The organism is Dactylosporangium sp. NPDC050688 (genome assembly GCF_040654515.1).
In the GTDB taxonomy this organism is placed as follows: domain Bacteria; phylum Actinomycetota; class Actinomycetes; order Mycobacteriales; family Micromonosporaceae; genus Dactylosporangium.
Genome location: NZ_JBFAIC010000007.1, coordinates 45,202 through 98,623 on the forward strand (window position 1 = coordinate 45,202; position 53,422 = coordinate 98,623).

Consider the following 53,422-nt stretch of genomic DNA (forward strand, 5'->3'; position numbering starts at 1 on the left):
CTCGACGCGTTCGACACGGGCGGCGACCTCGACGCGTTCGACACGGGCGGCGACCTCGACGCGTTCGACACGGGCGGCGACCTCGACGCGTTCGACACGGGCGGCGACCTCGACGCGTTCGACGCGGGCGGCGACCCGCGCACCGCGCTGCGGTCGGTGTTCTCGTGGTCGCTGCGGCGGCTCAGCCCGCCGGCCGCCGCGGCGTTCCGGCTGCTCGGGCTGCACCCCGGCCGGGTGGTCGACGCGCCGGTGACGGCCGCGCTCGCCGGGGTGCCGGTGCATTCCGGGCGGGCGGCGCTGGACGAGCTGGCCCGCGCGCACCTCGTGGAGCCGGCCGGCGACGGCGGTCACGGGATGCACGACCTGCTGCGGGCCTACAGCGTCGAGCTGGCCGCGCAGCTGCCGCCCGACGCGTCCCGGGCCGCCCTGGACCGGCTCGCCGCGCACCTGGTGGACACCGCCACGGCCGCGGCCGCCGCCCTGTTCCCGCACGACCGCACCGGCCCGCCTGCCTCCACTGTGGACAATCCGGCGGCGGCGCAGCGGTGGCTGGACCGGCACCGGGCCGCCCTCGTCACCTTCGCACGGTCCCGGGCCGCGGTCGAGCTGTCCCGGGTGCTGTGGCGGTACCTGGAGGTCGGCGGCCACTACCGCGACGCGCTCGCCCTGCACACGGCGGCCGCGGCGCACGGCGACGCCGGCGCGCACACCAGCCTCGGCGCGATCCACTGGCTGCTCGGCGACCACGACCGGGCGACGGTCCACTTCGGACAGTCGCTGCGCGGGCACCGGGCGGCCGGCGACACGGCCGGCGAGGCGCGCGCGACCGCCCGGCTCGCGCTGGTGCACGAGCGGCTCGGCGACCACGAGGCGGCCGCGGCCCGGCTCCGCGACGCGCTCGGCATGTACCGGGCCGCCGGCGACCGGCACGGCGAAGCCGCACAGCTGCTCAACCTCGGGTTCACGTACCAGCGGATGCACCACCACACGGAGGCGGAACGGCACCTGCGGCGGGCGGCCGGCCTCTTCGCCGAGCTCGGCGACCGGCGCCTGGAGGGTTACGCGCTGGGCAACCTCGGCGCCGTGGAGAGCGCGACCGGCCGGACCGGGCAGGCCATCGGGCACCTGCGGGAGGCCCTGGAGCGCTGCGTCGCGGCCGGCGACCGGGGCGGCGAGGGCACCGCGCACGCGACGATCGGGGCCGCGTACCACCGCGACGGCCGGCCCGCGAAGGCGCTCGGTCACCTGCGGCGCGCCCTCGCGATCGGCCGCGCGACGGGCGAGTGCGACCTGCAGGTGCAGTCGCTCAACACCCTCGGCGACGTGCTGCTGGCCACCGGCCGTCCGGAGGCGGCGGCACGCCGCTTCGCCGCCGCCCGCGCCCTCGACGAACGTACCGGCGACCGCCACGGCCTCGCCGGCGCCCTGGACGGCGAGGCACGCGCCCGACGGCACGTTGCCCTTGCCCGGACCGGAGAACCGCCGGTGACGACCCGCCAGGGCACGCGGTGACCGCTCAGCAGGGCACGCCGTTGACGGTGATGTCCGACGGCACCTCCGTGCTCGCCGCCGACGCCGTCCAGCCGAACCGCACGGACCGGCCCGTGCCGATGACCGCGTTGTACGACTCGTTCGTCGCCGTCACGGTGAACGGGTCCGGCTGCGCCATCTTCGCCTGCCAGGCGGTAAGGTTGCCGGTCGCGCTGCGGAACGTCCAGCTGGCCGTCCACCCGGTCACCGCCGGCCCGTGGTTGGCCACCGTAAGGTCGGCGACGAACCCGCCGGACCAGGCGAAGAACCGGTAGTCACAGCTGAAAGGCCCGGCGGGGACGGCGTCCGCCGCGGCGGGCCCCGCCCAGGCGAGCGGTGACACGGCGGCGACGGCAAGGGCACGGAACTGGCGGGACATGGAGCCTCCACGGCGGGGAGTGCGGATCGGGCACGGCGCGCCGGTCTCGCGGCTCGTGCCGCACCGGCCGCTCGGCTCCCACCACGGCTCGCGGCCAGAATCTACCGAGCGCCGCCGTTGCCGGTCAACGATCCGGCGGCCGGACCGTAGGGTTGGCGCGCGAGCGGTGAAATGCACGGCCCCGGGCGGACATGTATGGGCGACACACCGCCTCCGCAGGATGGGAGCCACCCTTGGCACGAGCCCCGAGCGCCGCCCGGTTCGAAGCCCTGTACCGCGACTGCTACCAGGATCTGCTCGGCTACGCCCTGCGCCGGGTCGAGCGGCCCGAGGCGGCCGCCGACGTGGTCGCCGACACGTTCCTGGTCGCCTGGCGGCGCATCGATGAGATCCCCGACGACCAGGCCAGGCCGTGGCTGTTCGGGGTCGCCCGCAACGTCCTGGCCAACCATCAGCGGGCCGACCGGCGCCGCGCCGACCTGGGAGCGCGGCTGCGCCGGGAGCTGACGGAGGCCACCACGATCGAGCCGGCGGTGCCGCCGGAGATCGCCCACGCGTTCCGTGGCCTGCCCGAGGGTGACCAGGAGGTGCTGCGGCTGGTGGCCTGGGAGGGCCTGACCGCCGAGGATCTCGCGGTCGCGCTGGGCTGCTCGGTCAACGCCGCCCGGATCCGCCTGCACCGCGCCCGCCGCCGGTTCGCCGAGGCGCTGCGCTCACCGTCCCTGACCAGCCGTTCGAGGAGCCACCGTGACTGACGTCGACGAGGAGCAGGACCACCTGGTCCGGCTGCTGTCCCCCACCGTGCACGTCCCGCCCGCGGCGCAGGCCGCCGGCGACGAGCTGCTGCGCGACATCCTGGACACCCGGCCGCCGACACCGTGGCGGCGCAGGCTGCTGGTATCCGTGCCGGCCGTCGCCGGGCTCGCCGCGGCCGCGATCGCGGTCAGCGCGCTGCTGCCCACCTCGACGCCGGTCGGGCCGGCGCCGGCCAGCGCGGCACTGAGCTTCACCGAGGCCCCGGGCTACCTGATCGTCACGATCAAGGACCCCGCCGCCGATCCCCAGCGGTACCGCGAAGAACTGGCCAGATACGGGCTGAACATCAAGATCGAGCTGGTCCCCGCCGACCCCGAGGACGTCGGCAAGGTGGTGTTCGAGGAGCTCGGCGACACCGGCGGCGGACCCACCCTGGAGCCGATCGAGGACCCGGGCCGGTGCACCGCCAACGGCACCTGCGAAGTCGGGTTCAAGGTGCCGCTGAACTTCAGGTCCTACGCGATCGTCGCGTTCGGGCGGACCCCGCTGCCGGGCGAGTTCGTCGACGGCGGCTCCGACCAGCAGAACGCCGACGCCGAGAAGCTGGTCGGCAAGCGGGTCACCGAGGCGCGCCGCCTGCTCTCGGCGCAGGGCAAGACCGCGGAGTACCGGGTCGGCTGGAAGTCCGTCGCGGCCACGGAGGCGCAGGTGCCCGGCGACTGGATCGTCTACGACACCGCCCCGATCTCCAACACCGTGGTGGTGCTGTGGGTGTCGGCGGACGGCAAGGCGCCGGACAAGCCGAGGCCGAGCCAGTCGGGCCAGATCATCGCGCCGAGCGTCAAGGCGGGCTGAGCCAGGACGCGCGGGCACCGCACGGGCACCGCCCGCGTGCGAGCGCACGCGGGCGGGGTCGGCGGTCAGGCGGCCAGCGGCGCCACGTGGACCGGCCGGTCCAGGTGACGCCGGGCCTGCCTGGCCTCCAGCGCCGACACGACGGTGGCGGTCACGCCGTCGGCGGGCGGCATGCCGTCGACGGACATCAGGATGCCGCGGCAGTCGGGCGGCACGCCCGCGCGGTTCCTGGCCGCGGTGCGCACCGGCGCGGCGTGCCTCTTCGACGACATGCGGCTGCCGGAGCGCCGCGCCCGGCATCTCGCCGACGCCGCGACCGGCCCGGACGAGACGGTCACCCGCGCGCTCGACGAGGTGGCCCGGTCGGCCTGGGGCGGCCGCGGCGGCCCGCGCGGCGGCGCCGCCGGGGCGGTCGGTGCGCTCGTGCGCGCCAGCGAGCTCAGCGAGCGGCCGCACCAGCGCTCGCGGCGCCTCATCGAGGCGGCCTTCCTCGCGAACGTGACCGGCCAGCTCGACCGGGTGCCGCACCTGCTCAACGACGCCGGGCAGGGCACCGGCACGGCGACCGGGCTCGTCTTCGCCGCCACCGCACACCTGCTGACCAACGGTGAATGTGACGTCGACACGGCGCGCAGCCTGCTCGCCAAGGCACTCGACGACCTCGGCGACGACCCCGGTGGCGAGGGCTGGGACGCATACGGTGTGCTGTACGCGCTGCTGTTCGTCTCTGTCTACAGTGGACGTCCGGAGCCGTGGCACCTGCTGCGCGCCGCGCTGGAGCGGCTCGACCCGCGGGCGGTGTCCGCGCTACGGCTGTGCTACGACGCCTTCGCCGACCCGGCCGGCGCCACGCATCCGGTCCGGCGGCTCACCACCGCGTTCGAGGATCTGGCCACCGACCCCGCGCCGTGGCAGTTCGTCCCCCTCGCGTACGCGGCCCTGGAGGCGTACCCGCCGGAAGACGGCTGAAATTTCGAAAAACCAATCACACCAACGGATGCCCGCCGTCCGGCATGATGTGGACAGCATCGCCCCGCGCCGATGGAGGTCCGGTGTCCGCGTCAGTCCCACGCCCCCTTGCGCCGATCGTGTTCGCGTACGCCACCTTCATCCTCGCCGGGCTCAGCGCCGGCGTCGGCGGGGTGCTGCTGCCCGCGCAGATCGGCGACTACGGGCTCGACAAGGCCACGATCGGCGTGACCTTCTTCGCCTTCTCCGCCGGGTTCCTGCTGGCCGGCTCGACCGCCGGCGCCCTCATCCACCGGCTCGGGACCCGCACCGCGCTGAGCGTGGGCGGCCTCGCGTACGTCGCCGCCGGCCTGTACACCGCGACCCGCCCGGCGTTCGTCGCGCTCGTCGCCGTGCAGATCGTCGCCGGGTACGGCACGGGCGTGCTGGAGTCGGTGCTCAACGCCCACCTCGCGACGCTGCCCGGCTCGACGACGCTGCTGAACTGGCTGCACGCGTTCTTCGGCGTCGGCGCGCTGGCCGGCCCGCCGCTGGCGACCTGGATGCTGGGATTCACCGCGTGGACGTCGGTGTGGCTGGTGCTCGCGCTGGCGTGCGTGCCGCTCGTGGCCGGCTTCCACCTGACCCTGCGCGCCGCGACACCGGACCCGGCCGCAGCCACCGCACCGGACACCGCACCGGACGGGGCGCCCGGCGCGGCTGCGGTGGCCGGCGGCGGGCTGTTCGGGGCGGCGGTCCGGCGGCCCGCGGTCCTGCTCGGCGCCGTCTTCCTCGCCGTGTACGTCGGCCTGGAGATCAGCGTCGGCAATTGGGGCTTCAGCTTCCTCGTCGGCGAGCGCGGGCAGGGCGACCTGGTCGCCGGGTACACGATCAGCGGCTACTGGCTCGGCCTGACCCTCGGCCGGTTCGTGCTGAGCCCGCTCGCGGCCCGGCTGGGCTGGACGGCGACCCGGCTGACCTTCGCGTGCCTGGCCGGCGTCACGTTCGCCACCGCGCTGCTGTGGGCCGCCCCGGTGACGGTCGTGGCGGTGGCCGCGTTCGCCCTGCTCGGCTTCTTCCTCGGGCCGATCTTCCCGACCACGATGGCGGTCGCCCCGTCCTTCGCCGGGGACCGCCTGGCCCCCACGACGATCGGCCTGCTCAACGGCGTGTCCGTCATCGGCGGCGCGCTGTTTCCGTTCCTGGCCGGTGTGATCGCCGACCGCGCCGGGATCTGGACGCTGCCGCCGTTCGTCGTCGTCCTCGCCGTGGTCCAGCTGGTCGTCTGGTGGCGCACGGTCCAGCACCTGGCGGCGCCGGCGCCGCTGGCCGCCGCCGGCCACTGACGGCCACTTACGGCCACTGACGGCCCGGCCCGGCGCGGCGGACGGTGCCGGCCGTCACCCGTGCCTCCACCGCTGTGGACCCGCCGCGTGCCGGCGGAGCGGGAATCCGATCTCGAACTGGCCGAACGGTCGGGTGTGGCCGGTGGTGACGGGCCGTACCGTGGCGTGCCATGACCGTCGACGTCAACCGTCCGCCGCGGCCGGCGCAGGTGACCGTGGCGTGCTGGTTGCAGGTGGCCGCCGTCGCGCTGCTGCTGGGACTGGCCGGGCTCGCGGTCGCCCACGCGGTGCACTACGACGCCGAGATCTCGCGGGTCGCCGCGATGGTGGGCAATGCCGACCCGGACGAGGTGCGTGACGAGCGGGCCGGCAACGTCGCGGCGACGCTGTTCGTCGGCGTGCCCGCGCTGCTGCTCGCCGTCTGGCTCGGCGTGACGGCCCGGCCGGTGCTGCGGGGCAGCAACATCGCGCGGATCTTCGTCTTCGTCGCCGGCGGCGGGCAGCTGCTGCTGGCCCTGTGCCAGCTCTGCGGGGGTTTCCTGCTGCTGCCGCTGGCGTTCGCCGTCATGGACACCGGCGACGACGTGGTCGTGGACGACGGCGTCTCCTGGGAGCAGGAGTCGGACTTCCTCGACGCCCTCTACACCGACCCCGACGTGTTCTCCGAGGTCTTCTTCGGCAGCACGGTGCTCACCGCCCTTGCCGTGCTGGTCATCACGCTGGCGGTGGTGCTGCTGCTGGCGCTGCCGCCCGCGCACCGGTACTTCGTGCCAAAGCCCCCGCAGGCCCCGCAGGCCTGGCAGGCGTGGCCGGCCTGGCCGCCGCACCCGGCGATCGGGCCGATGCCCTACTACATCTGCCCTGACCCGTCGGCCCACTTTCCCGCCGTACCGGCGCCGCCGCCCCCGCCCCCGGCCACCGCCGAACCGCCCACCGCGACGCCGCCCACCACTGCCGGACCGGCGACGGAGGCCTAGGCACCGGTCGCGGCGTCGTGGGCCTCGCGGGCGGCGAGCAGCCTCGGCAGGTGCTCGGCGCTCCACGCCCGCACCGCCGCGATCAGGGTCAGCAGGCTGCGGCCGAGGTCCGTGAGCTCGTACTCGACGCGGGGCGGGTGCTCCGGGTACGCGGTGCGCACCACCAGGCCGTCGCGCTGCATCGCGCGCAGCGTCTGGGCCAGCACCTTCGGGGTGACGGCGGCCAACGGCACCCGCAGCTCGGTGAAGCGCCGCGGGCCGTGCTCCAGGCACAGCACCACCATCGCCGTCCACTTGTCGCCGATCTGGAACGGCAGCGCGCCCGACGGGCACACCGGGTCGAACATCCGGGGGTCGAGGTCCATCCCAGTATCTTTGTAGTAACCAGTATCCCGTGGATACCGTCCCCGGCGAGGCATTTCACCGGCGAGCGGAGGATCGGGACATGGGCGGTATCGCCATCTTCGGGGCGGGCGGCAGGGCCGGGCGGGCCGTCACCGCCGAGGCGCTGCGGCGCGGGCACACGGTCACCGCCGTGGTCCGCGACCCGGACCGGCACCCGGGCCTCGAGGCCGGCGGGGTCGCCGTCGTGCGGGGCGACGTCCGGGACGCCGGCGTCACGGCCACCGTCGCGCGCGGGCACGATGCCGTGGTCAGCGCGGTCACCCCGTTCTCCGGTCCGGAGGCGCTCGCCCGCGGCGGGCTCGACGAGCGGTTCTTCGCCGACGCCGCCGACGCGCTGCTGACTGGCCTGCCGCAGGCCGGGGTGCCCCGGCTGGTCGTGATCGGCCTGTTCGCGAACCTGGTGGACGCCGACGGCCGAACCCTGTACGACGACCCGGCGGCGTTCCCGGCCCACCTGCGGCCCTTCGCGCTGGCGCACACCGCCGGGCTGGACCGGCTCAGGGCGGCCGGCGAAGGGGTCGACTGGCTCGTGCTGACCCCGCCCGCGGCGCTCGACCCGGCCGGTCCGCGGCTCGGGCGGTACCGGACCGGCGGCGACACCGCACCCGCGACCGGCCTGTCCTACGCCGATCTGGCCGTCGCCGTGCTCGACGAGATCGAGTCCCCCCGGCACCACCGCACGCGGGTCTCAGTGTTCGACTGAGCGGGACTCCAGGACGGCGAGGTCGCGCTCGGCGTACAGGCGGTGCTGCCACTCCTCGTTGAGCACGACCGACAGGCACTCCCGCACCGGGAAGTCGCGCGGCGGCGGCCACCCCGGCCCGTGGACCGGTGTGGTCCGCTCGTCGAGCGCCGCGTCGGTGAGCCCGTCGACGAGCGTGCGGACCGTGGCCATCCGGTCGCGGCGCAGCTCCAGCACGACGTCCAGCGGCGGGCGCACCGCACGGTCGCGGGGCACGCCGGGGGCGTCGGGCAGCCCGTCCGACGGCAGCGACAGCGGGTGCCACGGGGCCGGGTCGCCGAGCACCGCCCGGCAGATCCACGCCTCGGTGGCGAAGGCGAGGTGCCGCAGCGTCTCGACGAACGACCACTCGCCGGCGACGGACTCGTGCAGCAGCTCGGGGTCGAGGCGGCGGGCGCGCCGGACAGTGCCGTCCCAGAGGCGCTCGACGGTGTCCCACGCCTCGCGGAAGCCGGCCGCGTCGGACGGGCGCATCTTGACCCGGTCGGGGTGCCGCCGGTCGAGCTCGGCCTCGATGAGGGGTCCGACGTCGACGCCGTTGACGGTCAGGTTGACGATCTCGCCGTTGATCTCGGCGTCGACCAGCTCGACGTCGCGCATCACCACGCCGGTGAGGTCCACGTCCTGGAACCTGGCGCCGGTCAGGCGCACCATGCGGAACCGCGCGCCGGACATGTCCGTGCGCTCGAAGTGACGACCGGTGTCTGCCCCCACACCGGGACCATATCGCGGCCGTCTCAGCCGGTGGTGGCGCGCCGGCGCAGGACGTCCTCGACGGTCTCGCGCAGCTGCGCGGTGGACCACGACAGCAGCCATTCTCTTGTTGTTACCGGTCCGGCGTCATCCAAACGGCTGGTCGGAGGGGACGCGCGAGCGGGTGTGGAAGCGGGCGGACCGCGCGACCGGCAGCGTGAAGGACAGCCGCGCCCCGCCGCCGGGGTTGTCGCTGGCGCTGATCGTGCCGCCGTGCCGCTCCACGACCCGCTGGCAGATGGCGAGGCCGAGACCGGTGCCGGCGTAGTCGGCGGTGCGGTGCGCCCGGTGGAAGCCGGTGAAGATCGCGTCGTGCTGGCCCTCGGGGATGCCGATGCCGCGGTCGGCGACATCGACGCGGACCCAGCCGGTGCCCTGCGGGGTCGCGCACACGTCGACGCGGGCCGGCTGGCCGGGCGGCGTGTACTTCAGCGCGTTGCCGATCAGGTTGTCCAGCAGCTGCCGCAGCAGCGCCGGGTCGGCGTGCACCGACGGCATCGCGCCGACGAAGATCTGCGGCGGCGGGCTGGTCGGGTCGACGGCCTGCACGGCGAGCCGCTCGGTGACCACGTCGTCGACGACGGCGCGCAGGTCGAGGTCGCGGGCGTCCAGCACGGCGTCGCGGGCGGCGGCGTAGCCGAGCAGGTCGTCGATGAGCCGGCGCATCCGTGCCGTGGTCGCCAGGGTCCGGTCCAGGACCTCCCGCTCCTGCCGGTGCTCGTGACGGTGCTCGTGACAGTGCTCGTGGCCGGGGCCGCCGTCGGCGAGCGAGTCGCGGACGTACTCGGTGAACCCACCGATCGTGGTGAGCGGGCTGCGCAGGTCGTGGGCGACGATGCCGGCGAACGCGCTGAGCTCGGCCTCTCGTTGCCGCAGCGCCGTGACGGTGTACGACGACGCGACCGCGCCCACGATCCGCCCGTCCCGGTCCCGCAGCGGCCGGGCATGCATCATCACGACATGGTGGTGCCCGTCGGCGTGCGTCACGTGCGCCTCGACGCCGTCGACGCGCTGGCCGCGCAGCGCCACGAGCAGCGGCAGGTCGTAGTCGGCGAAGGGGGTGCCGTCCGGATGGGCCATGCGGACCCGGCGGCAGCTGTCCACGACCGTCAGCGGCACGCCCGCGTCGGTGTCCACGCCCGGGATCGCGACCCGTGCCGCACGGTTGGTGTGCACCAGGATGCCGGCGGCGTCGCAGGTGACGACGGTGACGTCCAGGGCGTCCAGGACCTGCCGCAGGTAGGCGCGCTCGGTGGCGAGCTCGTCCCGCGCGATGCGCAGCCCGGCCTCGGCGGCCTCCCGCAGCGCGAGTTCGTCGCGCATCGCCGCGTTCGCCTCGGCGATGGCCCGGTGCGCGGCGGCCCGCGCGGTGACGTCGTGGAACACCGCCACCGCGCCGGGCCGCCCGGCGCTGCCGTGCAGCGGGCGGGCCGACACCGTGACGACGATCCCGTCCGGGTTGCCGGCGTTGCGGATCACCATCGGCACCTGCTCGCTGGTCTCGCCGGACAGGGCCCGGGTCAGCGGCAGCTCGCCAGTCGGGAACGGGGTGGTGCCGGCGGGACGGAAGATGCCGTAGTGCTCCTGCCAGGACGCGGCGCCGGCCGGGCTGTCCTCCACCGCCAGCAGCGCCTTCGCCGCCGGGTTGTGCAGCAGGAACCGGCCCCGCTCGTCGACCACGCCGACCCCGTCGCTGACGCTGTCGAGCACGGCGGTGAGCAGGTCGGCGTGCTCGCGCGCCTCCGCCTCGGTGCGCCGCAGCCGCGCGGTCGCGGCCGCGACCCGGGCGTCGGCGCGGGCCCGCCCGGTCCCCAGCACGAACGTGAGCGCGGCCAGCAGCCCGCCCAGGCCCAGCCCGGCGGTCGACATCGCCGCCGGGAACGGCCCCCCGCCGGGCAGGTCGGCGGCGACGACGCTGATCCGCAGCCGCCACTGCGCCTGCGCCACCGTGACGTCGGCGGTGCGGTGCTCGGTGCGGTGCCCGTCGGTGCCCGCGCGCACGGCGGCGACGACGGCGGGCGTGCCGTCGGCGCCGGGAGCTGCCAGTGTCACGTCGGCGGCGGCGTCCTGGGTGCTGCGCCGCACGGCGGCGGCGATGAAGTCCTGCCCCCGCAGCCCCATCATCACCCAGCCGAGGAACGGCCGGGCCGCGCCGGGGGCCGCCGTACCGTACACCGGCGCGGTCAGCACGAACGACTGCTGCCGCTGGTCCTCGGGCAGGCCCTGGTCGCGGATGAGCAGGTACGTGTCGGACACCGTCGCCTCGCCCGTGCGGCGCGACTCGGCGAGCGCCCGCGTCGGCGTCGCCGCCTGGGTGACGTCGACGCCCAGCGTGCCCCCGGTCGTGTCGTCGAACGGCTCACTGAAGATCGAGAAGATGTGGGCCGGCCCGGGCCCCTTCGGCTCGAGGGCCAGGTCCGGCACGCCCCGCTGCCGCCACAGCGCCTGGACCCGCTCGACGTCGCCGTCCTGCGCCGGGACCAGGAACCCGATCGACGTCGCGCCCGCCAGCCCCATGCGCCGCAGCGGCTCGGCCGCCTGGCCGAACTTCTCGGCCGTCAGCGGCTCGAACGCCCCGGCCGCGGCGACCACGGTGCGCAGGGTGTCGACGTACCGGCCGGTCTCGTGGGCGATGTCCGCGGCGATCGCGCTGACCTTACGGTCCAGCGCCTGCGTCAGCTCCCGCTCCTGGGCGCGGTCGAGCACCACCCCGGCCCCGGCCGACACGGCCGCGGCGAGGACCGCGACGAGTGTGGCGAGGAGCCCGGCGCGCGGCACGACGCGCCCGGCCCGCCGCACGACGGACCACATACCGGCCTATCGGACACCGCCGGCGCGTCCTTCGGGTTTCCGGTGCGCTACCTCAGCTGGGGCAGCACCTTGGCGCCGAACGTGTCGATGAACTCGTCCAGGTGCTGCCCGACGTGGTGCAGGTAGATCTGGTCGAAGCCGAGCTCGACGTAGCGGTGCAGGATCTCGGCGTGGCGGTCCGGGTCGGCGCTGACGTGCACGGTCCGGGTGACCTGCTCCGGGGTCACGTCCCGCGACACGACGTCGAAGTGCTCGGGGGTCTCCAGGTCCCAGCACACGGGCGGGGTGAAGATGTTGCTGCGCCACTGCTCGTGCGCGACCGCCAGGGCCTCCTCCTGCGTCGGCGCCCAGCTCAGGTGTACCTGCAGGCACAGCTCGCCGCGGCCGCCGGCGGCGCGGTACGCCTCGATCATCCGCCGCAGGTGCTCCTCCGGCTGGTTCACGGTGATCAGCCCGTCGGCCCACTGCCCGGCCCAGCCGGCGGTCTCCACGCTGACGGCGGCACCGACCAGCCGCACCGGCTCGTCCGGCCGGGTCCACAGCCGGGCCCGGTCGACGGTGACGAGACCGTCGTGGCTGACCTCCTCGCCGGCGAGCAGCGCCCGGATGACGTCGACGCACTCGCGCAGCCGGGCGTTGCGGACGTCCTTGCGCGGCCAGCCGCCGCCGGTGATGTGTTCGTTGCTCGCCTCGCCGGTGCCGAGCGCCGCCCAGAACCGCCCCGGGTACATCGCCGCGAGGGTCCCGATCGCCTGCGCGATGATCGCCGGGTGGTACCGCTGGCCGGGCGCGTTGACGATCCCGAACGGCAGCTGCGTGGCCTGCAGCGCCGCCCCGAGCCATGACCACGCGAACGCCGACTGCCCCTGCCGATCGCTCCACGGGGAGAAGTGGTCGGAGCACATGGCGGCGGTGAAGCCCGCCGACTCGGCCCGCCGCACCGCCGCCAGCAGCGCGGACGGATGGATCTGCTCGTGCGAGTTGTGCAACCCGAAGACCGTCATGCGCCCCTCTTACCCACCGCCCACCGCTCCTCATGCACGGGCCGCACCGGCACGACCGCGCGGGGCCGGCTGAGCGCCGGTCACCGCGGGCTCACCGCGTGGCCGGCGCGAGCTCGGCGTCCGTGCCGGTGGTCCCGGCGGTGGCATCGACGGCCGGCGTGCGGGGCAGCGTGAACACGAACCGGGCGCCGTCGCGGTAGGTGTCGTCCAGCCGGATCGTGCCGCCGTGGAACTCCACCACCTTCTTGCATATGGCCAGCCCGATCCCGGTGCCGGTGTACGTCTCCCGCGAGTGCAGCCGCTGGAAGATCACGAAGATCTTGTCGGCGTACTTGGGATCGATGCCGATGCCGTTGTCCTCGACGCTGAACTGCCACATGCCGCCGGCCTCGCCGACCGCGACCCGCACCACCGGGTCCCGGTCCGGGTGCCGGAACTTGATGGCGTTGCTGATGAGGTTCTGCCACAGCATCGTCAGCAGGGTCACGTCGCCGGGCACGGTCGGCAGCGGCGGACGCTCGATCCGGGCGCGCCGGTCGGTGATCGCGCCGGCAAGGTTCGCCTCGGCCTGCCCGGCCACCTCGTCGAGGTCGACGGAGCGGCTGTCGTCGTACACGCGGCCGATCCTGGAGAACGTCAGCAGGTCCGTGATGAGCCGCTGCATGCGGGTCGCGCCGTCGACGGCGAACGCGATGTACTGCCGGGCCCTGTCGTCGAGCTGGTCGCTGTAGCGCCGCTGCAGCATCTGGCAGAACGAGGCGACCTTGCGCAGCGGCTCCTGCAGGTCGTGCGAGGCGACGTAGGCGAACTGCTCCAGGTCGGCGTTGGAACGGTGCAGCTCCAGCTGCTGCTGCTCCAGCGCCGCCCGCGCCCGCTGGCTGGCGAGGTACGCCTCGACGATCCGCTGGCGCATCGTCTCCACGTCGCCGGTCAGTCTGGCCAGGTCGGCGGGGCCGCGCACGGCGAGCCGGTGGTCGAAGTCCCCGCCGGCGACCCGGCGCACCCCGACGCTCAGCCGGTCGAGAGGGCGCAGCACCACCAGGCGCAGCAGCACCGCGAGCACGCAGATCAACAGCAGCAGGAACCCGGCCATGCCGAGGAACACGGCGTCGCGCAGCCGGCGGGCCGCGTCGAGGTCGGCGCGGGCCCGGTCCCGGATCCCGGCGAGGTGCCCGTCGAGGGTGCTGATCCGGGCGCGGACCGCGTCGAACGCGGCCTTGCCGCTGAGCACCGCCTCGACCGCGGCCGCCGGGTCGCCGGACCTTCGACGGGTCTCGATCGACGGGTCCGCCACGGTGCCGCGCCAGTCGCGGGCCTGCTGCTCGACCCGGTCCAGGTCGGCGAGGGCGACCGGCTCGTCGGCGAGCAGCTGCCGGATGCGGGCCAGCAGCGTCCGCTCACCGACGAGGCCCCGCGCGTAGGGCTCCAGGAACCGCTCGTCGCCGCTGAGCAGGAAGCCCCGCACGCCGGTCTCCTGGTCGACCAGGGCGGCGGTCAGCTCGACGACCGCCGTGCGCGCCGGGGAGATCCGGTCGCTGAGCCGGTTGGACACCGACGCGGTGCGGCTCAGCACCACCGCGCCGACCGCCGTGGCGGCCAGGACCACGACGACCATCATGATCAGGACCGAGGCGAACCAACGGGACGTGCTCCACCGGTCCCACCTGCGGATCCGTGGGTATTCAGCCGTGCCGATCACAGCAGCACGGTACGCGATCAGCGGCGAACCCGCTTGATCACGACACACCGCCCGGGGCCCGCGGGTCGAAGGCGGACGCCGCGCGCAGCTGCTCGAACAGGTCCCGCTCCGGCCCGGTCAGCGTCGCCGGGACCACGATGCGCACCTCGGCGAACAGGTCGCCGGGGTGGCCGCGCGGGTTGGGCAGGCCCTGCCCACGCAGCCGCAGCCGGCGCCCCGACGGTGTCCCGGCCGGCACGCCGACGCGGACCGGCCCGCCGGGCGCGTCCAGCGGAACCTGCGCGCCGAGTGCCGCCTCCCACGGCGCGACCGGCAGGTCGAGCACGATGTCGCGGCCCTCGACCCGCCAGCGGGGATGCGGTGCGAGGTGCACGACGAGGTACAGGTCACCGGGCGGGCCGCCGGCGACGCCCGGGTTTCCCTGGCCGGCGAGGCGGATCCGCTGGCCGTCGACCACGCCGGCCGGGATCCGCACGTCGTAGCGGCGGGGGCGGCCGTCGGGGCCCGGCAGGCTGACCTGGTGCCGGCCGCCGCGGAAGGCTTCCTCGACACTGATCGTGATGCTGGCCCTGGTGTCGGCGCCGGGCACCGGTCCGGCCCCGGTGCCGTGCCGCCCGCCGAACACGCTGCCGAGCAGGTCCTCCAGGTCGACGTCGACGGCCGGGCCGCCCGCCCCCTGCCAGCCGGTGCCCGGCCCCTGCCAGCCGCCGCTCGCGCCCGGCCACCCGCCGCCTGGGCCACCGCCGGCGCCGGCGCCGGCCCAGGCGACGTCCGGGGCGCGCCGCCGGCCGCGGGACCGGTCGTACGCGGCGCGGCGCTGCGGGTCCGACAGCACGTGGTACGCCTCGTTGATCTGCTTGAAGCGCTCCTCGGCCCCCGGCTCCTTGTTGATGTCCGGGTGCTGGCGGCGGGCCAGGGTACGGTAGGCCCGCTGGATCTCCTCCGGCGTCGCGTCCCTGGCCACGCCGAGCACCCGGTAGTGGTCGCGGTCCTCAGCCACCGTCGCGGCCCGCTTCCGGCTCCTGCGTCGTCCCCTGCGCCGGTTCCTGCCCCGTATCCTGCGCCGTCTCCTGCGTCTCCAGGCCGGGCGGCGCGCTCACCGCCACCACGGCCGGTCGCAGCAGGTGGTCGCCGTCGCCGTACCCGGGGCGCAGCACCCGCACGACCGTGCCCGGCGGCGCGTCGCTGTCCCGGTCGACCTCCGCCGCCTCGTGCCGCACCGGGTCGAACGGCTCGCCGACCTCGCCGACCGGCATGAACCCGAGCCGGGCGAGCACGCCGACCGCCTGCTCCCGCACCCCGGCTACGCCCTGCACGATCGTGGCCGGGTCGGCGCCGGCGTGCTGCAGCGCCAGGTCGAGGTTGTCCAGCACCGGCAGCCACGCGGCGGTCACCGCCAGCCGCTCCTCCTCCCGCTGCCGGGCCGAGTGCCGGTCGGCCCACTTGCGGGTGTTCTCCACGTCGGCGGCCGCCCGCCGCCAGCGCTCGGTGAGCTCGGCGATGTCCTCGGCGGACGCGACCGTGTTGTCGTCGGCCACGGCGTCACCCCGTGTTGAAGTCGGCGTCGATGACGTCATCGGCGCTCTGCGGCTGCGCGGCCCGCGGCTGGGCGGCCTGGCTGCTCAGCGCCAGGGTCATCTGCCGCAGGTCCTCGGTCAGCTGCCGCATCCGGGCGGTCGGTGCCTGCTCCCGCACCGCCTCGCGGGCCTCGCCGATCAGCGCCGAGGCCCGTGCCCGCTCGTGCTCTGGCACGTCCCCGCGCTCCTGCAGGCCGCGTTCCAGCTGGTACGCCGCACCGTCGAGCTCGTTGCTGGCGTCGACCCGCTGGCGGATCTCCTGGTCCTCGGCGCGGTGCTCCTGCGCCTCGCGGACCATCCGCTCCACCTCGGCGGTGTCGAGCGTGCCGCTCTCGGTGATGGTGATCTGCTGCTCGGCGCCGGTGTCCTTGTCCTTCGCCGACACGTTGAGGATGCCGTTGGCGTCGACGTCGAAGGTCACCTCGATCTGCGGGGCGCCGCGCGGGGCCGGCCGGATGTTCTCCAGCCGCATGCGGCCCAGGACCCGGTTGTCCTCGGCGCGTTCCCGCTCGCCCTGCAGCGCGACGACGTCGACGGCGGGCTGGTTGTCCTCGGCGGTGGAGAACGTCTCGGCCCGCCGGGTCGGGATCGTCGTGTTCCGCTCGATGATTCTCGTCATCAGCCCGCCGAGGGTTTCCACGCCCAGCGACAGCGGCGTCACGTCGAGCAGCACGACGTCCTGCACGTCGCCCTTGAGCACGCCCGCCTGGATGGCCGCGCCGAGCGCGACGACCTCGTCGGGGTTGACCGTCATGTTCGGTTCCTTGCCGCCGGTGAGGCGGCGCACCAGGGCCTGCACGGCCGGCATGCGGGTCGCCCCACCGACGAGGATCACCTCGTCCAGGTCGCCGGCGGTGACCTTCGCATCCTGCATCGCCTGCCGGACCGGCCCCATCGTGCGCTCCAGCAGGTCGTGGGTCAGCTCCTCGAACGTCGCGCGGGTCAGCGTCATCGTCAGGTGCTTCGGCCCGGTCGCGTCGGCGGTGATGAACGGCAGGTTCACCTGCGTCTGCGTCACCGACGACAGCTCGATCTTGGCCCGCTCGGCGGCCTCGGTGAGCCGCTGCAGCGCCTGCGGGTCGGCGCGCACGTCGATGCCGGTGTCCCGCTGGAACTGCCCGGCGATGTGCTCGACGAGGCGGTGGTCGAAGTTGTCGCCGCCGAGGTGGGTGTCGCCGGACGTGGCCCGGACCTCGACGACGCCGTCGCCGACGTCGAGGATGCTGACGTCGAAGGTGCCGCCGCCGAGGTCGAACACGAGGACCGTCTCGTGGCCCTTCTTGTCCAGCCCGTACGCCAGGGCCGCCGCCGTCGGCTCGTTGATGATCCGCAGCACGTTCAGCCCGGCGATCTTGCCCGCGTCCTTGGTCGCCTGCCGCTGCGCGTCGTTGAAGTACGCCGGGACCGTGACGACCGCCTCCGTCACCTTCTCGCCGAGGTGCTTGGCCGCGTCGTCGGCGAGCTTGCGCAGGATCTGCGCGGACACCTCCTCCGGTGACAGCTGCCGGCCGCGCACGTCGAAGCGCACGGCGCCCTCGGTGCCGGACACGACGTCGTAGGTGACGCCCCGGGTCTCCTCGCCGACCTCGTCGAACCTGCGGCCGATGAAGCGTTTCGCCGAGTAGATCGTGCCCTTGGGGTTGAGCACCGCCTGCCTGCGGGCGAGCTGCCCGACGAGCCGTTCGCCGTCGGCGGTGTACGCCACCACGGACGGCGTCGTCCTGCTGCCCTCCGCACTGGGCAGGACGGTCGGGCGGCCGCCCTCGTACGCGGCGATCACGGAGTTGGTCGTGCCGAGGTCGATTCCCACAGCGCGTGCCATGTGTGCGTCCCCTCTCGAGCCCTTTCAGCAGCCCTTCGGCCGCCCTCCCGCCGGACCTTCGACGGGCGCGGCCGACTTCAAGGCTCACCGCGCCGCCACGACGGCGTCTCACCCGGCCGGAATGACCGCCCGGCGCGGTCCCGGCGGCCACCGGCCGCCGCCGGACGTCCCGCTTGACGTGCGGCGACGGGCGTTGCCAGGATTCAGGGGATGCAGCCAGCGCAACGGATGTCGAGACGGGTGTCGGGCATCGACGAGGCCCGCGCCCTGTGCCACGAGTACTTCTATCCGATCCGCCTGGAGCCGCTCGATCCGTCGGCGCCGCTGTTGTTCTCCTTCGACGCGCTGGTCGCCGGGCCGGTCACGCTCGCCCAACTGCAGTTCGGCGCGGCGATCCGGATGAGCCACACCGATCTGGAGACCGCGTATCACGTCAACGTCCCCCTGTCGGGCCGGCTGCGCACCGTGCACCGGGGCGTCGAGGTCGAGGCCGACCCCGCCAATGCGGCCGTCTTCGGCCCGCACGGCCAGATCCGGCTGGACCGGTTGGGCGGCGGCTACCGGGTGCTGTGCGTGAAGCTCGACCGCGCCGCCCTGCACGCGGAGCTGGAGTCGCTGCTCGGCCGGCCGGTCCGCGAGCCGCTGGAGCTGGCGCCCAAAATGCCCGTCGCCGACGGCGCGGGACTGAGCTGGCTGCGGCTGCTACAGCTGCTCAGCACCGACCTGCACAACGCCGGAGGGCTGCTGTCCCGCGGGCCGATCGCCGAAGGGCTCAGCCGTGAGTTGCTGCGCGGCCTGCTGTACACCGCCGGCCACCGCCACCTGACGGAGCTGCTCGAGCCCGTCGCGCCGGCCCGGCCGCGCACCGTGCAGCGGGCCGTCGACGCGATGCGGGCGGACCCGGCACGGGCGTTCACGGTCACGGACCTGGCCGCGGTCGCCGGGGTGAGCGTGCGGGCACTGCAGGAGGGGTTCCGCCGGCACACCGGGCTCGCCCCGCTGGCGATGCTGCGCCGCATCCGGCTCGGCCGGGCCCATGACGAGCTGCTCGCCGCCGGCCCGCACGAGGTCACGGTCGCCGAGGTCGCGCACCGGTGGGGCTTCGGCCACCTCGGGCGGTTCGCGGCGGCGTACCGGGCCCAGTTCGGCGAGACCCCATCGGCGACGCTGCACCGGTGACCCGGCGGCTCACGCGCCCGGGTCGTGACCTGCTCGGGCGTCGTCATTGAGGTAGGCGGACAGCCGCAGCGCGGCGCCGTGCGCCCGCCGCAGCACCCGGGCGAGCCGCTCGGCGTCACCGGCCGGGCCCGCGGCCAGGGTCGCCGCCGTCTCCTCCAGCGCGTCCGTGATCTGCGCGATCTGCAGCCGGACGGACGCGGGGTGCGGCACGGGTGACTCCGATCGTCGGCGGCGGCCGGCCGCGGCGCCTCAGCGACCGGTTGGCGCGAGCTCGAGGGGTGAGCTCCCAGTCGGCGCCGGCGCCACGGCCGGCCGCAGTCCTTGCCCCAGGACGTCCAGGGTAGGCAGTCCCGGGACCGGGCCGCGATCCGCTGCGCGCGGACGTCTGTCCGGCAAACGCGGGTCCCCGGTCCGGGCGGCGCCGTCCCCGCGCGGACCGGACGTCCCGGCCCGCTCAGGCGATGGCACCGTCGCGCAGGACCGCGTGCACGCCGACAACCTGGTTGACGATCTGCGTGACCCGCAGGTCCACCGCGACGCTGCTCAGCGCGACCGCGTCGGCGCGGGCCACCCCGTGCAGCCGCGCCAGCAGGGCGAACATCGACTCCAGCGCGGCGTACGCGGCGTCGTCGAGGGTCTCGCCGAGCCCGATCGTGAGCCAGGCGTCCGTGGTGCGGGCGACCGGGCCGGTCACCGGGAAGTCGTCGCGCACCCCGAACGTGAGCGTCACCCGGTCCATCGGGCACTCGATCGCGGTGCCGCTGACCTCGCCGTCACCCTGGGCCGCGTGCCCGTCGCCGACGGAGAACAGGGCACCGTCGACGGGGATCGGCAGCAGCAACGTGGTGCCGGCGACGAGCTCCTTGCAGTCGAGGTTGCCGCCGTGCACCCGCGGCGGGATCGTCGAGTGCTCGCCGGGCTCCGCCGGCGGCATGCCCAGCACCCCCATGAACGGCCGCAGCCGCACCGTGTGGCCGTGCTGGTTGCGGCCGGTCATCGCGGCCGGGTCGAGCTGCCAGGCGTGCACGACGCCCTCGGTCTCCAGGTGGTAACGCCGGTTCGGCCCGCTCGGCCAGCCACCGGCGACCGTCGTGCCCCACGTCGCCGGGACCACCGCGTCGATGCGGACCTCGAGCGTCTGCCCGGCCTTCACCCCCGCCACCTCGACCGGGCCGACCAGCGCGTGGCCGTACCCGGGCCGGTGCTGCGGCACGCGCGGGCGGTCGGGCGGGGGCTCGCCGGCGGACGGGCCGGCCGACCACCAGCAGTCCAGGGTCCGGAAGGTGACGGTGTCGCCGGGCCGCACGGTCAGCACCGGCGGGTAGTCCGCCGAGAAGTGACCGTGCAGCGTCCGGTCGTCGGGTTCCAGCACGTGCTCCACGACGTCGCAGTAAACCAGGCCCGTCAGCGCCCGCCGCACAGGGCGTGGTCGATGAGCTCGATCGTGATGTCCTTGGCCGGCGCCGGTACGCCCGGCGCGCGCTGGAACGAGTCGGTGTTCATCGACACCACGACGCTGCGGGTGCCGTCGGGCGTGACGTCGTTGCGGGTGCGGAAGCCGTGGATGTCGCCGCCGTGGGACCACGAGCCGCCGCACGAGTTGGGCACCCACATGATGCCGAGCCCGTAGCGGGCCCCGGGCCAGTTCGCCCGGAACTCGTCGTTCGTCGGCACCGTGCGGCGCATCTCGGCCAGCTCCGCCGGGCGCAGCACGTCACCGCCGAGCAGGGCCCGCAGGAAGCGGTTGGCGTCGCGGGTGGTGCTGATGATCGCCCCTGCGGCGCCGCCCCACGACGGTGCTGTGCCTGGTCGGCAACGGCCTGAGCAACACCGAGATCGCCGAGCGCCCGGTGCTCAGCGAGGCGACGGTGAAGACCCACGTGAAGCGGCTCATGGCGAAGCTGCGGCCGAGCAGCCGGGCGCAGGCGGTGGTCGTCGCGTACGAGAGCGGCCTGGTCGTGCCGGCCCGGCGCGGCTCCGCGACGCCACCGGCGTGAGGGGGCACCTGCGCGGGTGATGCGCCGCCGCGCCGCGGGGCACCGGGGATGCCATGATGGTGGCCGGGACGGCTCGGAGCGACGCGAAGGGTGGTGCGATGGCGCTGTTCGAGGCCCAGACGTCCGCCGACGACGGCCGTGCCGTCGTGTCCCTGACCGGCGAGTGTGACCTGACCGTCCGCGACGAGTTGGCGGCGGTGCTGCTCGCGGCCGTCGACAGCGCTCCGGTCACCGTCGTGGACCTGGCGCAGCTGCGGTTCATCGACTCCAGCGGCGTGCACGGCCTGGTCAAGGGCCATCACGCCGCCCAGCGCAAGGGCCGCCGGCTGCACGTGGTCAACGCGGCCGGCACGGTGGCGCAGGTCCTGGAGATGACCGGGGTCGGCCGCCTGCTGGCACCACCGCTCAACGGCACCGGGCCGGCGTCGTGAACCCGGCGGAGCCCGACGCCGGTGCCACGGAGCCGGACACCCTGCACTACCGCGAGGCCACCGATCTTGGCGCGGTCCGGGAGTTCGTGCGCGGTCACGCCCTCGCCCTGGGCATGTCCGAGTCCCGCACCGAGCTGCTCATGCTCGCCGTCAACGAGCTGGCCACCAACACGATGCAGCACACCAGCGGCGGCGGCCGGGTCCGCGTGTGGGCCGACGCGGGGCAGCTCGTCTGCGACGTGGTCGACCAGGGGCCGCCGCGCACGTTCCGGCGGCCGATGCCGTCGCCGGACGCGGTCAGCGGCCGGGGGCTGGCGATCGTCGAACGGATCTGCGATCAGGTCGAGTCGGTCAGCGCCCCCGACGGGACCACCGTCAGGATGCGCCTGCACCTCTGACCGCCCGGCTGACCGCCCGCCCGTCCGTCGTCAGGACACGACGCGCACCGCCAGGGTGCAGGTGTCGTCGTCGGGGCTCGGGTGGTGCAGCAGCCCCCGCAGCCGGTGCAGCGGCTGCGCGGCGGGGTCCGCCGAGACGCCGGCGAGGGCCCGCTTCACCTGGTCGAGCATCGCGTCGGTGCTGGCGCAGCGGCGCTCGACCAGGCCGTCGGTGTAGAACAGGACCAGGTCGTCGTCCTGCAGGGTCGGGGTGAGGACCGGATACACCACGTCGTCGGCGGCGCCGAGCAGCAGCCCCGCGGGCCGGTCGAGCTCGCGGACCGCGCCGCCGCGGGCCAGCAGCGGCGGCATGTGCCCGGCTCGCGCCCACGACAGTGTCCTGGTGCCCGGGTCGTAGACGCCGATCGCGGCGGTGCCGGTGATGCTCAGCTGCAGGCACAGCCGGTTCATGTGGCCGAGCAGCGTGCCGGGGTCGTGGATGCCGATGGACAGCCACGCCACCAGCGAGAAGCGCAGGTGCGCCATGCCGTTGGCGGCCTCCAGGCCGTGGCCGGCAACGTCGCCGACCGCGAGGGCCACCCGGCCGTCGGGCAGGGTCTGCGCGTGGTACCAGTCGCCGCCGACCTGCACGGCCCGCTCCGCGGGCAGGTAGCTGACCACCGCCTGCAGCCCGGCGAGGTCGAACGGCTCCGGCGGCACCGGCTGGATCAGGGTCTGCAGCTGCGCGGCGAGGCGGTGCTCGGCGAGGGCCGTCATCTCGCGGCTGCGCAGCCGGTCGCTGAGGCGCTCCATCGCCGAGCGGGTGTCCTCGCGGGCGGTGACGTCCTGCACGACGGCATACACCTTCAACGGGCTGCCGTCGGCATCGCGGGCGACGTCGGAGAGGATCCGCAGGTATTTGACCGTGTCGCCGGCCCTCATCCGCACCGTCACGTCGGACGCGGCGCCGCTGTCCAGGGTCTGCCAGGCGGTCTCGCTGAGCCCCCGGTCGTCGGCGAGCAGCGCCGCGGACTGCTCCGCCCGCGACATCGGCCCGAGCGCCGGGTCCCGCTCGAAGATGCGGAACATGCCCGGCGACCACGCGCTGCGCCCGGTGACCAGGTCGTACTCGGCCCAGCCGAGGCTGCCGAGCAGCTCGGTGCGCTCCAGGCGGCGGCGGTCCTCGTCGGTGCGCTGCCACCACACCAGCAGCCCGCCCAGGACTGGGTGGACGGACACCTCGAACAGCGAGTCCGCGACGATCCCGGCCCGCTGCTCGGCATACCGGAAATCCGGCAGCTCAGCGGGCACGCCGGTGTCGAGGACCTGGAAGTACAGCTGCCACAGCGGGCCGCCGACCATGCTGGGATACAGGTCGCTGATCCGCTCGCCGATCCGGGTGGCGCCGCGGTTGTAGAGATCCTTGCCGTGGCCGCTGACCGCCGCGACCAGGAAGTCGGCGACCCTGCCGTCCTCACCGGTCAGCGGCTGCAGCCAGGTGCAGCCCGCCGGCACTGCCGACAGCAGCGCGCGCACCACCGCCGTGACGGTGCCGCCGTCACCGCCCGCGGTGGTCGGCGCACCACCGAGCCGCGCACCGTCGTGTGCCATCAGGAAAAGTTTAGTGCCGTGACCGCCGCCCGGTCCGCCGGGCGCGTCGGGCGATTCGCTTTCGACATTCACCCCGCTTCCGGCCATCCACCTCCGAACCCGGCGTTACGGTGCTTGTGTCCCGTCCTCCGCTGAAGGAGTGCCATGACGCTGCCTGCCGCCGGATACCGTGACCTCGTCGCCGAGCATCTGCGCCGGTCCGACCGGCCGTCCGGGGCCGCCGAGGTGATCCCCGGCGTCGGCGACCGGCTCGCCTACAACCCGTGCGTGGTGCGGCAGGGCCGGCGGACCCTGCTCGCGGTGCGGGTCGAGTCACCCGACAGTTACTGGCGCGACGCGTCCTCCTGGGATCCGCGGGTCCGCTTCTACGAGCGCACCGGCGACGGCTGGCGGCCCGCCGAGGGCACGCCCGTGTTCACCGCCGCCGAGGACCCGTTCGCGGCGTGGGTCCGGGGGCCCGACGGCGCACCGGTGCTGGTGTTCGGGGTGGTGTCGCTGGACTTCCACCACGACCCGCCACGGGTCGTCACCCGCTTCCACGCCGCACCGGACGTGCAGCGGCTCGACCCGGCCGCCCCGTTCGCCGAGGTGCCGGACATGAAGGACATCCGGCTGCTGCAGCGCCCCGACGGGCTCGCGGTGTGCGGGCGCCCGCAGGGCGGCACCGCCGGGCGCGGCCGGGTCAGCCTCATCATGGCCGAGGACCACACCGAGCTGTCGGCGGAGCTCATCGCCAAGGCGCACGTCTTCCACGACCAGGTCGCCGAGGACACCAAGCTCGGCATCAACGAGCTGTACGACCTCGGCGACCGCATCGGCGTGCTCGGTCACATCGCCGTCGGCGAGGAGGGCGGCCCGCAGGAGTACGCCGGGGCCTGCTGGACCATCGACCCGGTCGCCCGCACCACCACCACGCCGCGGGTCATCGCGATGCGGTCGGACTTCCCGCCCGCCCCGCCGAAGCGCGCGGACCTCACCGACGTCGTCTTCCCCGGCTCGATGGAGGTCCTCGACGGCGGGCTCGTGCGCGTCTACTGCGGGCTGAGCGACGCCTCCATCGGCTCGATCGTCATGCCGTCGCCGTTTCCGCCCGCCACCTGACGCCGCCGGCTGCCCAACCCTCAACGCGGCCCCCGACCGGCTGCACCCGCCGGTCGGCGCCCACCGGGAGCAGTGACGGCCGGGCCGCCGCCCGCCGCCGTCCCCGCGGGCCATGACAGGATGTGGCGGACCAGGTGATCACCGAGGGAGAGCGTCGTGGCCGCACGTGTCGTCAGTCCCACCGGGCGAGGGTTCCTGCTGCTCGACGCGCACCCCACCGGGTGCTTCCGCAGCGTCACCGACATGGTCGCGCAGGTGCCGGCGCCGGCCGCGGCGGTGACGGGCGACGACCGTCCCGTCGCGCTCGTCATCGGCTCCAGCGCCGGCTACGGCCTGGCCGCCACCCTCGCCGGCCTGCGCCGGCACGGCATCCACGGCGCCGGGGTCGCGTTCGAGCGGCCGCCCGGGCGCCGCACCGCGACCGCCGGCTGGTACCGCACGATCGCCACCGACGCGGTCGCCGCCGAGGCCGGCAGCGACTTCACGTTCGTCAACGCCGACGCGTTCGCCGACACCACCAAGGACGAGGTGCTGGACCTGCTCGCCAAGCGCTTCGGCCGGGTGGACTTCCTGGTGTACAGCGTCGCCGCGCCACGCCGGACGGACCCGCGCACGGGCACGACGCACCAGTCGGTCATCAAGCCGCTCGGCGCCGCGCACACGACGAGGACGATGGAGTTCGACGGCGAGGGCACCCCGATCCTGCGCGACGTGACCGCCCAGCCCGCCGACGAGGCCGAGACCGCCGACACGGTGCGGGTGATGGGTGGCGAGGACTGGTCCCGCTGGATCGACGCGCTGCAGGAGCGCCGGCTGCTGGGCACCGGGTTCCGCACCGTCGCGCTGTCGTACATCGGATCCAGTCTGACCTCGGCGATCTACCGCGACGGCACGATCGGCGCGGCGAAGCTGCACCTGGAGCAGACCGCCCGGGAGCTCGACGAGCGGCTCACCGCGGTCGGCGGCCGGGCGCTGACCTCGGTCAATGGGGCCGCCGTCACCCAGGCGTCGACCGCGATCCCGGGCATCGCGCTGTACGTGAGCCTGCTGCGCGCCGTGCTCGGCGACGCGCTGCAGTCGCCCGTCGAGCAGTCGGTGCGGCTGTGGGACCAGCTCACCGGCGCGGCCCCGCTCGACCTCGACGAGCAGGGCCGGCTGCGGCTGGACCGGTGGGAGCTCGACCCGGGGGTGCAGGCCGCCGTCGCCGAGCGCTGGCGGGCCGTCACCCCCGGGACGATCGCCGAGGTCGCCGACGTCGACTGGTTCCGCGCGCAGTTCCGCGGCCTGTACGGCTTCGATGTGCCCGGCGTCGACTACGCGCAGCCGGTCGACCCGGACCTGGACTGGCCCGCCCAGCGCTGAGCGGCCCCGCGCTACCCGGTGGCCCGCTCCCGGGTCAGCGCGAAACAGCAGGCCAGCCCGAGGACGAGCTCCACCACCCCGCCGACGACCAGCCCGCCGGCGGGGACGCCGTCCAGCGCCACCGACAGGGCCCGGGACGCGGCGTAGGCGAGGTAGCAGACCGCGCCTGCGACCGCGGCCGCGAACGCCAGCCTGGCCACGAACGCCCCGGCGAGCAGCAGCGCGCCGACCGCCAGGACCGCGCCGCCGGCCGCCCTCGTCTCGCTGAGCAGGTTCGGGTCGTCGCCGATGCTGATCTGGTACTGCCGGCGGAAGGCGACCGGCGCGAACAGGCTCGCCGCCCCGACGGCCACGGCCACCAGCCCCGACACGACCAGCAGGATCCGGCGGATCACCGCCAGGCACCCGCGGCGGCCGCGGCGCGGCAGTAGTCGGCGAAGTCGCGCGGCTCCCGGCCGAGCGCGTCGCGGACCCCGGTGCCGAGGTGCTCGTTGCGGCCGTCGAACACCTCGGCGCACAGGTCCGCGAACAGGTCGGCCTGCGGGTGCCCGGCCAGCGCGGCGCGCAGTTCCTCGACGGCGACCGGCACATAGGTGACCGGCCGGCCCGTGGCGAGCGCGAGCTCCCCGGCCGCCTCGGCGAAGGTGAGCAGGCGCGGGCCGGTGACGTCGTACAGGCGGCCGGTGTGCCGCTCGTCGAGCAGCGCCGCCACGGCCACGTCGGCGATGTCCTCGACGTCGGCGAACGGCTCGGCGACGGTCCCGGCGGCCAGGACGACGGCGCCGTCCAGGACGCCCTGGCGCAGTTCGCCCTCGCCGAAGTTCTGCGCGAACCAGGCGGCGCGCACGAGCGTGTACCCGATCCCGGACTCCCGCACGATGTCCTCGCAGCTCTCGGCGTGGTGCTCGCCGCGGCCCGACAGCAGCACGAGCCGCCGCACGCCGGCCGCGGCGGCCGCCTTGGTGAACGCCTCGATCGCGCCGGGCGCCTCGGGCGCGGCGAGGTCGGAGTAGTAGGAGACGTAGGCGGCCTCGACGCCCTCCAGCACGGCCGGGCGCGGTCCGCGCCGCCCCGGCCGGCTGAGGCACCGCATGGGCGCGTGTGTATTTGTTCGGATGCAAATGTAGGCTCTCGCCACATGGCTGTCCGTGGACTGGCGCACGGATGGAATGTCCCGCAGGATACGGCTGCGGGACGACGTCGACGCTGGGAGGCAGCCGGACGTGCAGGGGCAGGTGCTGGGTGGCCGTTACCGGCTCGAGGAGCAGCTCGGCAGCGGTGGGATGGCCGTGGTCTGGTCCGCCACCGACGAGGTGCTGCGGCGACCCGTCGCGGTCAAGACGCTCGCGCCGCACCACGCCGCGAAGCCGGAGTCACTGCTGCGGATCCGCGCCGAGGCCAGGACCGCGGCGACGCTTTCACACCCGAACGTCGCCCAGGTCCACGACTACGGCGAGGCCGAGGAGGCCGGCCAGACGGTCCCGTACGTGGTGATGGAGCTGGTCCCGGGCCAGACGCTCGAGCAGCGCATGGCCGAGGGGCCGATCGAGCCGCGGGTCGCGTTCCGCATCTGCGCCGAGGTCGCCGCCGCCCTGACCGCCGCGCACGCCGCCGACCTCGTGCACCGCGACATCAAACCCTCCAACGTGATCGTGACCGAGACCGGCGCCAAGGTCGTCGACTTCGGCATCGCCGCGTCCGTCAGCCCCGGCAGCGACTCGTCCCTGCCGGACGAGGTGCTCGGCACCCCCTCCTACCTGGCGCCGGAGCGGCTCACCGACGACGCCGTCGAGCCCGCCTCGGACGTGTACGCGCTGGGCGTGCTGCTCTACAAGCTGCTCACCAGGCAGCTGCCGTGGCAGGTCGACAACACCGTGCAACTGCTCGTCGCACACGTGTACACCGAGCCGGCGCCGCTGCCGTCGCTGACCGACGTGCCGGACGAGGTCGTCGACCTGTGCCACCGCTGCCTGCGCAAGGACCCGGCGTTGCGCCCGGACGCACCCGAGGCGGCGGCGATCCTCGCCGCGGCCGCCGGCTTGCGCGTCGTGGCCGACCGGCGGGCGCACGCGGCGGCCGCCCCGGCCGTGGACGGCGAACCGTCGGCGGTGCTCATCCCGCCGCCCGGCGTCCGCGCCGCGTCGCCGCTCGGGCCGCCGCCCGGGCGCGGCCCGCGGCGCCCCCGGACGCTCGTGATCGCCGTCGGGGCCGCGGCCGCCCTGGTCGCCGCGGGCCTGTTCGCGGCGGCGGTCGCCGGCCCACCCGCCGGCAAGCGGGCCGCCGCCACCCCGCCCAGCGCGACGGGCGCCCCGGCCTCCCAGCAGTCGCCGGGCGCGCCGGACCCCACCGCCGCGGGCGACCCCACCACCGGCGGCGCGGGCACGGCCACGACCGACGACGCATCCCCGCTCCCCGGCCAGCCGGGCCCCGGCGCCACGACCGGCGGCGCCGGCCCGGGCCCCACCGGCACCGGCACCGACCCGGAGCCGACCGCCGGGCCGACGAGCCCCGACGAGCAGCCCGAGCCGCAGCAACGAACCCTGTCCTCCCCCGGCGGCTCCGTCCTCGCCACCTGCACCACCGACGGCGCCGCGCACCTGCTGTCGTGGGAGCCGGCCGAGACCTACACGGTGTCGAAGGTCGAGGCGGGCCCGGCGATTCGGGCGAGGATCGCCTTCAAGAACAGCGAGCACACGGTACGGATGACGGTCGGCTGCACGAAGGGCGTCCCCTCGGCGGTCACGACCACCAACTGACCAGCACACCGGGTCGTGCGGTGGGTTCAGCGGCGGCGGGAGGACCTCAGCAGGGGGCGGGCGACCCCGAGAAACAGCAGCAGCGCCAGCAGCAGCGACCCGCCGCCGACGACCGCGGCGCGGACCGCCGGGGTGCCGGGGCCCTTCGGCGCCGCCGGCGGGGCGGCGGCCGGCGGCGGTGACGGCGGCCGGAACGCGGTGGCGGTGGTGACCGGGCCGAGCGGGTCGGCGGTCACCGGTGGCACGGTCGCGGTCAGCGCGGCGTACGGGTCGACGAGCCCGTGGCCGAACGCGTCGTCGCGACCCGGGGTGCCTTTGTCGCGGGCGGTGGCCAGCAGGCGGTGCAGCACGTTGGCGGCGTCCAGCTTGGGATACTTCGACCAGATCAGTGCCAGCACGCCGGACACGATGGCCGCGGCGCCGCTGGTCCCGGAGCCGACCGCGAAACCCGAGGAGTAGCGGACCTTCGGGGCGGCCCCGATGATGTCCTCGGCCGGGGCGGCGATGTCGACGGCGGGGTCGGCGATCGAGCCGTCCCAGAGGCCGCCGGCGCGGGTGGTGCCGGAGACGGTGACGACGCCCTGGTAGCGGCCCGGCAGCGGCACGTGGTCGTCGCCCTGCGGGCGGTTGCCGCCGGCGGCCACCAGGATGGCGCCCTTGGCCCTGGCGTACGCGATGGCGTCGAGTTCGGGCTGCTTGAGCGTGTCGTCGGCCAGGGTGAACGACATGTTGATGATCTTCGCGCCACGGTCGGCCGCGTACCGGATCGGCTCGGCGAGGGTGCCGCTGGCGGCTGCGGGCTTCCGCGCGCCGATGGGGATGGCGACCGGCAGGATCCTCGCCTTCGGGGCGATGCCGAGCACGTGGTTGGGGCCGTCGCCGCCGCGGCCGGCAAGGACCGTGGCCATCTGGGTGCCGTGGCCGTCGGGGTCGTCCCAGCCCCTGTCGCTGGCGACGCCGTTGGTGCCGGTGCCGGGCAGCAGCGCGCCGGCCAGGTCGGGCTGGGCGCCGTCGACGCCGGTGTCGAGGACCGCGACGACGACACCGTCGCCCTTCGCGACCTGCTGCGCCTTCGCCATGCCGAGCGCGCCGAGCCACCACTGCTGCTCGCGGACGGTCTCGGCGTGCGCGGGCGCCGGGACCGGCAGTGCCGCGGCGCACCCGAGCACCAGGGCCGTCACGGCGGCGCGCATCCTCACGCCGCGACCGTATCGAAGCGGGGGCGCCGCCCGCCCGCCGGGTTGCGGCCCGGGGGCGCTCGCAGCGGGGCGATCGCCCCGCGGTGCCGGGGTTCAGGCGGCCAGCGTGGCCGGGGACTCCGCGCCCGGGATCAGCAGCCGTGGGGCGCCGGTGCCGTCGGCGGGGACCGCCCAGACGTCCGGGCGGCCGTCGTCCTGGCCCAGCGTGTACGCCAGGGTCGAACCGTCCAGCCAGGCCGCCTGATCGTCGACGCTCGCCGGCTCCGCGGTCCGGGTGACGCCGCCGCGGTGCGCCTCACCCACGCGGGCGTGGCGCCGCTTGCCGCCGGGGTCGCCGCCCGGCTCGCCGGGGCCGCACGGACCCCGGCCGCGGCGGCCGGCGCGCTGACCGGCCGGGAGGCGGAGATCCTGCGGCTGGTCGCGAAGGGCGCGACGAACCGCGAGATCGGCCGGGCGTTGTTCGTCAGCGAGGGCACGGTGAAGAACCACGTGTCGCGGGTGCTGAGCCGCCTGGGGCTGCGCGACCGGACCCAGGCCGCCATCTACGCCCGCGAGCACGGCCTGCTGACCGACTGACACCCACCGGCCCAGCGGCCGGCAGACCCGCCCCGCGCGCAGGACCGCGGTCACGTCACTGAGCGTGCACCACTACGGTCCGGCACCCCGTCCGCCCGGGCCAGCAGCGCCCGGCGCTCCTCGTCGCTGAAGGCGACCGCCGCGGCCTGCCGGAACAGCTCGGCGGCGCGGTCACCGTCGCCGAGCCGCTCGGTGAGGTCGGCCTCGACGGCGAGGGCGTGCGGGTAACCGTCGAGGGCACCGCCGGCGCGAGCCGCGGCGAGCAGGTCAAGGCCGCGCCGGGGCCCGGACGCGTAGCCGTGCGCGACGGCGCGGTTGAGCTCGATCACCGGCGACGGCTGCACGCCGGCGAGCCGGTCGTAGCAGGCGGCGATCGTCGCCCAGTCGGTGTCCCGCGCGGACGCGGCGGTGGCGTGGCACGCCGCGATGCGGGCCTGCAGCGCGTACGGGCCGCCGGACGGGCCGATCCGGGACAGGATCGCCGTGCCCTCGGCGACGGCGGCGTGGTCCCAGCGGGAGCGGTCCTGGCGGTCGAGGGTGAGCAGCTCCCCTGCCGCGTCGCGGCGGGCGTCGCGGCGCGAGTGCTGGAACAGGAACAGCGCCAGCAGCGCCGGCACCTCCGGCTGGTCCGGCATGAGCCGCCCGACCAGCCGGGCAAGGCGGATCGCCTCGTCGGCGAAGGCGGGCTCCCCGGCGGCGTTGTACCCCTGCGTGAACAGCAGGTACAGCACGGCCAGGACGCCGGGGAGGCGTTCGGTGAGCGCCCGGCCGGTCGGCACCCGGTACGGGATCCCGGCCGCCGCGATCTTCGCCTTGGCCCGCGTGAGGCGCCGGGTCATCGCCGTCTCCGTGACGAGGAACGCCCTGGCGATGTCGCCGGTCGGCACCGCGCAGACGGTGCGCAGCGTCAGGGCTACCCGCGCCTCGATCGGCAGCGCCGGATGGCAGCAGGTGAAGATCAGCCGCAGCCGGTCGTCCAGCGCGTCCGGCGCCTGCTCCGGCTCGGGCGACGTCAGCGTGAGCACGGCCAGCTCGTGCAGCTTGCGCCGCTCGACCGTGGCGCGGCGCAGCACGTCGACGGCGCGGTTGCGGGCGGCCGTCATCAGCCACCCGCCGGGGTTGCCGGGCACGCCGTCGCGGGGCCACCGCTCCAGCGCCGCGGCGAGGGCGTCCTGCGCGCAGTCCTCGGCGAGGTTCCAGTCCCCGGTGACCCGGATCAGGGTCGCGACGATCCTCGGGTACGCCTCGGCGGCCGCGACGGCGGCAGCCGTCGCGGCCGGATCGCTGTCAGGCGCCAAGGTCGGCGAACGGTCGCAGCTCCAGGCGGCCCCATCTGGCCATCGGGTGGGCCCGCGCGACCTCGATCGCCTCGTCGAGGTCGGCGCAGTCCAGGATGTCGTAGCCGACGATCACCTCTTTGGTCTCGGTGAACGGGCCGTCGGAGACGAGCAGCTCGCCGTTGCGGACCCGGACGGTCGTCGCCGCCGACGCCGGCGCCAGCTCGTCGCCGCGCACCCGGCGACCGGCGGCGTCGTTGTCGGCCACCCACCGGTGGATGTCCGGTTCGGGCGCCGGGTCGGTGTCCGGCTCGGTGTCGGTGCAGACGAACATCATGTACTTCATGGCGTTGCATCCTCCGTTTGACGGGATCTCACCATAGTGACGATCGCCGGCGCGCCGATCGGACACCGCCGCCGAGCCAATCTTTGATGAACGATCAACCCGTGGGCCGCAGGACTTCCCACAGTGCAGATCGGTTGCCCGGCAGTGGGTGTGAGGAAACCGTTTCGGCGGGTCCGCACGGGGCACCACTTCGGTGGGTGCCAGATCAGCGGGCACCTGACGGACCGTCTGGGATTGGGGTTCGCTATGGGACTGAGCGACAAGATCGACAACCAGGCCGAAGAGGCCAAGGGCAAGGCCAAGGAGGGCCTGGGCAAGGCCACCGACGACGAGCGGCTGGAGGCCGAGGGCAAGGTCGACCAGTCCTCGGGCAGCCTCAAGCAGGCCGGTGAGAAGGTCAAGGACGCGTTCAAGAGCTGACCGCCGCGAGCATTCGAGCGCCGGCGCCCCGCGGGGGTGCCGGCGCTCAGCCGTCCAGGGTCAGGATCGCCTCGGTGAGCAGCCGGCGGGCCAGCACCAGCCGGTCGTCGCCGGCGAGGCCCGGCAGGTCATCGACGCGGTGCGGCTCGCCGTCGAGCAGGGCGTGCACCGCCGCCGCGCACACCGCGGGCATCGTGACGGTCCGGTCCGGCGCCGTGATCGCGACCCGCTGCGGGTCCGGGGTGCTGACCCGCACCGGCAGGCCCGGTCGCAGCCTGACCCGGTCGGCGGCGGACAGCCGGGCGAGGGCGGCGGCCTGCGCGACCGGCCGCATCGGCGCCGGGCGGGCGACGGACGTGGTGGTGCGGCACCACCGGTCGGCGACGTCGTGCGGCTCGAGCGTGTCGAGCCACCCGTGCAGCGCCTTGACCGTGTCGGCGAGCACCGGGGCGATCGACGAGCCGTCGCCGAGGTCGGTGCCCATCGGCAGCCCGGCCCGCAGCGCGGGTTCCTCGACGGCGAGGTCCAGCAGCGTCTCGACGACGCTGAGCCGGGTCGGTGCGCGCAGCCCGACCGTCAGGTGCAGCGACCAGTCGTCGAGGGCGCCGGCGGCGTGCAGCCAGCCCCGCGGCAGGTACAGCGCGTCGCCGGGCGCCAGCACCTCGTCCAGCGCCGGCTCCCCGGCGGCGACGGCGGCGACCTCGTCGGCGCGGTGACCCCACGGCTGCCGCTCGACCGGGTCGGTGACCACCGGCGGGTGCACCCGCCACCGTTTGGTGCCGGCGACCTGCAGCACGAAGACGGAGTGCGTGTCGTAGTGGGTGGCGAACCCCTGGTTGCCCGGCGGCGTCAGGTACGCGTTGATCTGCACGGGCACGCCCAGCTCCCGGCCGAGCCCGCCGGCCAGGCCGACCAGCGGCGGCCACAGCCGGTGCAGTCCCTGCAGCACCAGCGTCGCGCCGCCGGCGAGCAGCTGGAAGACCCGTTCGTCGCGGACCTGGTCGCCGACCTCGGCCCCGGGACCGCCGCCGCCGGTGTACCGCGACGGCGGGATCACCGTGCCGTGCTGCGCCATCCGCACGAACGGGGTGCGCAGCGCCCGGCGGCTCAGCAGCTCGTCGACGTCGTCGAGGTCGAGCAGGTCGGTGTAGTCGTCGACGCGGCGCGACAGCAGCGGCGCGCGGTCCCAGTGCCGCTCGGCGAACTCACCGGCGGTCAGTGGGACGCATCGCCGCAGCGCCGACCGCGCGCCGCCGCTGCCGTCGGTCATTCGCTCGCGCCGCCGTCCGCGCCGCCGTCGGTGGCCCGGGCGTTGGCGCCGCCGTCGTTCGGGCCCTCGTTGGGGTCGCCGTCCGCGCCACCGTCGGCGCCGCCGTCCTCAGCCTCGATGTTCGCGCCGCCGTCGGCGGTGCCCTCGTCCATCGTCGCGCCACCGTCGGCGCCGCCGTCGTGCGCGGCGGGCACTGCGCCGCCGTCGGCGGGCCCCTCGGGGCCGGGGCCGGGCGGGGTGGTGGTGATGTCGTCGTCGTTGAGCGCCATCGCTGAACTCCTCGTGTGATCGGTTGGAGTTCCCCGGTACCCCACCGGCCACGCGGTCAACCGGATCGACGCAGCCCGGCGGTCCGGGCGGCCCGGCGGTGCGCGACCAACAGGACCCGCTCCAGGTCCGCGACAGTTTGCGGGCCGGGGTTGAGGACGCAGATCCAGCCCTGCCGGCCGTACGCGGGATGCGGCAGGAACTCGTCGAGCCCGGCGAAGTCGATGCCGTCGCGCCGCTCGTCCAGCTCCGCGGGCCCGTAGCCGAACAGGCGCCGGAACCACTCGCGGCCGGCGTGGACGTTGACCCGGAAGACGCCGGGGCGGTCCAGCCGCGAGGCCTCGTCCCAGCCGGGGGTGTCCCGGCCGACGATCGTGGCGAACGGCAGCCGCCGGTCCGGGCCGACGTAGAAGAACCTGTCGCCCCAGCTCGTCTCCGGCGCGCCCGACTCCGGCGTGGCGAGCAGCAGCTCGACGCCGGGCAGCGCCAGGATCCGCTCGGCGAGCGCCTCCGGGCCGGGACCGTCGGGGGCGGCGGGGACGTGCGTGACCGGTGCGGGATCGGCAGTCATGACCTCTACCGTATCGTTGAATCACCAGTTGAACCTTTGACCGCGACCAGCGTGGAAGGCTGCGATGAAGTCTCAAACCGGTGCGCAGGTGACCTACCGCCCGGTGGACCTGGCCCGGGAGCACGGCCTGTCCGCGCAGGCGGTCCGCAACTACGAGCGCGACGGGTTCATCCCCGCGGCGGCGCGCACCGCGAGCGGCTACCGCACCTACACGGCCGTGCACGCGCACGCGCTGCGGGCCTACGTCGCGCTGATCCCGGCGCACGGGTACGCGACGGCCGGCGACGTCATGCGCGCGGCCAATGCCGGCGACCTGGACGCGGTGCTGCGCGCCGTGGACGGCAGCCACGCGCGGCTGCAGCGCGACCGGGAGACCCTCGACGCCGTCGAGGTCGCCGTCACCACACTCGCGACCCCGGCCCCGCCTCCGCCGCAGCCTTCGGGCGGGTCACGGCCGCTGACCGTCGGCGACGTCGCGCACCGGCTGGGCGTGACGCCGGCGACGCTGCGCACGTGGGAGCGGGCCGGGATTCTCACCCCGCGCCGCGACCCGGTCAGCCACCACCGCCTGTACGACGCCGACGACGTCCGCGACGCCCAGCTGGCGCAGCTGCTCAGGCGCGGCGGCTACCTGCTGGGGCACATCGCCGAGGTCGTCGGGCACGTGCGCACGGCGGCCGGCCCCGCGCCGCTGGACGCGTCACTGCGTGCCTGGCGGCACGGGCTCGCCGTGCGGGGCCGGGCGATGCTGACCGCCGCCGGCCGGCTCGCGGACTACCTGCGCCTCCTCGACGGCGACGGGTAGGACCCGCAGGTCACGCCGTGCCGGCCCGCCGGATCCGCGGGTCAGGCCGCCGGCTCGGCGCGCGGAGTTCACGGGTCAGGCCGCCGGCTCGGCGCGCGGCATGAAGAGCCGGACCGTCACGCCCCGGGCGGTGCTGGAGATGTGCAGATCGTGGCACAGGCTGCGGACCATCCACAGGCCGCGGCCACTGACCGCGTCGGGCGGCGGGAGCTCCTGCGCCAGGTCGTCGGGCAGGCCGGGGCCGTGGTCGCTGACTTCGACGCAGACCCCGTCGTCGGTCTGCTCGATGAGGATCCGGCCGCTGCCGCCGCCGTGGCGGACCGCGTTGGCGGCCAGCTCGCTGACCGCGATCACGAGACAGTGGACGTTGGCTGCGGAAACCCCGGCGACGTGCGCGGCCTGCTCGACGAGATCCCTGATGCGGCGCAGGCCGTCGGCGGTGAACTCGCTGGACACGGAGCGTATGCGGTCACGTACCATCCGTCACCGCGCCCCTAAGTCTTGCCCGTGTCCTGCCATGCCGGCCCCCGTCGGCACTGTACCCACGGCACGCCCCGGCCAACCGTGGCGACCGGGCCGCGGGCGGTACCATCGGCGCGGACAAGATCCGAACCGGTCGCGAGGGAGGCTGCATGGCGGCGTCGTACACCACCGGCGGCCCCGGACCGGACGGCACCGCGCGCCTCGAGGTCGCCGGCGACCTCGACCTGACGACCCGCTCCGCGCTGGTCGGGCACGTCGACCGGCTGCTGGACGACGCCGCGGTGCGGGGCATCGTCATCGACGTGTCGGCGGTCGGATTCATCGACTCCAGCTGCATCGGTGCCCTTGTCGGCTGCAAGCTCAACGCCGAGAAGACCGGCCGCACCCTGCGCGTGCAGGGCGCCTGGGGTCAGGTCGACGAGGTGTTCGAGATGACCGGCGTCACTGCGATCCTGTCCGGGCCGCCCTCACCCTGACGCGTGGCGGGCGGCCCCTTTGGGTAACGGCGGTGAATGCCCGACGCCGAGCAGCGCCCCGCACCGCTGATCCGCCCGCCCCGCTTGCTGACCGACGTGGACCGCGCCGCGACCCGGCTGGAGCTGTTCTTCGACCTCGCCTACGTGCTGGTCATCGCCGAGCTCGCGGCGCGGCTGGCGAAGGACCTGACGGCCGAGGGCGTCGCGGCGTTCGCCGGGCTGTTCACGGTCGCCTGGTGGTCGTGGGTGACCACGACGCTGTATGCGAACCGCTTCGACACCAACGACGTGCTGTACCGGCTGGGTAAGCTCGCCGCGGCCGCCGCCGTGCTCGGCATGGCCGCCAGCGCCCCGGGCGCGACCCGCGGCACGGCCGCCGCGTTCACGCTGAGCTACCTGGCGACCCGGGTCGTGCTCTTCCTGCTGTACGCCCGCGCCTACCGCCACGTCCGGCAGGCCCGCGCGACGATCGGCATCTACCTGGCCGGCACCGGCGCCGGCGCGGTGTGCTGGCTGGCGTCACTGGCGGTGCCGGCGCCGTGGAAGTTCACATTGTGGGGCTGCGGCATCCTCGTCGAGGCACTCGCCCCGCCGGCCGCCACGAGGTTCGGCGGCAACGTGCCGCTGCACCTGGAGCACCTGCCGGAGCGCTTCGGGCTGTTCGTGATCCTCGTCCTCGGCGAGTCCGTCGCCTCGGTCGTGCTCGGCGTGCACGACACGCACTGGGAGACCGGGCCGGTGCTCGTCGCGGCGGTGTCCTTCGTCGCGGTCGCGGCGCTCTGGTGGAACTACTTCGACCTGGGCGGCGCCGCCGGCAAGCAGCACCTCGTGCAGACCGACGCGGACGACAAGCACGACGCCACCGACGGCTACGTCTACGCGCACCTGCCGCTCACGCTGGGCCTGGCCGCCGGCGCGGTCGGCGTCGAGCAGCTGATCCTGCACCCGGACGGCGACGTGTCCACGCTCGGGCGGTGGCTACTGCCGGTCGGCGCGGCCCTGTTCCTGCTCGGCACCGCCGCGGTCATCGCCGGCACGGCCCGCACCTGGCGGGCGGCGTGGCCGTGGCCGCTGGCGGCGGTGCCGTTCGTGGTGGCCGCGGGCGCCCCGACCGCGTGGCCGCCGGCGGCGACGGCCGGGCTGGTCGCCGCGGCCCTGCTGGCCGTGGTCCTCGCCGGCATCCGGGCCCAGCACCGTGGCGCCCTGCGCACCACCGAGACCTGACCCGTCCGGCCGGCCGACGCTTAGGCGGACACCTGCAGCGTGACCGGGCGCAGCATGTCGCGCACCGCGAGGGACGCGCCCGGCACCCCCGGCCTGACCAGGCTCTCGGCGCTCACCACCGCCTGCGCCGCGCGGGCGGCGTCGCCGAGGGCGCACAGCTCGCCGGTGGCGACGGCGGCCCGCAGGCGCGGGAACTCCTCGCGCCGCTCGTGCCGCATGTGGGCGAGCAGCATGCCGTGCAGCACGCCCAGGCCGTCGGCGGCGCCGAGACCGGCGGCGGCGTCGGCGCGGGCCTCGTCGTCGAGGGCGTCGCTGATGCGGCGTTCCTCGTCGAGCAGGTGCTCCGCGAGGTGCTCCGCCGGCTCGAGGTGCCGGGTGATCGGGTGGACGATCTCCTCCTCGATGCTCTCGTGGACCGCGATCAGCCACGCGAGCTCGCCGAACCGGGTGTGCCGGTCCTCCCCCGCCGCGGCGAGGGTCCACCGGAACTGCCGCTCGATGCGCAGCTGCTGCTCGCCGAGCAGGACCGTCAGGTCGGCCTGCGGCCACTCGACACGCCACCGCGGGTGCACCATGGCCCCTCCTCAGGACGAGAAGGCTGGTAACTACCCCGCTTCGGCGCCGTTACACCTCATCGTCCCCCCGGCCGGGGCGCCCGCGGGGCAGGATGGGCACATGTCCGGGGATCCGCACCAGGCGCTGCGGCGCGCCCGCGAGGACGCCGTGGCGCAGATCGCCGCGCTGCACCGCGACCTGGACGGCGTCATCGACGCGTCCCGGTCCTCCAACGCCGACGACGAGCACGACCCGGAGGGCGCCACGATCGCGTTCGAGCGGGCGCAGGTCGCCGCGCTGCTGGACGGCGCTCGGCGGCGCCTCGCCGAGCTGGACGCCGCCCTGGAGCGGGTGGAGGCGGGCACGTTCGGCCGGTGCGAGGTGTGCGGCCGGCAGATCCCGGCGGAGCGCCTCGAGGTCAGGCCGGCGGCCAGGACCTGTGTCGGGTGCGCCACCCATTGACTTTCAGTTAAGTTTCTTTATCGTTGTGCCTCAATATACCTCGTCCTGGAGGCATTGATGGCGCTCCGACTCCGGCTGGTCCTGGCCGCCGCGACACTGCTTGCGGCCGGCGGGACCGCCGTCATCACCAGCACCACCGCCGCCGCGGCCGGCTCGCTGACCGCGACCCTCACGTACGACTCCGACTGGGGCTCCGGCTACCAGGCGAAGTACACGATCGCCAACGGCACCGCGTCGACCGTCACCGCGTGGAAGGTCGAGTTCGACCTGGCCGCCGGCTCGACGCTCGGCAGCTACTGGGACACCCTGGCCGGCCAGTCCGGCACGCACGTCACCGCGACGAACCGCACCTACAACGGCACCCTCGCGCCGGGCGCGTCCACCAGCTTCGGCTTCCTGGTCTCCGGCTCCGGCAAACCGACCGGCTGCAAGCTCAACGGCGCCAGCTGCGCCGGCGTCGCCGACACCCAGGCGCCGACCGCCCCGGCGAGCCTGCGCAGCACCGGCGCTACCTCGTCCAGCGTCAGCCTGGCCTGGAACGCCGCCACCGACAACGTCGGCGTCACCGCGTACGACATCTACCGCGGCGGCACCCTCGCCACCACCGTCACCGGCACCAGCGGCACCGTCGGCGGGCTCTCGGCGTCGACCGCCTACACGTTCACGGTCAAGGCCCGCGACGCGGCGGGCAACACCTCCGCGGCGAGCAACGCGGTCAGCGTCAGCACCACCGCCGGCGGCGGCGGTGGCGGCACCCCACTGCCGGTCGCACCATACGTCGACATGGGCGCCTGGCCGACACCGTCCCTGGTCGACATGGCGACCGCGGGCAACCTGAAGAACTTCACCCTCGCGTTCATCAACAGCGCCGGTTGCAAGGCGTCCTGGTTCAACGCGTACGACCCGAGAGCCGCCTGGGCGAAGGACCAGATCGACGCGATCCGCGCCCGCGGCGGCGACGTGAAGATCTCCTTCGGCGGCGCGAGCGGCATCGAGCTCGCCCAGGCCTGCTCAACCCCGGCCGCGGTGGCGGCGGAGTACCAGGCCGTCGTCGACGCGTACCAGCTCAACTACATCGACCTGGACATCGAGGGCGCGGCGGTGGCCGACCCGACCACCGTGACGCGCCGCTCACAGGCCCTCGCGCTGCTGCAGGCGGCGCGGCCCAACCTGAAGATCTCCCTGACGCTGCCGGTGCTGCCGGAGGGCCTCACCGCCGACGGCGTCGCCGTGGTCCGCTCGGCCCGCGACGCCGGGGTCAACCTCGACCTCGTCAACGTCATGGCGATGGACTACCAGCGCTCAAGCGGTGACTACGGCAACTTCGCCGTGCAGGCCGCGCAGTCGACGTTCGCCCAGCTCAAGACCCTGTACCCGGCCAAGACCGACGCTCAGGTGTGGCGGATGGTCGGCGTGACGCCGATGCTGGGCAAGAACGACGACGGCGGCACCTACGACCAGGCCGACGCCCGCCAGCTGGTCGCGTTCGCCCAGGCCAACCACCTCGGCATGCTGTCGTTCTGGGAGACCACCCGCGACCGCAACGCCTGCACCGGCGCGCTCTACATGTGCACCAACATCCCGCAGCAGCCCTACGAGTTCAGCCGCATCTTCGCCGCGTACACCGGCTGACCGGACCTCGGCGGCGCCCTGCCGCGGCCCCCGTCAGGTGCTGAACGGGGTCTGCGGCGGGGCGGAGCGGCGGCGGCGGTCGTCGGTGTCGGTCTTGGCGACGGTGTCCGCGGCCGGGTGGGAGAACACCGCGGGCGCGACCGCGGTCCGCGCCGGCGCCTCCTCCTGCGCGGGCTCGGCGTCCACCGGCTGCGGCGCCTTGAACGTGTCGGCGGCGGGCTTCGCCGCGGCCTTGAACGCGCCAGGCGTCTCCGGGACCTGCGCGCTGAACGCGTTGCGGGACGCGCCGCGCAGCTGCGCCCCGGCGGCGTCGGGGGCCGGCTTGGCCGCGGCAGGTTTGCACGCGGCCGCGGCGTCCTCGGCCGACATCGCACCGGTGCAGACCGCCCGCCACAGGGTCGTGGTGGTGCCGGCCACGGTGACGACGTGCCGCTCGAGGGACTGCGGGGTGGCGCCGGTCGCGGCGAGGACCGCGGCGGCGGCCGGGCGCAGGTCGGTCCACGGGCCCACCGTGGCGGCCGTGAAGCCGTGCGCCGCCCACTGCGCGGCCAGGTGGCTGATGCGCTCCGCGACCTGCGCGGGCACGACGTCGCGGCCGCTCGGCCGCTCGCCCAGCAGGGCTCTGGCCAGCTCGGTCAGCTCGGTGATCGGCACCCATCGCGTCGCCGCGTCGCCCCCGCTCACGTCGGTGGTCGGGGATTTTGCCACTCGGGTGGCACGGCGGCCAGCGGTCGGTTCCATCCTGCAATGATCCCCCATCGCGTAATCGGGCGGCTACGCGCACCCCGCCGCCCGGGGTGTTCAGGCCCGGGACCGGGCGGACGGCGTCAGTGCGTGGCGCAGCAGCGGGCGGTAGACGCGGACCGAGTCCTTCAGCGAGCCGAAGTGCGACGAGCCGTTGTCGCCGAGGTACGTGGTGGCGATGACTGTCTGCTCGATCGGCACGCCGGAGCGGGCGGCGTGCAGCAGGACGTTCATCTCGTACTCGAAGCGCTCGCCGGGCACCCGGCAGAGCCAGTCCAGCAGGCCGGCGGGGTACCCGCGCAGGCCGGTCTGCGTGTCCACGACCGGGCAGCCGGTCGCGGCGCGGAACAGCAACCGGGTCACGGCATTGCCGAACCGGCTGCGCAGCGGCACCCGGCCCTCGAAGCGGCGCACGCCGAGCACCATCCTGCCGCTGACCGCGACGTGCTCCGCGACGCGCAGGATGTCCTCGACGCGGTGCTGCCCGTCGGGGTCGGCGCAGATCACGGCCCGGCCGGGGTACTCGGCGGCGATGTGCCGCAACCCGGTCTTCAACGCCGCGCCCTTGCCCCGGTTGGCGTCGTGGCGCAGCACGGTGCAGCCGAGGTCCTCCACGTCGCGGAGCACCCGCGCCGATGCCGGGCCGCTGCCGTCGTCGACCACCACGAGGTGGGCGCCGGGCACGGCGTCACGCAGTGACGTGACAGTCGTGACGAGTCCGTGGCCCGGTTCGTACACCGGCAGCAGCATGATCATCGGAGATCCTCACTCGATGCGGTCGAGTGCGTGTTACCCCGTGGCGCGCCGGCGCAATGACGCGACCATCGCCCGCTCGCGGCGCAGCAGGCGGGCGGGGTCGGTGACGCCGAGGAACCACAGCCGCGACGCCAGGTGCAGCGCCCGCTCCCGGCGTGCCGCGGGTTCGCCGCCGGCGGCCGGCACGTCCAGCAGCGCCGCGCCGCGCAGCCCCAGCACCTTGCGGGCCAGGAACCGGATCCGCGGCAGGTGCCACGCGTGCGACACCAGCCCCAGCGGGTGCCCCGGCCCGAACGCGTGCCCGGCGAGCAGCCCGTCCTCGACGGTGTGCAGCAGGTTCTCCAGGGTGCTGCGGGAGCGGCACTCGATCTTCAGCTCCGCGTGTGCGGACAACCCGGCGGCCAAGGCCTCGGCGAGCATCAGGTCGGCCTCCCGGTGCCCCTCCGGCGGTCGCGGCGCCCCCTGCGACGCCTCGGCCCAGCCGCCACTGAACACGACCAGCGGCGCCGCGGCGACGGCGAACGCGTCCCGGTGCGCGTGCACGTAGTCGATCGCGGCGCTCACCCTCGCGGCGCCGGCCGGGGTGAGCGCGTGCCGCCCGCCGGCGGTCGTGACCCCTCGCCCGAACACCAGCAGCACGGTGGCGACCGGTGCCGTCATGATCCCCACCGTACCCACGGCAAAACGCGCACGACGCGCCCGGCGCCGCGTGCTTGACTGCCCCGGTGACGCCGACGATCCCGCCGCTGCCGGAGCACGACCTCGCCGCGTTCGTCGCGGACCGGCTGCCGCGGCTCGCCGGCCTGTCGCACGAGGCGTTCGTGGTCGCCCTGGAGCTGCGCGGCGACCCGGCGGCGGTCGGCCCGCTGCGCGACCGGGCGGCGGCCGCGCCGCCGGGGGCGCTGTTCGGGCTGCACCACGCCCTCGTCCGGCTGACCGGCCACGACCCGGTGCTGCCGCTGGACCGCGACGCCTGGCCGGACGCGGTGCGGCGGGCGTGGTGCGGCGGGCGTGGGCGGCCTGGGCGCCCGGCTCCGCGGCCCGTCCCCGGGTCGAGCGGGTGGAGCTGCCGCGCCCCGGTGAGGCCCGGCTGGTGGTCGCCGACGGCCGGGGCGTCATCGGCGTCGACTATGACCCGCCGCCGCCCGGCTCGACCTGGCCGCGGTGGGACACGTCGCTGCTGGTCGGTGGTTCGCGGCTGTACGGCGTCGGCTCCAACTGCGGCACCTGCGAGACCAGCCTGCGGCTCATCGGCTGGCCGGGCGGGCGTGGCGTGCGCCGCCCCGGGCGGGCTGAACCGGAGCCGGCCCGGGGCGGCACGGCTCAGGCGACCGTCACCGGGTGGGCGACGACCGCGTCGAACAGGTACCCGAGGGTGTTGAACGGTGTCACGTCCGGCTGGCCGGCGCCCGTCGCGTCGACGGCCCTGGCCCGCAGCGTGTACGCGCCGGGGGCCGGGGGCCGCCAGCGGTAGCTCCACTGCTGCCACGGGCCGCCGCGCCGGCCGGTCGGGGTCGCGGGGTGCCAGGACGCGCCGCCGTCGGTGCTGACCTCGACCCGGCGGATGGGGCCGTTGCCGGACCAGGACCGGCCGTGCAGCACGTGGGTGCGGCCGCCGGTCAGGGTGCCCTGCCAGGGCAGCTCGAACGCGCTCTTGACCACCTGCCGGCTGAGCAGCTCGCCGTCGGCCGGGTAGCCGGGGCCGAAGAGCCGGTAGAACTGGGTGTTCCACGGCGAGAACAGCGGGCCGGTGGACACCTCGATCCGGCCGAGCCACTTGATGGCGGCGATGCCGATCCAGCCGGGCACCACCACCCGCACCGGGAAGCCGTGGTCGGGCGGGAGGGGTTCGCCGTTCATCTCGTACGCCAGCAGCACGTCCCGCATCGCCTTGGCGACCGGCAGGGGGCGGCGCACCCGGCCGAGGTTGACTCCGCCGGTGACCCACTCGTCGTCGAGCCCCTCGGGCAGCACGTCGACCGCGTCCGGGCGGATGCCGGCGCGGCGCAGCACGGTGGACAGCCGCACCCCGCGCCAGCGGGCGACGCCGACCGCGCCGAGCTTCCAGGCGGTGCCGCTGACCGTCTGGCCCTGCTGGGACGTGAAGAAGCTGCGGCCGTTGCCGGTGCACTCGATCGCGGCGTCGTACGTGTCGCTGGGCAGCCGGCGCAGGTCCTGCAGCGACAGCTCGACGGGTCCGTGCCGCAGGCCGCTGCCGAACAGCTGCAGCCGCCAGGTCGCGGGGTCGATGGCCGGTGTCCTGGTGTGGTTGCGCACGAAGAACCGGTCGGCGGGCGTGTAGTACCCCTGGCCGGCCATCGCCTCCCAGCGCGTCTCGGCGTTCGTGCCGTACGTGTAGAACAGCTCCGGCGGCAGCGGCTTGCGGATCGGCCCGGTGGGCTCGGCGGCGGCCCCGGCAACGGCGGCGGGGTCCGCGGCGGCAGGGGCGGCTGCGGGGTTCGCGGCGCCAGGGTTTCCGGCGGCAGGGTTTGCGGCGGCGGGAGTGGCGGCGACGCCGGCCAGCGGCACGGCGGCGGCCGCGGCGGTGCCGAGGCGCAGCAGGTGCCTGCGGGACAGGCCGCGCGCGTCGGCCTCACCCGCCAGCCACTGCCGCATCCGCAGCGCGTCGTATTCGTGCTCGTCGGTGCGGTCGATCGACATACCCATAAACTCTATAGATTTAGGCGGTAATCGCAAGCGCCACCAGCGTCGGGGTGTCCCCCTCAGGCAACGGTACGCCGCGCCGCCGTACGATCGGCCGGCATGTCGACCGTACGGCGCGCCGAGGCGTTCATCGTGCTGGCCGCGGGCCGGGCCGTCGAAGGGTTCGAGCTGCGCCTGGCCGCGCGCACGCTGGTGGCCGGCTGGGGCGGCGACCTCGCGCGGCTGCTCGAGGCGACCGCCGGCGTCATGGCGCTGCGCGCCGAGGCGGACGGCACCGGCCCGGCGACCGGACGGTACCCGCAGCTGGGGTACCTCCTCGCGGTCGAGCGCGCCCTCGCCGCCCGGGGCGTCGGGGTGCTGTGCCGGGAGGTCGGCGCGGCGGCGCTGGACCTGCACGGCCGGCTGGTGCTGGACCTGGCCCGGGCCGTCGGCGCGCACCCGGCGACGCACGGCGTCGCCGTCGAGTGGGGCACCGCCCGCGGCTGGTCCACGGTGATCGAGCCGCCCGGCGGGGTGCTGCCGCCCGGCGGGCAGCGGGTCTGGCACTGGTTCGACGGGCTGCTGCCCGACCCGGACGCGGTCGCCGCCCGCGTCGTGCGGCACCTCGACGGCGACCTGGCCCTGCCCGCCCGGCGGTCGTGGCGGTGCGACGGCGCGCGGCTGCTCGCCGAACTCGGCGAGCACCGGGTGCCGGCGGACGTGCCGACCGTGCCGACCGTGTGCCGCTCCGACCCTGACTGGCGGCCGGCGGCGTTCCGGCGGCGACTGCTGTGCTACGAGCCGCCGCCGGTGCCCACCGTCGGCGCCGAGGTGCACCTGCCCGGGTCGCCGGGCGACCGCCGCCAAGTCGTCGCCGTGCTGCCGGTCCGCCCCGGCGAGGTGGACCTGTTCCGGGTACGCCTCGCCGGGCACGACTTCGAGGTCGGCTGGGACGGGCTCTGGCCGTACCTGTCGACGGGCTGAACCTGTCGACGGGCTGAACCTGTCGACGGGCTGGCGCCGACGTCCCGACCGCCACCATGACGACGACGAGCCCGCCCACGGCCGACGGGCACGTCGGCCACGCGGCAGGCCCGCGGGTCACCGGCGCTTCGTGAGGCCGTCGCCGCCGCCTGCCGCTACGGTCATAGGTATGACCACGTACTCGGGACCTGCGACGCTCATCCTCACCAACGGGGCACGGGTCACCGGCATGGCGTCGCTGGGCCTCAACCGCCGCGGCGCACCCGGCAGCTGGAGCGGTACATTCCGGCCGAACGAGGTCAACGACGACATCCGGGCCGCCGGTGACGGGCTGCACCTGGAGTTGCCGTATGACCAGGTCGGGAAGGTCGCCGTCACCAATGTCCGGCGGCTGCTCGCGACCCAGGTGCTCATGACCTTGAACGGGACGGGGCCCGCCCCGTTCTGATCCTTTCCGTCCTTTTCGCCCGCCTTTCCGGACACGGTCTGTCGCTGCGGCGGCGCCCCGGTCTACGCCGGGCCGGTGACGACGCCGTGCTCCCAGGCCCACGCGGCGATCTCGACCCGGTTGCGCAGGCCGAGCTTCGTCTGGATGCCCGACACGTGGCTCTTGACGGTGCTCAGCGAGATGAACAGCTGCGCGGCGACCTCCAGGTTGGTGCGCCCCCTGGCGATCTCGCGGACCACCTCCAGCTCCCGGTCGGTGAGCGGGATCGCGGGCCGCGCCGCCGTCACCGGCACCGCCAGGCGGCGCAGCAGGCGGACCGTCACCGAGGGGGAGATGAGCGCGTCGCCGGCGTGCGCGGCGCGGACCGCCTCGACGAGCAGCGCCGGCCCGGCATCCTTGAGCAGGAACCCGACGGCGCCGCCGCGCAGCGCGCCGTACACGTATTCGTCGAGGTCGAACGTGGTGACCACGATGACGCGCAACGGGTCCTCGACGCCGGGTCCGGCGAGCGCGCGGGTCACCTCGAGGCCGTCGGCGCCGGGCATGCGGATGTCCACCAGCGACACGTCGGGCCGCAGGCGGCGGGCCAGCTCCAGGGCCGTGATCCCGTCGGCGGCCTCGCCGACCACGGTGATGTCGGGCTGGTCCTCGAGGATGAGCCGCAGCCCGCCGCGGACCATCGCCTGGTCGTCGGCGACCAGCACCCGGATCGTCATCGCACCCCCGCTCCCGCCGCCGGCAGCGGCAGCGTGCCGTGCACCCGCCAGCCACCGCCCGGGCCCGGCCCCGCGGACAGGGTGCCGCCGAGCGCCTCGACGCGCTCCCGCATGCCGACGATCCCGTATCCACTGTGGACGCCGGGCGGGCCGGCCTCGCCGTCGTCCGTCACCAGGACCGTCACCACACCGTCCACTTCGGACAGCGTGACGCTGACGCGGCCGGCGTGCGCGGCGTGGCGGGCCACGTTGGTCAGTGCCTCCTGCACGATCCGGTGCACCGCCGCGGTCACCTCCGCCGGCCACCGGTCCTCGTGCGGCGGCAGCTGCAGGTGTACGGCCGGCCCCACGTGCTCGAACCGCCGCACGAGGTCGGCGATCCGTTCGGGTCCGGTCGACACGGCCCGGGCACCGGCGTCGGCGCCGTCGTCGTCGCGCAGCAGCCCGACGACCCGGCGGACCGCGGCGAGGGCCTCGGCGCCGGCCGCCTCGATCCCGGCGAACGACTCCCCCGCCTTCACCGGATCCTTGCGCGCCACCAGCTGCGCCGCCTGCGCCTGCACGACGATGCCGGTGACGTGGTGGGCGACGACGTCGTGCAGCTCCCGGGCAATGGTGAGCCGCTCGTCGCGGCGGACCGCCGCCACGGCCGCGAGCCGGCGCGCGTCGAGCAGCCGCAGCGCCCCGCCGGTGAGGACGCCGCCGGCCCAGGCGAGCAGGCCGAACGTCGTCACCGCGAATGCCCCCGACGACCCTGACCGGGTGAACGTCAACCCGCCCGCGGCCACCACCACCAGCCCCGCGACGGCCACGGCCGCGACGACCCGTACCGGCGCCACCCGCGTCACCGATCCGACGAGCACCGCGAGGGCGATGGCGGTCGCCGGCCCGGGCTCGGCTGGCAGCTCCGCCACCTCGGCCGCCACCACCGCGACGGCCGCCACGCTCAGCCCGGCGACCGCCGCCCGCACCCGCCCTCTCAGGCGCATCAGCGCGGCGGCGCCGGCCAGTGTTCCGGCGAGCGCGCCGGGCAGGAAGTAGGCGCCGCCCCAGCTGGCCGCGATCGCCACCGCCGTGCCGGCCACGGCCGTGGCGAGCACCACGGCGAGCCCGATGTTTCCGACGAACCTCACGCCATCAGCGTACGAGCGGCAGGATCCGCTCGTACCGGTCAGAAGTACGGTCATCCGGGCCCGTCGCCGGACGGATGTGCGGAGCCGCCGGGCTGCCGACGATGGGGCGCATGGTCGATTCCGGTACCACAGCCGCCCTCGCCACCGAGGGCCTCACCAGACGCTACGGGCGGCGGGTCGCGCTCGCCGACTGCACGTTGCGGGTCCCGCCGGGGCGGGTCGTCGGGCTCGTCGGGCCGAACGGCGCCGGCAAGTCCACCCTGCTGCAGCTCGCCTGCGGCCTGATCGCGCCGACGTCGGGCAGCGTGCGGGTGCTCGGCGCGCGGCCCGGCACGCGGCTGGCGCGGGTCGGGTTCGTCGCGCAGGACACGCCCGTGTACGCCACCCTCAGCGTCGCGGACCACCTGCGCCTCGGCGCCCGGCTCAACCCCGCCTGGGACGCCGCGTTCGCCGCGCGGCGGGTCGAGGCGCTCGGGCTGGACCTGCGGCAGCGGGCGGGCCGGCTCTCCGGCGGGCAGCGCGCCCAGCTGGCCCTCACCGTCGCCGCCGCGAAGCGGCCCGAGCTGCTCATCCTCGACGAGCCGGTGGCCGCCCTCGACCCGCTCGCCCGTGAGGGGTTCCTGCGCACGCTGATCGAGTCGGTGACCGAGCTCGGCGCGACGGCGGTGCTGTCCTCGCACCTGCTGTCCGACGTCGAGCGGGTCTGCGACCACCTCGTCGTGCTCGCCGGCGGCCGGGTCCAGCTGGCCGGGGACGTCACCGTGCTCCTCGACGCGCACCACCGGGTGCCGTCGCCGCCGCCGGGCGCCGACGTCGTGCACGGCGCCGTCGTGCGCGGTCCCCTGCCGGCCGGCACCGGCGCCGGTCCGGTCCAGTTGGAGGAGCTCGTCCTGGCGTACCTGCACCGCGGCACCGGAAGGGGTACCCGATGACCTGGCTGGCCTGGCGGCAGCTGCGCGCGCAGCTGCTCGTGACCGGCGTCGCCCTCGCGGTGCTCGCCGCATATCTCGTGGTGCTCGGCATCGAGCTGCGCGACGGGCACCATGACGCCGTCGCGTCCTGCGGTGACGCCTGCGGCCCGGCGTTGCGCTCGTTGCAGTCGCGGTACCAGGGACGCGTGCAGCTGCTCGACGCGCTGCTGGTGGTGACGCCGGCGCTGCTGGGCATGTTCTGGGGAGCGCCGCTGGTGGCCCGGGAGCTGGAGACCGGCACCCACCGCCTGGTGTGGAACCAGAGCGTGTCCCGGCACCGCTGGCTGGCGGTGCGGCTGGCCGTGGTGTGCGCGGCCGCGGCCGCCGTCACCGGCCTGTTCAGCCTGCTGCTGACGTGGGCGGCCAGCCCGTACGACGCGATCGCCGCCGACCGTTTCACCGCCCTGCTGTTCGGCACGCGCAACGTCGTGCCGGTCGCGTACACCTGCTGCGCGGTCGTGCTCGGCGCCCTCATGGGGCTGGTCCTGCGCCGGACCGTGCCGGCGATGGCGCTGACCGCGCTGCTGTTCGCCGCCGTCCAGATCGCCGTGCCGACCGCCGTCCGGCCGCACCTCGTCGCGCCCGTGCACGGCTCGCAGGCCATGACGGCGGACACCATCCGCAACCTCAGCTTCCTCGGCGACCAGGCGGACGTCGAGGGGCTCCGCGCGCCGGACATCTGGGTCGTGTCGAACAGCCGGCTGCTGACCGCCGACGGCCGCACCGTCGACCTCGACCGGTACCACGGCTGCCTGTCCGGCCAGTTCGACGCGATGGCGCAGTGCCTGGCCGCGCTGGACCTGCACGTGGACGTCGCGTACCAGCCGGGCGAGCGCTACTGGCGCTTCCAGTGGCTGGAGTCGCTGCTGTTCCTCGGGGCGGGGCTCGCGCTCGCCGGCCTGGCCATGTGGCGGATCAGGGCCGCGTAGCGGCGGCGGCTTTGGCGGCGGCGGCGCTTGACTTCGGCGGCTCTTGGCGGCGGCGGCGCTTGACTTCGGCGGCTCTTGGCGGCGGCGGCGCTTGATGGAGGCGGCGCTTGACGGCGGGGGCGGCGCCGTCCGCCGGGGTCGTAGGCTGGCCGGGTGGACGGCGCACGGGTGGACGCGTATCTCGACCGCATCGGCGTGCCCCGGCCGGCCGCCGCCGACCTCGCCGCCCTGCGCGCGCTGCAGCGGGCGCACCTGGCCACGGTGCCGTTCGAGAACCTCAGCGTCCAACTGGGCGAGCCGATCGTGCTGGAGCCGGCCGCGCTGGTGGCGAAGGTCGTCGACCGGCGGCGCGGCGGCTTCTGCTACGAGCTCAACGGCGCCTTCGCGGCGCTGCTGACCGCCCTCGGCTACGACGTGACCCTGCACTCGTGCCGGGTGTGGACGGGCCGGCGCTTCGGCGTACCGCTGGACCACATGGCGGTGCGGGTCCGACTGCCGGACGCGCCGTACCTGGTCGACGTCGGGTTCGGCAAGTTCGCGCACCACCCGCTCCGTCTGGACGTCACCGACCCGCAGCCGGATCCCGGCGGCGTCTACGAGGTGCTCCCCGACGGCCCCGACCTGGCGGTCCGCGGCGACGGCGGGTGGGAGTACCTGCTCGACCAGCGCCCGTACGAGCTGCTGGACTTCGAGCCGCTGTGCTGGTGGCACCGCACGTCGCCGGCGTCTCACTTCACCCGGAAGCTGACCTGCTCGATCCTGGCCGGCGACGGCCGGTTCACGGTCAGCGGCCGGACCCTCATCACCACGACCGGCGCCGGGCGCACCGAACGGGTCCTCGACGACGCGGAGTTCCTGGCCGTGTACCGCGACACGTTCGGCATCACTCTCGACGCGGTACCCGCGGCCGCCGGAAAGGACTGAAGCCCGGCCCGGCGCTGCGGGCTGGTTTGCGGGTGCCGGCCTGCGCGCGAGCGCGGTCCGGCGCAGCAGGAGCAGGGCGGTCACGCCGGCGGCGAGGTAGAACCCGGCCTGCACGTCGAGCAGCGGCATGACCCCGATCCGGTCGGCGAGCAGGCCGGCGCCGCTGCTGCCGTCGTAGCTCGCGCCGAAGACCCCGAAGACCCGGCCCCGGTCTCCTGCTGCAGGAGGCTGACCAGCCCGGCGAGCATGGCGATGCCGGGGCGCCGACGGCGATGAACAGCCCGACGTACACCGGCAGCGCCGAGGTCACCGCCGGGCCGTTCCACACCGCGGCCGACAGCAGCCCGAACACCCCCGCTCCGGCGGCGATCAGCGTCGCCGGCCCCGGGGTCCGCCGCGCCGTGGCCAGCAGCAGGCCGAGCCCGATCGCGCCGATCGCCTGGACGCCGCGCAGCAGGCCCGTCTTCGCCGCGCCGCCGCCGAGCGGCGAGCCGGCCGAGGTTCTGGTTGAGCCCGACCAGCGAGTTGGCCGCCACCAGCTGCTCTTTCGGGACCAGGGTCGGCAGCAGCGCGTTCTTCGCCGGGCCGAGCACGGTGAGCATGGCCGCCTCGACGGCGATCACCACGTACAGGACAGGCAGGTCACCGCGGTCGCGCACGAGCAGCAGCGGCAGCGGCGCACCGCCTGGACGGCCGTGATCGCGACGAGCAGCCGGCGGCGATCGAACCCGTCGGCGAGGTGCCCGGCGAGCCGGAGCCGCCGGAAGTCACGCTGCGCCGGCGGTCCGCTCGTCACGGGGCGAGTCCTTCCTCGGCGGCTTCGCTGCTTTCGGCGGCGGCTTCTTCAGTGGTGTCTCTCTCCTCGGGGTGTTGCGCTCTTCGGGGGTGTCGCTCGCCTCGGGGGTGTCGCTCACCTCGGGGGTGTCGCTCGCCTCGGGGGTGTCGGTCAGCGGGAAGCTGTGGAAGCCGAAGTGCACGGCCTCGCCGCCGTCCGGGGCGTCCTCGCGGGTGGCGGCGATGTACGGTCGGATCAGCGCGTCGATCCGGTCGCCGAGCTCGCGCAGCTCGGCGGGCGTGAGCCGCAGCGTGTAGAGGCCGTACTGCTCGGCGTCGCGCCACCGCTCGGGGGACCGGTCGCGGCGGGCCAGCCGCTCGCGGACGAGCCGCTGGTCGCGCTGGACGGCGAGTGCGGCGACCACCGCCTGCCGCCCGTCCGGCGAGCCGGGGTCGGCGTCGCGCGGCACCGAGAACCCCGTCACCAGTGCCCGCCACGGCCGCTCCCGCCCGTCGGTGGAGTCGCCGGGCGCGACCAGGCCGGCTTTGGCCAGGGTGCGCAGGTGGTAGCTGCAGTTGGACGGGGTGTCGCCGACCGCTCGGGCGCACTGCGAGGCCGTGGCCAGCCCTACGGACAGCAGGTGGCTGAGCAACTCGTACCGCACCGGATGGGCCAGGAGCCGCAGCACCTCTGGTTCGGTGATCGTCCGTCGCGCCTCACGCCCCATGCCCGTACTCCTCTCTGAAAGTCTCTTTCAGGATGCCGCAGTGGCGACGGTCTTTTCAAAGTTGCCGCCGCTCGATGAGGACAAAAGCTGTCCGCATCCCTCGGCATGCTGATGGCAGCGGGCAGGACGCCCGCAGCCGACGCTGAGGAGTTTCATCTGATGGGCAACGAGATCACGCCGTTCCGGATCCACGTCGACCAGGCCGACCTGGACGACCTGCGCCGCCGCCTCGCCGGGGTCCGCTGGCCCGCGCAGGTGCCGGGCGCCGGCTGGAGCCGCGGCGTGCCGGTCGAGCACCTCAGGGACCTGGTCGAGCGCTGGACCACAACGTTCGACTGGCGCGCCGTCGAGGAGCAGATCAACCAGCACCCCCAGTACACCACCTGCATCGACGGCCAGGAGATCCACTTCCTGCACGTCCGCTCGCCGCACGAGGGCGCGCTGCCGTTGCTGCTGGCGCACGGGTGGCCCGGTTCTTTCACCGAGTTCCTGCAGGTCATCGAGCCGCTGACAAACCCCGCGGACCCCGCCGACGCGTTCGACCTGGTGATCCCGTCGCACCCCAACTTCGGCTTCACCGGACCCGCCGACGCCGGCTGGGACACCCGGCGCATCGCGACCGCGTACGCCGAGCTCATGGCCCGCCTCGGCTACGACCGCTACGGCGCGCAGGGCGGCGACTTCGGCGCGTTCATCGCCCCCGACCTCGGCCGGGTCGCCCCCGACCACGTCGTCGGCGTGCACGTCAACGCCGCCACGGCCGGGTTCATCCCGTTCGGCGACCTGCCCGAGGGCACCGTCCTCACCGACGCCGAGCAGGTCCGCCTCGAGCGGATGCAGCGGTTCCTCACCGACGGCAACGGCTACTTCCAGATCCAGGCCAGCCGCCCGCACACGCTCGGCTTCGCGCTCGCCGACTCCCCCGTCGGCCAGCTCGCCTGGATCGGCGAGAAGTTCCACGACTGGGCCCACCCGGCCGGCTCCATCGAGGCCGACCACGTGCTGACGCACGCCACCCTGTACTGGCTCACCAACACCGGCTCGTCCTCGGCGCAGATGTACTACGAGTCCATGCACACCCATAACTGGCCCACCCCGTCCACAGTGCCGACCGGCGTGGCAAACTTCGCCGAGGACATCGCGATCCGCCAGTTCGCCGAGCCGCTCAACACCATCACCCACTGGGCCGAGTACGACCGCGGCGGCCACTTCGCCGCCCTCGAGGTCCCCGACCTGTTCGTCAACGAGGTCCGCACGTTCTTCCGCACCGTTCGCTGACCCCTTTCTGCCACGCTTGTCCCCGCTCCCTGCGCACGTTCGCTGACCTCGGCGTGCCGGTGCCGCTGTTCTTGGGCGAGCGCCGGTACGCCGGGGGCACCACCTGCGTGCTCTGCGCCCGGCACGGCCAGTGCCGCTCAACGCCATCGCCGTCACCTGCCTCTCCCGCGACGGCCAGACCCAGGTCAGGCAACGGCCGCGGTGGACCGACACCTGCCACTGGTGCGCCGCCCTGGTCACCCCTGCCCGCCTCGGCCGCCCCATTGCTCACCCTCGACCTGGCCGTCCATCGCGGGGGTGTGTCGCCTGCCTGCGAGCGGGCCGCTGGACGCAGACCCGCACCACCGAGGCCGGCACGGTCGGCGGGGGCGGCGCGGCCGGTGTGGTCGGCGCAGCGGGCACGGCCAACGCAG

Annotated in this window: 60 protein-coding genes and 1 pseudogene; 27 read left to right on the forward strand and 34 right to left on the reverse strand. The window is 75.0% G+C overall.

The window, feature by feature from the left end; translation table 11 throughout:
- Nucleotides 1-1,512: tetratricopeptide repeat protein (locus AB0H83_RS09215; RefSeq protein ID WP_360089451.1), on the forward strand; the 1,512-nt coding region annotated here is incomplete at its 5' end.
- 4 nt (nt 1,513-1,516) lie between these two features.
- Here AB0H83_RS09215 and AB0H83_RS09220 read toward each other — a convergent pair.
- Complete coding sequence (locus AB0H83_RS09220; RefSeq protein WP_360089454.1) at nt 1,517-1,909, reverse strand: cellulose binding domain-containing protein; 393 nt, start codon at nt 1,907-1,909, stop codon at nt 1,517-1,519.
- Nucleotides 1,910-2,142: 233 nt separating this feature from the next.
- Here AB0H83_RS09220 and AB0H83_RS09225 point away from each other — a divergent pair, with 233 nt between their 5' ends.
- Both AB0H83_RS09225 and AB0H83_RS09230 read left to right on the forward strand, forming a co-directional pair.
- The gene (locus tag AB0H83_RS09225) at nt 2,143-2,664 is read left to right on the forward strand and encodes a sigma-70 family RNA polymerase sigma factor (RefSeq protein ID WP_360089457.1); all 522 of its coding nucleotides are present in this window, start codon (nt 2,143-2,145) and stop codon (nt 2,662-2,664) included.
- On the forward strand, nt 2,657-3,520 hold the full coding sequence (locus AB0H83_RS09230; protein ID WP_360089460.1) for a hypothetical protein: 864 nt from the start codon (nt 2,657-2,659) through the stop codon (nt 3,518-3,520). The genes AB0H83_RS09225 and AB0H83_RS09230 overlap by 8 nt, the downstream gene beginning before the upstream one ends.
- Nucleotides 3,521-3,585: 65 nt before the next feature.
- Here the strand turns inward: AB0H83_RS09230 and AB0H83_RS09235 are convergent, their stop codons facing one another.
- Nucleotides 3,586-3,708, reverse strand: a complete 123-nt coding sequence (locus tag AB0H83_RS09235) for a hypothetical protein (RefSeq protein ID WP_360089463.1) — start codon at nt 3,706-3,708, stop codon at nt 3,586-3,588.
- A 4-nt stretch (nt 3,709-3,712) separates the two neighbouring features.
- Here AB0H83_RS09235 and AB0H83_RS09240 point away from each other — a divergent pair, with 4 nt between their 5' ends.
- The 3 genes from AB0H83_RS09240 to AB0H83_RS09250 all read left to right on the forward strand — a co-directional run bounded on the left by AB0H83_RS09240 (nt 3,713) and on the right by AB0H83_RS09250 (nt 6,791).
- Entirely contained in the window at nt 3,713-4,489 is a 777-nt protein-coding gene (locus tag AB0H83_RS09240) for a hypothetical protein (protein ID WP_360089466.1), read from the forward strand.
- Between the two features lie 83 nt (nt 4,490-4,572).
- Nucleotides 4,573-5,814 carry an MFS transporter gene (locus tag AB0H83_RS09245; RefSeq protein WP_360089469.1) on the forward strand — a complete coding sequence of 414 codons (1,242 nt, stop codon included), beginning with the start codon at nt 4,573-4,575 and terminating at the stop codon, nt 5,812-5,814.
- A gap of 170 nt (nt 5,815-5,984) precedes the next feature.
- Entirely contained in the window at nt 5,985-6,791 is an 807-nt protein-coding gene (locus AB0H83_RS09250; protein ID WP_360089472.1) for a hypothetical protein, read from the forward strand.
- Here AB0H83_RS09250 and AB0H83_RS09255 read toward each other — a convergent pair.
- Nucleotides 6,788-7,156 carry a helix-turn-helix domain-containing protein gene (locus AB0H83_RS09255; RefSeq protein WP_360089475.1) on the reverse strand — a complete coding sequence of 123 codons (369 nt, stop codon included), beginning with the start codon at nt 7,154-7,156 and terminating at the stop codon, nt 6,788-6,790. The genes AB0H83_RS09250 and AB0H83_RS09255 overlap by 4 nt on opposite strands.
- Before the next feature lie 80 nt (nt 7,157-7,236).
- Between AB0H83_RS09255 and AB0H83_RS09260 the strand changes: the two genes are divergently transcribed.
- On the forward strand, nt 7,237-7,899 hold the full coding sequence (locus AB0H83_RS09260) for an NAD(P)H-binding protein (RefSeq protein WP_360089479.1): 663 nt from the start codon (nt 7,237-7,239) through the stop codon (nt 7,897-7,899).
- Here the strand turns inward: AB0H83_RS09260 and AB0H83_RS09265 are convergent.
- The 7 genes from AB0H83_RS09265 to dnaK all read right to left on the reverse strand — a co-directional run bounded on the left by AB0H83_RS09265 (nt 7,885) and on the right by dnaK (nt 17,604).
- Entirely contained in the window at nt 7,885-8,652 is a 768-nt protein-coding gene (locus AB0H83_RS09265; protein WP_360089482.1) for a DinB family protein, read from the reverse strand. The genes AB0H83_RS09260 and AB0H83_RS09265 overlap by 15 nt on opposite strands.
- Nucleotides 8,653-8,778: 126 nt before the next feature.
- Nucleotides 8,779-11,502 carry an ATP-binding protein gene (locus AB0H83_RS09270; RefSeq protein WP_360089485.1) on the reverse strand — a complete coding sequence of 908 codons (2,724 nt, stop codon included), beginning with the start codon at nt 11,500-11,502 and terminating at the stop codon, nt 8,779-8,781.
- Between the two features lie 47 nt (nt 11,503-11,549).
- The gene (locus AB0H83_RS09275) at nt 11,550-12,506 is read right to left on the reverse strand and encodes a TIGR03885 family FMN-dependent LLM class oxidoreductase (protein WP_360089488.1); all 957 of its coding nucleotides are present in this window, start codon (nt 12,504-12,506) and stop codon (nt 11,550-11,552) included.
- A gap of 91 nt (nt 12,507-12,597) precedes the next feature.
- Nucleotides 12,598-14,205 (reverse strand): CHASE3 domain-containing protein, encoded by a 1,608-nt coding sequence (locus tag AB0H83_RS09280; RefSeq protein WP_360089491.1) that lies wholly within the window; start codon nt 14,203-14,205, stop codon nt 12,598-12,600.
- A 37-nt stretch (nt 14,206-14,242) separates the two neighbouring features.
- Entirely contained in the window at nt 14,243-15,205 is a 963-nt protein-coding gene (locus tag AB0H83_RS09285) for a DnaJ C-terminal domain-containing protein (RefSeq protein WP_360089494.1), read from the reverse strand.
- On the reverse strand, nt 15,198-15,743 hold the full coding sequence (locus AB0H83_RS09290; RefSeq protein ID WP_360089497.1) for a nucleotide exchange factor GrpE: 546 nt from the start codon (nt 15,741-15,743) through the stop codon (nt 15,198-15,200). Before AB0H83_RS09290 ends, AB0H83_RS09285 begins: the two co-directional genes overlap by 8 nt.
- A 4-nt stretch (nt 15,744-15,747) precedes the next feature.
- The gene (gene dnaK, locus AB0H83_RS09295; protein WP_360089500.1) at nt 15,748-17,604 is read right to left on the reverse strand and encodes a molecular chaperone DnaK; all 1,857 of its coding nucleotides are present in this window, start codon (nt 17,602-17,604) and stop codon (nt 15,748-15,750) included.
- A 210-nt stretch (nt 17,605-17,814) separates the two neighbouring features.
- Between dnaK and AB0H83_RS09300 the strand changes: the two genes are divergently transcribed.
- Nucleotides 17,815-18,783, forward strand: a complete 969-nt coding sequence (locus AB0H83_RS09300) for an AraC family transcriptional regulator (RefSeq protein WP_360089503.1) — start codon at nt 17,815-17,817, stop codon at nt 18,781-18,783.
- Between the two features lie 9 nt (nt 18,784-18,792).
- On the opposite strand, the gene AB0H83_RS09305 is transcribed toward AB0H83_RS09300, so the two are convergent.
- From AB0H83_RS09305 to AB0H83_RS09315, 3 genes are all read right to left on the reverse strand, one after another.
- Nucleotides 18,793-18,993: a hypothetical protein gene (locus AB0H83_RS09305; RefSeq protein WP_360089506.1), complete on the reverse strand. Its 201-nt coding sequence runs from the start codon at nt 18,991-18,993 to the stop codon at nt 18,793-18,795.
- Nucleotides 18,994-19,237: 244 nt separating this feature from the next.
- Nucleotides 19,238-20,164 (reverse strand): acetamidase/formamidase family protein, encoded by a 927-nt coding sequence (locus AB0H83_RS09310; protein ID WP_360089509.1) that lies wholly within the window; start codon nt 20,162-20,164, stop codon nt 19,238-19,240.
- Nucleotides 20,165-20,187: 23 nt separating this feature from the next.
- Entirely contained in the window at nt 20,188-20,553 is a 366-nt protein-coding gene (locus AB0H83_RS09315; RefSeq protein WP_360089972.1) for a serine hydrolase, read from the reverse strand.
- 26 nt (nt 20,554-20,579) lie between these two features.
- Here AB0H83_RS09315 and AB0H83_RS09320 point away from each other — a divergent pair.
- From AB0H83_RS09320 to AB0H83_RS09330, 3 genes and pseudogenes are all read left to right on the forward strand, one after another.
- Nucleotides 20,580-20,780 (forward strand): annotated as a pseudogene (locus AB0H83_RS09320) (LuxR C-terminal-related transcriptional regulator); the annotation flags it as partial.
- Between the two features lie 98 nt (nt 20,781-20,878).
- On the forward strand, nt 20,879-21,211 hold the full coding sequence (locus AB0H83_RS09325) for an STAS domain-containing protein (RefSeq protein WP_360089512.1): 333 nt from the start codon (nt 20,879-20,881) through the stop codon (nt 21,209-21,211).
- Nucleotides 21,208-21,609 (forward strand): ATP-binding protein, encoded by a 402-nt coding sequence (locus tag AB0H83_RS09330; RefSeq protein ID WP_360089515.1) that lies wholly within the window; start codon nt 21,208-21,210, stop codon nt 21,607-21,609. The genes AB0H83_RS09325 and AB0H83_RS09330 overlap by 4 nt, the downstream gene beginning before the upstream one ends.
- A 30-nt stretch (nt 21,610-21,639) precedes the next feature.
- On the opposite strand, the gene AB0H83_RS09335 is transcribed toward AB0H83_RS09330, so the two are convergent.
- The gene (locus AB0H83_RS09335; protein WP_360089518.1) at nt 21,640-23,199 is read right to left on the reverse strand and encodes a SpoIIE family protein phosphatase; all 1,560 of its coding nucleotides are present in this window, start codon (nt 23,197-23,199) and stop codon (nt 21,640-21,642) included.
- 144 nt (nt 23,200-23,343) lie between these two features.
- On the opposite strand from AB0H83_RS09335, the gene AB0H83_RS09340 reads away from it, so the two are divergent.
- Together AB0H83_RS09340 and fabV are read left to right on the forward strand one after the other, a co-directional pair.
- The gene (locus tag AB0H83_RS09340; RefSeq protein WP_360089521.1) at nt 23,344-24,300 is read left to right on the forward strand and encodes a DUF1861 family protein; all 957 of its coding nucleotides are present in this window, start codon (nt 23,344-23,346) and stop codon (nt 24,298-24,300) included.
- 156 nt (nt 24,301-24,456) lie between these two features.
- Nucleotides 24,457-25,662 carry an enoyl-[acyl-carrier-protein] reductase FabV gene (gene fabV / locus AB0H83_RS09345; RefSeq protein ID WP_360089524.1) on the forward strand — a complete coding sequence of 402 codons (1,206 nt, stop codon included), beginning with the start codon at nt 24,457-24,459 and terminating at the stop codon, nt 25,660-25,662.
- Between the two features lie 11 nt (nt 25,663-25,673).
- Here fabV and AB0H83_RS09350 read toward each other — a convergent pair whose 3' ends face one another.
- On the reverse strand, nt 25,674-26,057 hold the full coding sequence (locus tag AB0H83_RS09350; protein ID WP_360089527.1) for a DUF4345 domain-containing protein: 384 nt from the start codon (nt 26,055-26,057) through the stop codon (nt 25,674-25,676).
- A complete protein-coding gene (locus AB0H83_RS09355) occupies nt 26,054-26,755 on the reverse strand; it encodes an NmrA family NAD(P)-binding protein (protein WP_360089530.1) in 702 nt (233 codons plus the stop codon). The genes AB0H83_RS09350 and AB0H83_RS09355 overlap by 4 nt, the downstream gene beginning before the upstream one ends.
- 130 nt (nt 26,756-26,885) lie before the next feature.
- Between AB0H83_RS09355 and AB0H83_RS09360 the strand changes: the two genes are divergently transcribed.
- Nucleotides 26,886-28,418 (forward strand): serine/threonine-protein kinase, encoded by a 1,533-nt coding sequence (locus AB0H83_RS09360; RefSeq protein WP_360089533.1) that lies wholly within the window; start codon nt 26,886-26,888, stop codon nt 28,416-28,418.
- A 26-nt stretch (nt 28,419-28,444) separates the two neighbouring features.
- On the opposite strand, the gene AB0H83_RS09365 is transcribed toward AB0H83_RS09360, so the two are convergent.
- Both AB0H83_RS09365 and AB0H83_RS09370 read right to left on the reverse strand, forming a co-directional pair.
- Nucleotides 28,445-29,611: a S8 family serine peptidase gene (locus AB0H83_RS09365; RefSeq protein WP_360089975.1), complete on the reverse strand. Its 1,167-nt coding sequence runs from the start codon at nt 29,609-29,611 to the stop codon at nt 28,445-28,447.
- A gap of 99 nt (nt 29,612-29,710) precedes the next feature.
- Nucleotides 29,711-29,920 (reverse strand): hypothetical protein, encoded by a 210-nt coding sequence (locus tag AB0H83_RS09370; RefSeq protein WP_360089536.1) that lies wholly within the window; start codon nt 29,918-29,920, stop codon nt 29,711-29,713.
- A 6-nt stretch (nt 29,921-29,926) separates the two neighbouring features.
- On the opposite strand from AB0H83_RS09370, the gene AB0H83_RS09375 reads away from it, so the two are divergent.
- Nucleotides 29,927-30,193, forward strand: a complete 267-nt coding sequence (locus AB0H83_RS09375; RefSeq protein ID WP_360089539.1) for a response regulator transcription factor — start codon at nt 29,927-29,929, stop codon at nt 30,191-30,193.
- Between the two features lie 50 nt (nt 30,194-30,243).
- On the opposite strand, the gene AB0H83_RS09380 is transcribed toward AB0H83_RS09375, so the two are convergent.
- Both AB0H83_RS09380 and AB0H83_RS09385 read right to left on the reverse strand, forming a co-directional pair.
- The gene (locus AB0H83_RS09380) at nt 30,244-31,491 is read right to left on the reverse strand and encodes a DUF6596 domain-containing protein (protein WP_360089542.1); all 1,248 of its coding nucleotides are present in this window, start codon (nt 31,489-31,491) and stop codon (nt 30,244-30,246) included.
- Nucleotides 31,481-31,816: a YciI family protein gene (locus tag AB0H83_RS09385; RefSeq protein ID WP_360089545.1), complete on the reverse strand. Its 336-nt coding sequence runs from the start codon at nt 31,814-31,816 to the stop codon at nt 31,481-31,483. The genes AB0H83_RS09380 and AB0H83_RS09385 overlap by 11 nt, the downstream gene beginning before the upstream one ends.
- Nucleotides 31,817-32,062: 246 nt before the next feature.
- Here AB0H83_RS09385 and AB0H83_RS09390 point away from each other — a divergent pair, with 246 nt between their 5' ends.
- Nucleotides 32,063-32,236: a CsbD family protein gene (locus AB0H83_RS09390; protein ID WP_360089548.1), complete on the forward strand. Its 174-nt coding sequence runs from the start codon at nt 32,063-32,065 to the stop codon at nt 32,234-32,236.
- A gap of 46 nt (nt 32,237-32,282) precedes the next feature.
- On the opposite strand, the gene AB0H83_RS09395 is transcribed toward AB0H83_RS09390, so the two are convergent.
- From AB0H83_RS09395 to AB0H83_RS09405, 3 genes are read right to left on the reverse strand one after another with little or no spacing between them, the layout of a single operon-like run.
- A complete protein-coding gene (locus AB0H83_RS09395; RefSeq protein ID WP_360089551.1) occupies nt 32,283-33,506 on the reverse strand; it encodes a cupin domain-containing protein in 1,224 nt (407 codons plus the stop codon).
- A complete protein-coding gene (locus AB0H83_RS09400) occupies nt 33,503-33,775 on the reverse strand; it encodes a BatC protein (protein WP_360089554.1) in 273 nt (90 codons plus the stop codon). Before AB0H83_RS09400 ends, AB0H83_RS09395 begins: the two co-directional genes overlap by 4 nt.
- Before the next feature lie 56 nt (nt 33,776-33,831).
- Entirely contained in the window at nt 33,832-34,344 is a 513-nt protein-coding gene (locus AB0H83_RS09405) for a DUF6194 family protein (protein ID WP_360089557.1), read from the reverse strand.
- A gap of 64 nt (nt 34,345-34,408) precedes the next feature.
- On the opposite strand from AB0H83_RS09405, the gene AB0H83_RS09410 reads away from it, so the two are divergent.
- Nucleotides 34,409-35,149 (forward strand): MerR family transcriptional regulator, encoded by a 741-nt coding sequence (locus tag AB0H83_RS09410; RefSeq protein ID WP_360089560.1) that lies wholly within the window; start codon nt 34,409-34,411, stop codon nt 35,147-35,149.
- 75 nt (nt 35,150-35,224) lie between these two features.
- Here AB0H83_RS09410 and AB0H83_RS09415 read toward each other — a convergent pair whose 3' ends face one another.
- Nucleotides 35,225-35,605, reverse strand: a complete 381-nt coding sequence (locus AB0H83_RS09415) for an ATP-binding protein (RefSeq protein WP_360089563.1) — start codon at nt 35,603-35,605, stop codon at nt 35,225-35,227.
- 176 nt (nt 35,606-35,781) lie between these two features.
- On the opposite strand from AB0H83_RS09415, the gene AB0H83_RS09420 reads away from it, so the two are divergent.
- Nucleotides 35,782-36,108, forward strand: coding sequence for an STAS domain-containing protein (locus AB0H83_RS09420; protein WP_360089566.1), 327 nt, complete (start codon nt 35,782-35,784; stop codon nt 36,106-36,108).
- A 36-nt stretch (nt 36,109-36,144) separates the two neighbouring features.
- Nucleotides 36,145-37,332: a low temperature requirement protein A gene (locus tag AB0H83_RS09425; protein ID WP_360089569.1), complete on the forward strand. Its 1,188-nt coding sequence runs from the start codon at nt 36,145-36,147 to the stop codon at nt 37,330-37,332.
- Nucleotides 37,333-37,352: 20 nt separating this feature from the next.
- Here AB0H83_RS09425 and AB0H83_RS09430 read toward each other — a convergent pair whose 3' ends face one another.
- Complete coding sequence (locus AB0H83_RS09430; protein WP_360089572.1) at nt 37,353-37,907, reverse strand: hypothetical protein; 555 nt, start codon at nt 37,905-37,907, stop codon at nt 37,353-37,355.
- 100 nt (nt 37,908-38,007) lie between these two features.
- On the opposite strand from AB0H83_RS09430, the gene AB0H83_RS09435 reads away from it, so the two are divergent.
- Together AB0H83_RS09435 and AB0H83_RS09440 are read left to right on the forward strand one after the other, a co-directional pair.
- Nucleotides 38,008-38,349 (forward strand): TraR/DksA C4-type zinc finger protein, encoded by a 342-nt coding sequence (locus AB0H83_RS09435; protein ID WP_360089575.1) that lies wholly within the window; start codon nt 38,008-38,010, stop codon nt 38,347-38,349.
- 57 nt (nt 38,350-38,406) lie between these two features.
- On the forward strand, nt 38,407-39,981 hold the full coding sequence (locus AB0H83_RS09440; protein ID WP_360089578.1) for a cellulose binding domain-containing protein: 1,575 nt from the start codon (nt 38,407-38,409) through the stop codon (nt 39,979-39,981).
- Between the two features lie 33 nt (nt 39,982-40,014).
- Here the strand turns inward: AB0H83_RS09440 and AB0H83_RS09445 are convergent, their stop codons facing one another.
- From AB0H83_RS09445 to AB0H83_RS09460, 4 genes are all read right to left on the reverse strand, one after another.
- Nucleotides 40,015-40,722, reverse strand: a complete 708-nt coding sequence (locus AB0H83_RS09445) for a hypothetical protein (protein WP_360089581.1) — start codon at nt 40,720-40,722, stop codon at nt 40,015-40,017.
- A gap of 60 nt (nt 40,723-40,782) precedes the next feature.
- Nucleotides 40,783-41,481, reverse strand: a complete 699-nt coding sequence (locus tag AB0H83_RS09450; protein ID WP_360089584.1) for a glycosyltransferase family 2 protein — start codon at nt 41,479-41,481, stop codon at nt 40,783-40,785.
- A 33-nt stretch (nt 41,482-41,514) separates the two neighbouring features.
- Nucleotides 41,515-42,141, reverse strand: coding sequence for a YdcF family protein (locus tag AB0H83_RS09455; protein WP_360089587.1), 627 nt, complete (start codon nt 42,139-42,141; stop codon nt 41,515-41,517).
- Nucleotides 42,142-42,804: 663 nt separating this feature from the next.
- Nucleotides 42,805-44,142, reverse strand: a complete 1,338-nt coding sequence (locus AB0H83_RS09460) for a sulfite oxidase (protein ID WP_360089590.1) — start codon at nt 44,140-44,142, stop codon at nt 42,805-42,807.
- A gap of 102 nt (nt 44,143-44,244) precedes the next feature.
- Between AB0H83_RS09460 and AB0H83_RS09465 the strand changes: the two genes are divergently transcribed.
- Entirely contained in the window at nt 44,245-45,108 is an 864-nt protein-coding gene (locus tag AB0H83_RS09465) for a hypothetical protein (RefSeq protein ID WP_360089593.1), read from the forward strand.
- A 169-nt stretch (nt 45,109-45,277) separates the two neighbouring features.
- The gene (locus AB0H83_RS09470) at nt 45,278-45,556 is read left to right on the forward strand and encodes a hypothetical protein (RefSeq protein WP_360089596.1); all 279 of its coding nucleotides are present in this window, start codon (nt 45,278-45,280) and stop codon (nt 45,554-45,556) included.
- A 62-nt stretch (nt 45,557-45,618) separates the two neighbouring features.
- Here AB0H83_RS09470 and AB0H83_RS09475 read toward each other — a convergent pair whose 3' ends face one another.
- Complete coding sequence (locus tag AB0H83_RS09475; RefSeq protein WP_360089599.1) at nt 45,619-46,272, reverse strand: response regulator transcription factor; 654 nt, start codon at nt 46,270-46,272, stop codon at nt 45,619-45,621.
- Nucleotides 46,269-47,405, reverse strand: coding sequence for a histidine kinase (locus AB0H83_RS09480; protein ID WP_360089602.1), 1,137 nt, complete (start codon nt 47,403-47,405; stop codon nt 46,269-46,271). The genes AB0H83_RS09475 and AB0H83_RS09480 overlap by 4 nt, the downstream gene beginning before the upstream one ends.
- A gap of 110 nt (nt 47,406-47,515) precedes the next feature.
- Between AB0H83_RS09480 and AB0H83_RS09485 the strand changes: the two genes are divergently transcribed.
- From AB0H83_RS09485 to AB0H83_RS09495, 3 genes are all read left to right on the forward strand, one after another.
- Entirely contained in the window at nt 47,516-48,337 is an 822-nt protein-coding gene (locus tag AB0H83_RS09485; protein WP_360089605.1) for an ABC transporter ATP-binding protein, read from the forward strand.
- A complete protein-coding gene (locus AB0H83_RS09490) occupies nt 48,334-49,305 on the forward strand; it encodes a transmembrane transport protein (RefSeq protein WP_360089608.1) in 972 nt (323 codons plus the stop codon). Before AB0H83_RS09485 ends, AB0H83_RS09490 begins: the two co-directional genes overlap by 4 nt.
- Before the next feature lie 153 nt (nt 49,306-49,458).
- Complete coding sequence (locus tag AB0H83_RS09495) at nt 49,459-50,229, forward strand: arylamine N-acetyltransferase (protein ID WP_360089611.1); 771 nt, start codon at nt 49,459-49,461, stop codon at nt 50,227-50,229.
- Nucleotides 50,230-50,309: 80 nt separating this feature from the next.
- Here the strand turns inward: AB0H83_RS09495 and AB0H83_RS09500 are convergent, their stop codons facing one another.
- Genes AB0H83_RS09500 through AB0H83_RS09510 form a run of 3 tightly spaced genes read right to left on the reverse strand, consistent with a single transcriptional unit; the run spans nt 50,310 to nt 51,731 of the window.
- On the reverse strand, nt 50,310-50,852 hold the full coding sequence (locus AB0H83_RS09500; protein ID WP_360089614.1) for a hypothetical protein: 543 nt from the start codon (nt 50,850-50,852) through the stop codon (nt 50,310-50,312).
- On the reverse strand, nt 50,849-51,025 hold the full coding sequence (locus AB0H83_RS09505; RefSeq protein WP_360089617.1) for a hypothetical protein: 177 nt from the start codon (nt 51,023-51,025) through the stop codon (nt 50,849-50,851). The genes AB0H83_RS09500 and AB0H83_RS09505 overlap by 4 nt, the downstream gene beginning before the upstream one ends.
- Entirely contained in the window at nt 50,997-51,731 is a 735-nt protein-coding gene (locus AB0H83_RS09510; RefSeq protein ID WP_360089620.1) for a helix-turn-helix domain-containing protein, read from the reverse strand. The genes AB0H83_RS09505 and AB0H83_RS09510 overlap by 29 nt, the downstream gene beginning before the upstream one ends.
- Nucleotides 51,732-51,890: 159 nt before the next feature.
- Between AB0H83_RS09510 and AB0H83_RS09515 the strand changes: the two genes are divergently transcribed.
- Nucleotides 51,891-53,009: an epoxide hydrolase family protein gene (locus AB0H83_RS09515; protein WP_360089623.1), complete on the forward strand. Its 1,119-nt coding sequence runs from the start codon at nt 51,891-51,893 to the stop codon at nt 53,007-53,009.
- Nucleotides 53,010-53,422 lie beyond the last annotated feature (413 nt).

Coding starts and splice junctions, on each gene's coding strand:
- AB0H83_RS09240 (WP_360089466.1), top strand. CDS start 3,713: ATGCCGCGGCAGTCGGGCGGCACGCCCGCGCGGTTCCTGGCCGCGGTG.
- AB0H83_RS09400 (WP_360089554.1), bottom strand. CDS start 33,775: ATGGCGCTCAACGACGACGACATCACCACCACCCCGCCCGGCCCCGGC.
- AB0H83_RS09255 (WP_360089475.1), bottom strand. CDS start 7,156: ATGGACCTCGACCCCCGGATGTTCGACCCGGTGTGCCCGTCGGGCGCG.
- AB0H83_RS09325 (WP_360089512.1), top strand. CDS start 20,879: ATGGCGCTGTTCGAGGCCCAGACGTCCGCCGACGACGGCCGTGCCGTC.
- AB0H83_RS09485 (WP_360089605.1), top strand. CDS start 47,516: ATGGTCGATTCCGGTACCACAGCCGCCCTCGCCACCGAGGGCCTCACC.
- AB0H83_RS09410 (WP_360089560.1), top strand. CDS start 34,409: ATGAAGTCTCAAACCGGTGCGCAGGTGACCTACCGCCCGGTGGACCTG.
- AB0H83_RS09220 (WP_360089454.1), bottom strand. CDS start 1,909: ATGTCCCGCCAGTTCCGTGCCCTTGCCGTCGCCGCCGTGTCACCGCTC.
- AB0H83_RS09275 (WP_360089488.1), bottom strand. CDS start 12,506: ATGACGGTCTTCGGGTTGCACAACTCGCACGAGCAGATCCATCCGTCC.
- AB0H83_RS09250 (WP_360089472.1), top strand. CDS start 5,985: ATGACCGTCGACGTCAACCGTCCGCCGCGGCCGGCGCAGGTGACCGTG.
- dnaK (WP_360089500.1), bottom strand. CDS start 17,604: ATGGCACGCGCTGTGGGAATCGACCTCGGCACGACCAACTCCGTGATC.
- AB0H83_RS09395 (WP_360089551.1), bottom strand. CDS start 33,506: ATGACCGACGGCAGCGGCGGCGCGCGGTCGGCGCTGCGGCGATGCGTC.
- AB0H83_RS09470 (WP_360089596.1), top strand. CDS start 45,278: ATGACCACGTACTCGGGACCTGCGACGCTCATCCTCACCAACGGGGCA.
- AB0H83_RS09365 (WP_360089975.1), bottom strand. CDS start 29,611: ATGCGCGCCGCCGTGACGGCCCTGGTGCTCGGGTGCGCCGCGGCACTG.
- AB0H83_RS09440 (WP_360089578.1), top strand. CDS start 38,407: ATGGCGCTCCGACTCCGGCTGGTCCTGGCCGCCGCGACACTGCTTGCG.
- AB0H83_RS09235 (WP_360089463.1), bottom strand. CDS start 3,708: ATGTCCGTCGACGGCATGCCGCCCGCCGACGGCGTGACCGCCACCGTC.
- AB0H83_RS09490 (WP_360089608.1), top strand. CDS start 48,334: ATGACCTGGCTGGCCTGGCGGCAGCTGCGCGCGCAGCTGCTCGTGACC.
- AB0H83_RS09420 (WP_360089566.1), top strand. CDS start 35,782: ATGGCGGCGTCGTACACCACCGGCGGCCCCGGACCGGACGGCACCGCG.
- AB0H83_RS09430 (WP_360089572.1), bottom strand. CDS start 37,907: ATGGTGCACCCGCGGTGGCGTGTCGAGTGGCCGCAGGCCGACCTGACG.
- AB0H83_RS09300 (WP_360089503.1), top strand. CDS start 17,815: ATGCAGCCAGCGCAACGGATGTCGAGACGGGTGTCGGGCATCGACGAG.
- AB0H83_RS09515 (WP_360089623.1), top strand. CDS start 51,891: ATGGGCAACGAGATCACGCCGTTCCGGATCCACGTCGACCAGGCCGAC.
- AB0H83_RS09340 (WP_360089521.1), top strand. CDS start 23,344: ATGACGCTGCCTGCCGCCGGATACCGTGACCTCGTCGCCGAGCATCTG.
- AB0H83_RS09475 (WP_360089599.1), bottom strand. CDS start 46,272: ATGACGATCCGGGTGCTGGTCGCCGACGACCAGGCGATGGTCCGCGGC.
- AB0H83_RS09260 (WP_360089479.1), top strand. CDS start 7,237: ATGGGCGGTATCGCCATCTTCGGGGCGGGCGGCAGGGCCGGGCGGGCC.
- AB0H83_RS09385 (WP_360089545.1), bottom strand. CDS start 31,816: ATGAAGTACATGATGTTCGTCTGCACCGACACCGAGCCGGACACCGAC.
- AB0H83_RS09460 (WP_360089590.1), bottom strand. CDS start 44,142: ATGTCGATCGACCGCACCGACGAGCACGAATACGACGCGCTGCGGATG.
- AB0H83_RS09425 (WP_360089569.1), top strand. CDS start 36,145: ATGCCCGACGCCGAGCAGCGCCCCGCACCGCTGATCCGCCCGCCCCGC.
- AB0H83_RS09465 (WP_360089593.1), top strand. CDS start 44,245: ATGTCGACCGTACGGCGCGCCGAGGCGTTCATCGTGCTGGCCGCGGGC.
- AB0H83_RS09510 (WP_360089620.1), bottom strand. CDS start 51,731: ATGGGGCGTGAGGCGCGACGGACGATCACCGAACCAGAGGTGCTGCGG.
- AB0H83_RS09435 (WP_360089575.1), top strand. CDS start 38,008: ATGTCCGGGGATCCGCACCAGGCGCTGCGGCGCGCCCGCGAGGACGCC.
- AB0H83_RS09355 (WP_360089530.1), bottom strand. CDS start 26,755: ATGCGGTGCCTCAGCCGGCCGGGGCGGCGCGGACCGCGCCCGGCCGTG.
- AB0H83_RS09335 (WP_360089518.1), bottom strand. CDS start 23,199: ATGGCACACGACGGTGCGCGGCTCGGTGGTGCGCCGACCACCGCGGGC.
- AB0H83_RS09450 (WP_360089584.1), bottom strand. CDS start 41,481: ATGATCATGCTGCTGCCGGTGTACGAACCGGGCCACGGACTCGTCACG.
- AB0H83_RS09270 (WP_360089485.1), bottom strand. CDS start 11,502: ATGTGGTCCGTCGTGCGGCGGGCCGGGCGCGTCGTGCCGCGCGCCGGG.
- AB0H83_RS09455 (WP_360089587.1), bottom strand. CDS start 42,141: ATGACGGCACCGGTCGCCACCGTGCTGCTGGTGTTCGGGCGAGGGGTC.
- AB0H83_RS09390 (WP_360089548.1), top strand. CDS start 32,063: ATGGGACTGAGCGACAAGATCGACAACCAGGCCGAAGAGGCCAAGGGC.
- AB0H83_RS09445 (WP_360089581.1), bottom strand. CDS start 40,722: ATGGAACCGACCGCTGGCCGCCGTGCCACCCGAGTGGCAAAATCCCCG.
- AB0H83_RS09405 (WP_360089557.1), bottom strand. CDS start 34,344: ATGACTGCCGATCCCGCACCGGTCACGCACGTCCCCGCCGCCCCCGAC.